A 57,671-nucleotide genomic window follows, 5' to 3' on the forward strand; every position below is an offset into this window, starting at 1 on the left:
CTGCAAGCCAGCCGCCGCGCGCTGCCGCTATCGTTGGTAGAATTTCTCGGAGCGTTGCAAATCTGGCACAAGCTCCGCCGCCGCCTTTGATTCGCACAAATGCAAACGGAGGCGGCCAGACTCCGCCGCCATTTCTCTGCGGTATCGATATACCTCGGGAGCGGTGCCCGATCCCGGGGATGCTCGGCTCAGAGCTTGCGGAGCGGTCCGTTCGCCACCGGCGCGCCGAACACCGGCGTTCCGTCCGCCGCGTAGCGGAAATATTGCATGCGCGTATGCCGATTGGGATCGAACAGGGGATCCCCCTTGATCTCGGCGTAGTCCCGCGCGTGATAGACCAGCACGTCCCGCCCATGCTCGTCGACGGTGAAGCTGTTGTGGCCGGGGCCGAAAATCTTGTGCTCGGCCGAAGTCTTGAACACCGGCTCCGGCGACTTCGTCCAGGTGGCGGCGTCCATGATGTCCGCATCGGCGCGGGCGGTAAGCATGCCCATGCAGTAGCGGGCATCGGTCGCGCTCGCCGAATAGGTCATGAACAGCTTGCCGTTGCGGGCAAGCACCGCAGGCGCCTCGTTGACCTTGAAGCCCTGGATCTCCCAGTCGAGCGTCGGCACCGACAGGCGCACGGGCTTCGCCGCGAGCGTCAACGCCGTCGCGAGCGGTGCGAGATACAGGTTCGAGTTGGTCTCGATCCCCTCTTCCCGCTGCGCCCAGGCGAGGTAACGCCGGCCCTTGTGGACGAAGCTGGTGGAATCAAGGTTGAAGCTGTCCCATGGCGTCTGGAGCTGGCCGAGCACCGCCCAGGAGCCGGTCATCGGATCGGGGCCGTCGCACACCACCGCATAGGTGCGGATGCGGAACACGTCCTCGCCGCCGCCGCTGGGGCCCGCGGCGAAGTACATCACCCATTTTCCGTCGATCAGATGCATTTCCGGAGCCCAGAGGAAGCCGGACATAGGCCCGCTCGCCAGATGCCGCCACAGCACCCGCTCTTTCGCCGTTGCCAGGCCGGCCAGCGTTCTGGAGCGGCGCAGGACCAGCCGGTCGTATTCGGGCACCGAGCCGGTCATGTAGTACCAGCCGTCCGTGTGGCGGAACACCTGCGCATCGGCGCGCTGCCGAACCACCGGATTCACGATCGCGGGGGACGGTGTCCGCGCCAGGGCAGGTGCCGCCGAAGCAGCTGCGGCACCGGCCAGAAAGAAGCGTCTAGTAAGCATCAGGTCCTCCGCCTTGGCTTCGCCGCCCGCGAGCCGGCAGAGCATGAAGGCGGCCGCAAAACGTGCCGATACCCTCACATCCTCCCGTTCCAGGCGGCTGTTTTCGGCGTTTTAGTCTGACATATTTCTGCGGCCGTCAACTCCCGCCAGACAGCACCGCGCCGGCATGCAGCGGCAGTCCGGCCGAAGTGCGGCTGCGTGCGGGAGCCCTACCCTTCGGCCCGCCGAAAGAAAGAGGGCCCCGGCGAGGATCGCCGAGGCCCTTCCGCATCCGCTGGGATGGCTCCCGTCAGAAGTTGCCGCGAAGGATGAAGGAGAAGCGGCGATCGTTCATGAAGTAGGACCGCGGCGCCAGATCGTTCGGATTCCCCGTATAGGCCTGGGTCGTCTTGGTGACCGTATTCGTGAGGTTCACGCCCTGCACGCCCAGCTTGACGGCCTTGCTCAGGTTCACGAACAGCGATGCATCGAGCGTCCCCACCGGCTCGTTGAAGATTGAGAAATAGGGGAAGATCACGTCCGATGCGGTGAGCAGGAAGCGCGAGCGCCAGTTGTAGGCTGCGCGCACCGATATCCCGTTGCGTTCGTAGAAGATCGCCGCGTTGACGTTATGCTTCGAAAGCTGCTCGAGCGGAAGACTACCCGAAGGCGCCACGGTGGACACGTTCGAGGGCGATCCACCGTTCAGGAAGCTGTTCGGCAGGCCCGAGCTGTCGATGAAGGTATAGTTGGCCGAAATGCCGAGGCCCTTCAGGGGGCCGGGCAGGAACTCGTAGCTCTGCTGATAGGCCAGCTCGAACCCCTTGATCTTGCCGGTACCCTGGTAGTTGGCAGGTCCGCGAACGAACACATCCTTGGTGACGCCGTTGCTGGTAAGCGACCGGTTGGTGACCTGCTGGTAGAAGAAGCCGTCGATCGCCTTGTAGAAGCCGTTCAGCGTGAGCGAGCCGACGCTGGCGAAATACCATTCGAGGCTCGCATCGAACTGCCACGCCGTTGCCGGCTTCAGGTAGGGATTGCCGGTCGTCGCCGTGAGTTCGCCGCTCGTGCCCAGGCCGATGCTGAGGAAGTTGCGGATATTGGCATTGTCCGGACGCGTCAGCACCTTGGACCCTGCCAGGCGCAGCAACAGGGTGTCCGACAAGCCGAACTTCAGGTTCATGCTGGGCAGGAAGTAGCTGTAGCTGTTCCTGGCAGCGTTGTAGACGTCGAAACCATTGCCGGCGAACTGCTGCAGTTGTGCATAGCCCGTCGGCCCGAGGGTGCAGGCACCGCCCTGCGCCTGCGGCAGCGTTCCCGGCGGCGCACCCGGCGGCACCGTCGGGGCGCAGCGTTCCGCATAGGGCCGCGCGATGCTCAGTTCGGCCTGGCTCGGAACACCGATCCGGCCTTCAGAGCGGATATTGCTGCGTACCCAGCGCAGACCGACATTGCCCGAAAAGCGCACCCGTCCGAACAGCGTGTCCGAGCCGAAGCTCGCCATCCCATAGGCAGCACTGTCCAGCTGGCTGACCGGCTGGATTTCGGACGGCAGATAAGGCGTGCCCGCGATCGCCCGCGCGCGGCCGGATGCCGGCACCCAGGTCGGCGCGGCACCCAGACCGGTGGCAATGGCCTGGATCGACTTGAAGTCCTTCACCGCACCCGCATAGTCGCGGATCATGTCCCCGGCATAATAATAGGCACCGGGAGGGGCATTGGTCTGGCCGCGGAAGAAATCGGGGAAGTTGTAGCGGGTCATCAGGGCCGCCGGCGTGTCGGCGAAGTTGACCGGGCGGTCTCCCGACCAGGTTTCGCTCAGCATGCCCCAGTTGTAGGTGGAATAGCGCACCGTCTGGTCCCGATCCTGATACCGCGCGCCGAACTTCACGCGCCGCAGGAAGGAGTCCTCGTCGAACTTGTATTCCAGGTCGCCCTGGAACGCATATTGCGTGCCGGTGCTGTCTTCCAGATGGTCCATCGCCGCGCGCCAGAACTGGAAGCGGGGATCAGTGAAATATTGCGCGTCCGTGGCACTGGCGAGCGCCGCATTCGGCGTAGACCATGTGTAGCCGAGATATTGGGGCTTGTGCGGCGTCACCACCGGCAGCTTGCCGGAGATGTCGAGCTCCTGGTCAGCAAAGCTGGAGCCGAACACCGAGATGTCGAGCTGCTCGCGGTGCGACTTCGCCACCTGGCCGTCGAGCGTCACGGTCAGGCGATCGGTGAGCTCGGTCCGCAACCGAAGGCTCCAGTCCTGGTTCAGCGTCTCCTCGCGCGACTGGCGACGCGCGAGCGACTGCTGCAGGCCGCCGATCGGCACATAATAATTCGGCTGGTTGGGATTGCCGCGCCAGCCGTTGCTCGTGTTGACGATATAGCCCGACTGGAACAGACCGTTGCTATCGTAGGTGAAGTCCTGGAACTGGCCAACCGGGCACTGCGCGCGCGACGTCGCCGAACCGGCGCTGCCGTCGGCGGGGATCGTCAGCGGACCGTCCGAATTCTGCAGGCAGCCCTTCGGATAGGTGGTGTACTCGGCAAGGTCGGGGGCGGTCTCGAAGGTATATTCGCTCCACTCCTGCGTGGTGTGCGAGCGCACATACTCGGCGGTAATCATCGTCCGGTGGTCGGTGGACTCGAACTGCGCGGAGAGCGACATGCCGTCGCGCTTGCGATCGAACTCCTGGGTGCGGAACTGGCCGCCGGCCGGCGCCACCCGCGACGCGGCATAGTCGGCGAAGCCGTCGGCACCCGCGGTGCCGTTGTTGCCGCAGGTGTAGGCGGCCGCCGGCAGGGTGCGGCTGTCGGTGGAAGAGGGCAGCGGGTTACGGCAGACCAGCGTGCCGTTGGTGTTGGCGGCGTTGACGAGCGTATTGTCGCGGGTCTGGTAGTTCGCGACCTGAATACCGTCCGAGCGGCTCTTGATCCGCGAATAGGCGCCGCTGGCCAACAGGCCGAACCGGCCGATGCCCGTGTCCCAAGTGTTCGAGATCAGCCCCGAAATGGTGGGCGTCCACTTCTTGCGCATGTCGCCATAGTTCGCCTCGAGGCTGATGGCGCCGTGCAGGCCCGTGCGGTCAAAGGGCTTGCGGGTGTTGAGGTTTACCGTCCCGGCGAGGCCGCCTTCGATCATGTCGGCGGTGGTGTTCTTGGCGACGATTACCGAACCAAGCAGTTCGGAGGGCACATCGGCAAAGTTCAGCGCCTGTCCGCCCACACCGGCGGCGAAGGCGGTACGACCGTTGAACTCCGACCGTACGAAGGTCAGGCCGCGCACCGCGACGCCTGAACCTTCGACAGAGAAATGGTCTGGGTCGTTCGACCCGGCGAACCGGTTGATCGAAACGCCGGGCACCCGCTGCAGCGCTTCGGTAACCGAGCGATCCGGCAGCGAGCCGATATCCTGCGAGGTGATCGCATCGACAACCGTATCGGAATTGCGCTTGATCGACTGGGCCGTCGCGAGACTGGCGCGGATGCCGGTGACGACGATCTGGTCGCTCTGTTCCTGGGTCACTTGCGCGCCGCCGGCGGCCGCCTGTGAATCGCCCGGCTCCGTCTGTGCATGCGCGGAACCCACCATCCCCGCGACGCACAGCGCCGTCACGGATGCACCGCGCAGGAAAGACCCGAATCTATGAATGTTGCGCAGGCGCGCATGCGACGACGACGACCGCATCATCCCCTCCTCCCGTTATTTTTGTGACTCGTTGGCCACGACAAGGTTGTCAGCGTTTTACATCAGATCACGACACATTTGGCAATGCGACCGCTAACAATTTTCTCTAACGTTTCCGTCGACTGTCACCTCCCTGCAACAATCGCAGATGCAGATTTTGGCGAACTGCGCGCAGGATGGGTTTGACAGACTGCCTGAAAATGCTGGTAATCCGGCACATCTGGAGAGGATGAAGCGATGGCCGGGCAGCCGAGTCTACGCGTGATAATCGTGGGAGGGGGAACGTCGGGCTGGATGACGGCTGCCGCGCTCGCCCGTTTGTTGCCGAAACGTTGCCGGTTGCATGTCGTCGAGTCAGAGGCGATCGGCGTGATCGGCGTGGGCGAGGCGACCCTGCCCCACATTCGCGGGTTTATCGAGAAACTGGGGATCCGCGAGGCGGATTTCATGGCTTGGACCCGCGGCACGTTCAAGCTGGGCATCGAGTTTCGCGACTGGGGCAATCTGGGCGACAGCTATATTCACCCCTTCGGCACCTTCGGGCGCGGCAAGGGCGATGTCGACTTTCACCATTACTGGACGCGGCTGCGCAGCGCCGGGATCGATATCCCGCCCCTCGAGCAGTTCTCCTATGGCTGCATGCTGGCACGCGCCAACCGCTTCGACCTGCCGGCGAGTGATCCGGCGCAGCTCGCCTCCACCTATGGGTATGCCTATCAGTTCGATGCCCTGCTGTTCGCCCCCTATCTCCGCAGCATCGCGGAGGGGCTCGGCACCCACCGTACCGAAGGCAAGGTGGTCGAGGTGCTGCGAGACGCATTGCGCGGCGACATCACCGCGATCCGGCTGGAGGATGGGCAAATCCTCGAAGGCGATCTGTTCGTCGATTGCTCGGGATTCCGATCGCTGCTGCTGGGAGAAGGGCTGGAAGAGCCCTTCGAGGACTGGAACCACTGGCTGCCCGCCGATCGCGCGGTGGCGATGCCGTGTCGGACCGAAACCGCCGTGACGCCCTATACAAGCGCGGTCGCGATGCCGGCAGGCTGGCGGTGGCGGATCCCGCTGCAGCACCGCACCGGCAACGGCTATGTCTATGCCAGCGCGTTCACCTCGGACGACGGCGCCGCCCAGGCGCTGACCCGCGCGGTCGAAGGCGCGCCGCTCGCCGATCCCCGCCTTTTGCGGTTCCGTGCAGGGCGGCGGCGGCGCAGCTGGGTCCGGAACTGCGTCGCCATCGGCCTGGCAAGCGGCTTTCTGGAGCCGCTGGAATCGACGAGCATTTACCTCGTCCAGCAGGCGATCACGGCGCTGGTCGAGCTCTTCCCGGATTCCGCCGAGGCCACCGTCGAACGCGACGAGTTCAACCGGCTGATCGATCTGGAATATGATCGGATCCGCGATTTCCTGATCCTGCACTATCACGCGACCCGGCGTTCGGACTCCGAGTTCTGGAACTACGTCCGCACCATGGCCGTGCCGGACAGCCTTGCCGAGAAGATCGAGCTGTTCCGGCGCGCCGGGCGCGTCGTGAAGTACCGCGAAGGCGTGTTCCTCGACGCCAGCTGGATCGCGGTCTATGTCGGGCAGGGCATCGTGCCGGAAGGCCATGATCCGCGCGCCGGCGGCCCCGACACGGCAACGCTGCTGCAGGCGATGAAAGCGCTGCACGGCGAGATCGCCGCCACCGTAGCGCGCGTGCCGGAGCATCTCCGCTATATCGACGGCTATTGCGCGATGGCGGCGGCGGCATGAGCCTGAAGCGGGTTCTGGTTGCAGGCGGCGGGCTGACCGGATGGTCGACGGCAGCCGCGCTCAAGCGGCGCGTGCCGATGCTCGAGGTGACAATCCTTCCGCTGGCGACCCCACCCAGCGCGTTGGCGGACCATATCGCCACCACCCTGCCCTCGATCCTCGGCTTCCACGCCGATCTGGGCATCGGCCTTGGCGACGGCGTGACACGCACCGGCAGCCTGTATCGCCTGGGGGCGCGGTTCTGTGGGTGGGTGGAGGGCCTGCCCGATTATGTCCATGCTTACGGGCCCCACGGCACCGCGGTCGACGGCGTTTCCTTCCATCACCTCTGGGCGCGGGCGGCGCGGGACGGCAGCGTCGCGGCGTTCGACACCTTCTCGCCGGCGGCGGCCATGGCCAGGGCGGGGAAGTTCGTGCCGCCGGGGGACGACGGCCTGCTGGCGTCACACGGCTTCGCCCTCACGCTCGACGTGCCGCGCTACCGCCGGATGCTGACGGCCCTTGCCCGCCATGTCGGCGTGCGCGAGCAGCCGGGGGCGCTGGCCGGCGTGGAGACGGCCGCGGACGGCGCCATCGAAGCGCTGGTGCTGGACGACGGCAGCCGCATCGCCGCGGACCTGTACTGCGACTGCACGGGCCCCCAGGCGCTGCTGCACGGCCCGCTGCAGGCGCCGCGAGAAGACTGGCGACGCTGGCTGCCGTGCGATCGCCTGGTCCTGGGGGATGCGGAGCCCGTGCAAGATCCGTCCCCGCTGGATTGCGTCACGGCCACGGCGAGCGGCTGGCACTGGACCAGCGCCTTGCAGCGCGGCACCGTCTACAGCGCGGCGCACGGAGAAAGCGAGGAAGAACCAATCAGGTTCGAGGCTGGCGCAACGCTCGAGCCGTGGAGGCACAATGTCGTGGCGATCGGCGACGCCGCCGTGACGCTGGAGCCGCTGGAATGGGGCAACCTCCACCTCGCCCACAGCGCGATCGACCGGCTCATCACCATGCTGCCGGCCGGCGCCCCCCACCCGCTGGAAGCGGCCGAATTTAACCGCCAGGCGCTGGCGGAGGCGCGGCGCGTGCGCGACTTCGTGCTGCTCCACTATGTCACCTCCCGTCGCGATGGCCCGTTCTGGCAGGACGTTGCCAGCGTGGCGCCCCCGGAGTCGCTTGCCCACACGCTCCGCCTGTTCCGCGAACGCGGCCGCCTTCCCTATCATGAGGAGGAGACGTTCGATCGGAACAGCTGGCTGGCGGTCCTGTTCGGCCAGGGCGTGCTTCCCCGGCAGACCGATCCGCTGGCCGACTCCGTCTCGCCCGCCGATGCACACGCCGCCATGGCGCGGTTCGGCGCCGGGATCGCCCGGGCGATCCAGCCTCTTCCCACCCTCGCCGCCTTCCACGCCGCGCAATCGAGGCATCTGCATGAACGAGCATAGTATCCGCGACGTCGTCATCGTCGGCGGCGGCACCGCCGGCTGGATGGCCGCCGCGGCGTTTTCACGCTTCCTCAACAACGGCTATACCCGCATCACCCTGATCGAGTCCGACGAGATCGGCACCGTCGGCGTCGGCGAGGCGACGATCCCCCCGATCCTGCGCTTCAACCAGATGATCGGGCTGGACGAGAACGAGTTCCTCGCGGCCACCGGCGGCACGTTCAAGCTGGGGATCGAGTTCGTCGACTGGGGCGGGCTGGGCGAACGCTATTTCCACCCGTTCGGCAACTTCGCCCAGGATCTCCAGGGCGTGCATTTCCACCAGCTCTACCTGCGCGAGCGGGCGCGGCGGCCGATACCGGACATCTCCGCCTGGTCGATGAGCGCGGTGGCGGCGGCAAAGGGCAAATTCGGGCGCCCCTCCCCCAATGCCCGGACGCCCGTGCGCGAGCTGTTCTATGCCTTCCACTTCGACGCGGGGCTCTACGCGCAATTGCTCCGGCGCCTGTCGGAAGCGCGGGGGATCACCCGCATCGAGGGCAAGATCTCCGACGTCACGCTGCGGCCCGAGGACGGCTTCGTCCAGTCGGTGACGCTGGCGGACGGCCGCACGGTGGCCGGCGACCTGTTCATCGACTGCTCGGGCTTTCGCGGCCTGCTGATCGAGGAAGCGCTGCAGACCGGCTACGAGGACTGGCGCCACTGGCTGCCGTGCGACCGCGCCGTCGCGGTGCCGTCCGCCAATATGGGCGCACCCGATCCCTTTACCCGCTCCACCGCGCGCACCGCCGGTTGGCAATGGCGCATCCCGCTGCAGCACCGCACCGGCAACGGCCTGGTCTATTGCAGCGACTATCTCGACGACGAGGCGGCCGAGCAGCAATTGCTGGGCGCGCTGGAAGGGCCGGCGCTGGCCGATCCCCGCCGGCTTCGCTTCACCACCGGCCGGCGGCGCGAGAGCTGGTCGCGCAACGTCGTCGCGCTCGGCCTGTCCAGCGGGTTTCTGGAACCGCTGGAATCGACCAGCATCCACCTGATCCAGAGCGGTATCGCCCGGCTGATCGCGCTGTTCCCCGACAAGCGCTTCGACCCGATCGAACGCATCGAATACAACCGGCAGATGCGCGACCTGTACGAAGATGTGCGCGACTTCATCATCCTCCACTACAAGGCGACGACGCGCACGGATTCGCCCTTCTGGAACCGCGTCCGCACGATGGCTGTGCCGGAAAGCCTGGCGCACAAGATGGCGCTGTTCGAACACAAGGGCCGGCTGTTCCGCGAGGGCAACGAGCTGTTCACCACCACCAGCTGGGTCGCGGTGTGCCTGGGCCAGCACATTGTGCCGCGCGCGCATGAGCCCGCCGCCGACGCGCTCGACGAGCGACTGGTCGCCGAAGCGCTGGAGCAGATGCGCCTCGGCTATTGGGAAACAGCCCAGCAGATGCCGACGCATGCCGAGTTCCTGGCCCGCATTGCCCCGCAGCCGGCAACGCCGCCGGCCATGCCGGCCGCAGACGCGCTGCCGGTATTCTCCTTCGCGGAGGAGGCACCGTTCGGCCAGCCGGGCGCGCCGGTATGAGGGCGGACCGGCTGCGGCGCATCGTCATCGTCGGCGGCGGCACCGCCGGCTGGATGGCCGCCGCGGCGATCAGCAAGCTCGTCGGCACGATGCCCGAGCTCAGCATCGAGCTGATCGAGTCCGAAGAGATCGGCACCGTGGGTGTCGGCGAGGCGACGATTCCGCAGATCGTGCTGTTCAACGCGATGCTCGGCATCGACGAGGCGGCGTTCGTGCGCGAGACCAACGCCACCTACAAGCTGGGCATCGAATTCGTCGACTGGACACGGATCGGCCACCGCTACGTCCATCCCTTCGGCTTCTATGGGCTCGACATGCTGGGGGTGGAATTCCACCATTTCTGGCTGAAGGCGCGGAGCCTTGGCGAGACCACGCCGCTCGATGCCTACTCGCTGGCGGCGGTGGCGGGCCGGCGCGGCCGCTTCGCCCATCCGCGGCCCGATCAGCCCAATTCGCCGCTCGCGAAGCTCGGCTATGCCTTCCAGTTCGATGCCGCCCTGTACGCCCGCTATCTGCGGACACTGGCGGAGGCCGCCGGCGTGCGGCGGACCGAGGGCCGGATCGTATCGGTCCGCCGCGACGGCGCCAGCGGCCATGTCGATGCCGTGCAGCTTCAATCGGGAGAAGAGGTTGCCGGCGACCTGTTCGTCGACTGCTCGGGCTTTCGCGGATTGCTGATCGAAGGGGCGATGGGAAGCAGCTTCACCGACTGGACCGACTGGCTGCCCTGCGATCGTGCGGTGGCGGTTCCCTGCGCGCTGGGCGGCGACCGCGTGCCGCTGACCCGCTCCACCGCGCGCAGCGCCGGATGGCAGTGGCGGATCCCGCTCCAGCACCGCATCGGCAACGGCTATGTCTATTCGAGCGCGCACCTTTCCGACGACGAGGCGGCGGCGACGCTGCTCGCTCATCTCGACGGCGCGCCGCTGGCCGAGCCCCGCCAGCTCCACTTCCGGGCCGGACACCGCGAACGCGCCTGGATCGGCAATGTGGTGGCGCTGGGCCTGGCCGGCGGCTTTCTGGAGCCGCTGGAATCGACCAGCATCCATCTCGTGCAATCGGGCATTGCCAGGCTGATGGCCTTCTTTCCCACGCGCGGCTTCGACCAGGCGGAGATCGACCGGTTCAACCGCGACACGGCGCGGGAATATGTCGACATTCGCGACTTCCTGGTGCTGCACTACAAGGCCACCGAACGGGACGACAGCGCCTTCTGGCGCTATTGTCGTACGCTGGCCCCGCCGGACGGGCTGCGCGACAAGCTGGAGATGTTCCGCGGCAATGGCCGGATCCTCCGCGAACACCAGGAACTGTTTACCGAAACCAGTTGGCTGTCGGTGATGCACTGCCAGGGGATCGAGCCGCGGGGCTATCATCCGATCGCCGATCTGCTATCCGACGAGGAGACGCGACAGCGCCTCAAGCACATCGCCCAAGTGATTGATCAGACGGCGGACGCCATGCCCATGCAGGAAGACTATCTTCGCGAGATCGGTTGCACCCCGGCGCCGGTGCGACGCGCGTCGTGACATCCCTCCCCGATCCGCGCCCCGTGCGCGAACTGGGCTTGATCGACCGTCCCCGCTTCGACGCCGAGATCAGGCCAGCGCGCGAACCCGTGGTGCTGCGCGGCCTCGCCGGCGAGTGGCCGGCCGTGCGCGCGGGGCAAGAAGGCGCGGCGGCGATCGTCGCCTATTGCAAGCGCTTCAGCCATGACCGTGCGGTGAACGCGATCGTCGGCGATCCCGCGATCCAGGGCCGCTTCTTCTACAATGACGACCTGACCGGCATGAACTTCGTGCGCGGCGTCTCCCCGCTCGACCCGTTTCTGGACCGGTTGCTGCGCGAATGCGAGCGCCCCACCGGCTATGCGATGGCGGTGCAGTCCATGCCGGCGCCCGAACTGCTGCCCGGCTTCACCGCGGAAAATGCCATTGCCCTGGTCGACGACGCGGTTGTCCCGCGCCTGTGGCTGGGCAACCGGCTGCAGGTCGCGGCGCACTACGATCTGATGGAGAATGTCGGCATCGTCGTCGCCGGCCGCCGCCGCTTCACGCTGTTCCCTCCGGACCAGGTGGCGAACCTCTACATGGGCCCGCTCGAATTCACCCCGGCGGGCACGCCGACCAGCTTCGTCGACGTCACCGCACCGGATCTAGACCGGTTCCCGCGCTATGCGGAGGCGGCACGGCATGCGCAGGTGGCGGTGCTGGAACCTGGCGACGCGCTCTATATCCCCTTCCGTTGGTGGCACGCGGTGGAGTCGCTGGACGCGGTCAATCTGTTCGCCAATTATTGGTGGACCCCGCCCCAGCCGCCGATGCTCAACCCGCACGACGCACTGCTGCACGCGCTGTTCTCGCTGCGGCTGCTGCCGGAGGACCAGCGATTGGCGTGGCGGGCGATGTTCGACCATCTGGTATTCCAGGTCGATGGCGATCCCGCGGCCCACATCCCGGAGGCCGCGCGCGGCGTCCTGGGCGCGGCGACCCCGGAGAAGGTGCGCGACGCCCGCGAGGCGCTCCGCAACGCGCTGGACATGCGTCGCTAGCCCTGCCGCCCGTTGCTCTTGGCGGCGCTCAGGCGAGCGCGGACACCGCGAAGTTGCGCACCCGCAAATGGCTTGCGGTGGTGCGCAGGCCGAAATGGCCCATGCGATAGGGCGCGGGATCGCGGAAATCGAACAGCGTCCGGCCGTCGCGGACGAAGGTGATCCGCTCGCCCTCGGCCGTCATCCGCAGATGCTGCCAGGCATTGGCGACCAGCAGATCCTCCGCAGCCCGCCGGTCATTTTCCGGCAGCAGCGGCCGGTCGCCCCGTCTGCCGGTATAGCGGCGGAAGCGCGTGGTGCTGTTCGTGTTCCCGCCGAGCCCGACATAATAGGTCTCCAGCGTGTCATAGGCCTCGAACCGGCCGTCGCGCGGGCGGGCGAGCGGGTCGCCGCCCGGCGCAGCAGGATCGCGGGCCATCCAGAAGCAATTGGCGTCGCTCACCCGGTCGAACGGCCCGCCCGCGGAGACCGCCTGCAGGTCATAGTCGATCGCGATCGGACCCGTGAGCAGCGGGCGGAACCACAGGGTGAGCCCTGCCGGTGCCACGATCTCCAGCACCCCGCCCCGGGCGGTGACCGAGGCGGGTTGCTCCGCCTCGATCGCCCATTGCCCGAGCCCGTGCCGGAAATCGTCACCGGCGAGGGCACGGGCGCGGGGTTTCCCCTTCCCCGCGCCCGCACCGACCAGCGCGGCGATCCCTGCCAGAACCTCGCGGCGCGCCGGCATCACAGCTTGGCCCGCACGCCGAAATACAGCCGGCGACCATAGGTTTCGATCACGTTGCGGCGATAGATGCTGTTGGCGTTCTCGATGCGGGTAGAATCGGTCAGGTTCACGCCCTCCAGGAACAGCGACCAGTGCTTGCCGATCGCGACGCTGGCCGAGGCGTCGAACTGGCCGAACGCCTCGCCAAAGGCGGGATTGTTGCCACGGTCCACCGCCGCGATCAAATAGCGGCTGCGCCAGTTGTACGATCCGCGGATCGCGAAATGCCCGTCATCGTAGAACAGCGAGGCATTGTAGCTATCGTGCGACACGCCCGGGAAAGGCAGGGTCGCGCCGGTGAAATAGTCGCGGCCATTGTAGCCGCTGTCCTTCATGTAGGTGTAGTTGGCGGTGGCGCCGAGATTGCGCAGCAGCCCCGGCAGGAAGTCGAACGTCGCCTGCGCGCCGGCCTCGATGCCCTGGATCGTCACATGCTGGGTGCCGTTCACCGGCAGGGTGATGGTGTAGGTCTGGCCGTTGATTTCCTCCACCTGGTTCCGGTTTTCGATGAACGACTTGATGTCCTTGCGGAAGCCGGTGATCGAGACATAGGACGTGCGGCTGAGATAGAGTTCCGCGCCCAGATCATATTGCCACGCGCGATACGGCTTCAGCCCGGGATTGCCGCGCGAGCCGGTAAGGCCGACCACGTCCAGCCGCACGTTCGGGGCCATTTGCGACGGCGCCGGGCGGGCGAGCACGTCGGTGGCGGTGGCGCGCAGCACCAGCTTGCCGGGGATGACCGCCGCGCGGAGATTGGCGGAGGGCAGCAGCACCGTGTAGCTGCCGGCATAGCGTACCGGCGTGATCACGTTGTTCGCGCTCTGGCTGCCGGTGGCGACGGTTTCGGTATGGACCAGCCGCGCACCGAACACGCCGGAGAGCGGCACGCCCGGATCGGCCTTCAACGCCGCCTGCAGATAGCCGGCGATGTTCGATTCCTTCACGCGGTAGGTATCGAGCGGCGACGTCGAGCCATAGGGATTGGGCACCCCAACCGCGTCCGCCAGGTCCTGCCCCAGGCTCAGCCACTGCCGGCCGCCGTCGAAGCCCGGATCGCCGGTGGTGAAGAACTTGCCGTCGGTCAGCCCGGCATGCTGCGCCAGCAGCGTCTGGATCTGCGAACGGATCGCCGCCGTCGTCGAGGTGCTGATGATCTGCGTGCCGGTGACGCCCGATTGGGTGCGGGTGGTCTGCCCGTTCACGCCGTTCAGCGTGTAGACCGCGTTGTTGAAGGTGCTGCTCGAGATCAGGTCGCGCTTTTCGATGCCCGCCTTCAGCGCGGTCAGCAGGCCGTTCTCGTCCGGGCGATATTCGGCATCGAACTTGCCGCCGATCTCGCGTTGCCGGTTGACCCGCGGGCGCGCCTCCACGGCCAGCGTGTTGACCGGCTGGGTGCTGGTGGTGCTGAACGGCAGCAGGATGTTCGGCGCGTTCTGGCTATTGCCATAGTCGATGGTGATCCAGGGCAGCACGTCCCGGCCCGTCACGCCCGCCGTCACGTCGACCTCGTCGTTGAACACCTTCGATTTGGCATAGGTCGCCCGCGCCGCGAGCTTGACCTTGCCGACCTGCCATTCGGCGCCGGTAATCGCGTTGATCGTGTTGCGATACAGCCCGCCGATCACGCTGCGATAGTTCACGCTCATGCCCGATGGCGCGTTGAGCCCGTTGACGAAGGTCACCTTGCGCGCGGTCTCGTCGACGATCGTCACGCTGGTCGGATCGATGCCGCCATTGGCCACCGCCTGGGTGGTGCCGATCTGCAGATACTGGTCGTTCGAGGTGGTGTTGCTGCGGGTATAGGTCCCCTCGACATAGGCCTTGAAGCCGTCGTGCGGGCGCCATTCGACAATGCCGTTCAGCGCATAGCGCTGGGTCGGCTCGGTCGCGGTGATGTAGCGAGGAATGTCCGGATAGAAATCGCCGAAGCCGCTCTTGTCGAGATCGACGCAGCGCACCTGGTTCCGCCCGCTCAGGCAGTTCTGTGCCGCCGGGGTGGCGGGCTGGACGGTCTCTACCTGGCGCCAGCCGGTGGTGCGCGCCTGGTCGTAGCGGATCGTCCGCTCCTCATAGGTGCCGGAGACCAGCACGCCCAGCGTATCGTGGGCGAACAGCTTGCTGCCGATCAGCGCGAACTTGGGGTCCACCTTGCTCGCCAGCTCGTTGTAGATGCCCTGCGCGGAGCCGGCGAGATAGCCGTTCTTCGCATCGGACGGCCGGCGGGTGAGCACGCGCACCGTGCCGCCCAGGCCGCCCTCGGTCATCTCGGCGGTCGCGGACTTCACCACCTCCACGCGGGAGATGAACTCCGCCGGCAGATCGCGGAAATCGACCTGCCGATTGCTGCCGTTGCCGGTGCCGGCGGAGATGCTGGTCGACAGCGCGGTCTGGCCGTTGATCTCGACACGGTTGAGCGAGGCGTCGGCGCCGCGGATCGTGATGCTCTGCCCCTCGCCGCCGCCGCGCGTCAGCTGCACGCCGGTAACGCGCTGCAAGGCCTCGGCGACATTCTTGTCGGGGAACTTGCCGACATCCTCCGCCGAGATAGCATCGAGCACCTGCGCGGAATCGCGCTTGGCCGCCAGCGCGTCGGCGAGGCTCCGGCGAATGCCGGTGACGACGATCTCGCTGCCGGCATCCGGCGCCGACGAATTTTGTGCAGGACCGGCAGCCTTTTGCGCCAGCGCCGAACTGCTGGCCAGAAGCATCGTAAGAAACGCGGCGGTACGAACATGCGGCATCAATGCGCCCCCAATTGTCAGATTAATGGCCGGTGGGAGCGACCTAATTCCCATCTGATCACTGGGCAAAAAAGAAAAACTAAGGGGGCGTCGCGGGAAATCGGAGGTGCAAGCCAGGCGCCTTCGCCGAGAGCGACACGAGCTGGCCTTAACATCGTATAATGTATTTGACGGAATGATGCTTCTTATGGTGCATAGGCGCGACTCAAAAAATGGGGTGTGCGGGCTATGCGTAATTTTCGTGCGATTCGGGCTGGGGCGGCACTCGGGGCCGTGGCAGTGGCGCTGCTCTCTACGAGCGCCAACGCGCAGCAGGCGAACACCGGCGGCGCGACGGCGGATGCGGAGGCATCGGCCGAGATCACCGTCACGGGCACCCGCATCCGCCGCCCCGATCTGGAGAGCAACAGCCCGCTCACCAGCGTCGGCGAGCAGGAAGTCCGCTACCAGGGCGCCGTGAACGCCGAGATGATGCTCGCGCGGCTTCCCCAGTTCACCGCCGACGCCAATGAGAACGTCTCCAACGGATCGGACGGGTCGGCGCAGATCAACCTGCGCAACCTCGGCTCGAACCGCGTGCTGACGCTGATCAACGGCCAGCGCATCCTTTCCTCGCAGGCGACCGACATCAACTTCGTGCCGACCGCGCTGATCGAGCGGGTGGACGTGGTGACCGGCGGCGCGTCCGCCGTCTATGGTTCCGATGCGATGTCGGGCGTGGTCAACTTCATCCTGCGCGACCATCTGGACGGCCTCCGCCTCGACGCGCAGACCAGCTTCGCCCAGCACACCAACGACAATGCCTATGTCCGCGGCCTGGTCTCCGCCAGGGGCTACCAGCTGGCGCCGCGCAACGTGTTCGACGGCGGCAAGCAGGACGTGAATGGTGCGTTCGGCAAGAATTTCGCCGACGGCCGCGGCAACGTCACCGTCTATGGCGGCTACCGCCATACCGCGCCGGTGCTGCAGGCGACGCGGGACTATTCCTCCTGCGCGCTCAACGCCTCGGGCCCGAGCGCGCTGGTCTGCGGCGGATCGAGCAACACCACCTACGGCACCTTCGCGCCGCTCGAGGGGCCGAGCAAGGACCTGGGCTCTCTCACCAACGCGCGGGACGGCTCGAAAAGCTGGGTGCTCTACGACGACAGCTACGCCTATAACTATTCGCCGACCAACTATCTCCAGCGTGCGGACGAGCGCTACACCGGCGGCGGCAGCGCCTCGTTCGAGATCGCGCCGGTGGCCAAGCTCTACGGCAGCTTCATGTGGATGAAGGATCATACCTTCTCGCAGGTCGCGCCCTCGGCGCTGTTCCTCGGCACCACCTTCACCCTGCCCTGCAACAATCCGCTGATGAGCGCAGGCCAGCAGGCGGCGCTCTGCGGACCCACCGCCGGCACCGCTGCCACGATCGACACGCTGATCGGCTATCGCCTGAACGGTGCCTATTCGCGCCGCGACGATCTTCGCCACCAGGACTATCGCTACAATGGCGGCGTGAAGGGCGATCTCGGCCACGGCTTCAGCTACGATGTCGGCTATCTCTACGCGCTGTCGCGCTACAACGAGACCTACCTGAACAATGTCGACAACGTGAAGGCGCAGCGCGCGCTGGACGTGGTGTCGGTGGGCGGCGTGCCGACCTGCCGCTCGAAGATCGACGGCACCGATCCCGCCTGCGTGCCGATCGACATCTTCCGCGCCGACGGCATCACCACCGATCAGGCGCAGTATCTGTTCAGCCCGTCGAACACCGCCGGGCGCAATACGCTGGAGGTCTTCTCCGGCTCGATCAGCGGCGATCTCGGCACCTTCGGCATCCAGAGCCCCTGGGCGACGCGCGGCGCGGGGCTGGCGGTCGGCGTCGAGCGGCGGCGCGAGACGCTCAACTTCACCGCCGACGAGGTGGCGAAGCAGGGCGGCAGCGCCGACATTGACGGCTCGATCACCGTCAACGAAGCCTATGGCGAGCTCGAATTGCCGCTGATCGCGAACGTGCCCTTCATCCACGACCTGACGGTGAACGGCGGCCTTCGCTATTCCTCCTACACCAACCGCCAGGGATCGACGGGCACCGACTCCCGCTACAAGGCGTGGACCTACAAGGGCGAACTCACCTGGTCGCCGATCGACGGCGCCCGTTTGCGGGCCAGCTACAATCACGCGATCCGTGCCCCGAACATCAGCGAACTGTTCGGCGCCCGTGGCATCGGCAACGTCTCGCTCAGCGATCCTTGCGCCGGCGCCGCGCCGAAAGCGTCGCTGTCCGCATGCAAGCTTACCGGTGTGAGCGATGCGCAATATGGCCACATCATCCAGTGCCCGGCCGAAACCTGCTCGCAGTCCTTTGGCGGCAATCCGGCGGTGAAGCCCGAGGTGGGCGACACCTACACCTTCGGTGTGGTGCTGACCCCGAAGCAGCTGCCGGGCTTCTCGCTTTCGGTCGATTATTACCACATCAAGGTGAAGGGCTATATCAGCTCGCTCGACCCGTCGCTGGTGGTCAGCCAGTGCCAAACCACGGGCAATCCCTATTATTGCGGACTGTTCCGCCGCGATCCGCGCTCGGGTGCGCTTTTCGGCACCAACGGCTATGTCGTCGGCAGCACGCTCAACACCGGTTATCTGCTGACCTCGGGCATCGACGTCGCGGCAGCCTATGCGACGCGGATCGGCCGCCTTGGCAAGCTCGATGCCAATGTCGTCGGCACCTGGCTGGAGCAGCAGGTGAAGGAGCCGCTGCCGGGCCTCGGCAGCTACGACTGCAAGGGCTATTTTGGCTATAGCTGCGGCCAGCCCAATCCCAACTGGCGCCATGTCGCGCGGCTGACCTGGTCCGTGCCGGGCGACAAGGCGACGCTGTCGCTCGCCTGGCGGCACTTCGCGGCCACGCGCCTGTCTACCTCCTCGTCCAACGAGTTCCTCAAGGACGCCGGCCCGATCAGCATCATCAACGCGCGGATCCCGGCCTATGACTATTTCGACCTCGCGACGACGGTGACGGTTGCCAAGCAGCTGCAGTTCCGCGCCGGCATCAACAACCTGACCGACAAGTCGCCGCCGGCGATCGCCTCGGGCGTGCTCGCCAGCTTCGGCAACGGCAACACCTATCCGGGCGTGTACGATCCGATGGGCCGCACGATGTTCTTCGGCGCGACGCTCACCTTCTGAGGCCGATTGCCGCTTGCCCCGGGGCCGGCCGCGCAAGCGCCGGCCCCACCCCTTTTGAAATCCGGAGCTTCGCATGCGTTTGTCCCTTCTCGCCGCGCTGCTGGCGACGGCGGTGTCGCCGCTCGTCCTGGGTGCCGCCCCGCTGCCCGTGCAGACGGCGGCGCCGACCGTGCCGGACCGGCTCGCCATGTTCTTCCCCGACGCGCCGGACTATCCCGGCATCCGCCTGCTGACCTTCCAGCGCGCCGCGGACGGCAGCCTCAGCGGCAGCCTGACGAGTGACTGGTACGGCACCATCGCGATGCAGAACCCGGTCGTGCAGGGGAACCGGATCGCGTTCGATACACGTAACCTCAACGACAAGGATCGCCCCACGCGGCACTGGACAGTGACGGTCTCCGCCGATGGCCGCGCCTTGCTCGACGGCGGCGTCTGGCATGCCGACCTGCACCAGCAGGGCCGCCCCGCGACCGCGGCGGAGCTGGCCGCCCATCGCTTCGTTCCGGTCGCGCTGCCGCCGATGGGCAGCCTCGCGCCCGACGGACTGGCGAAGACGCCGCCGATGGGGTGGAGCAGCTGGAACAAGTTCGCCGAGAAGATCGACGACCAGACGGTGCGGGCGATCGCCGACGCGATGGTGTCTACCGGACTGCGCGACGCCGGCTATCGCTATGTCAACATCGACGATGGCTGGCAGGGCTCGCGCGGCCCCGACGGGCGGCTGCGCCCCAATGCCAAGTTCCCGGACATGAAGGCGCTGGCCGACTATGTCCACGCGCGCGGCCTGAAGCTCGGCATCTATTCCTCGCCTGGGCCCCGCACCTGCGCCGGCTATGAAGGCAGCTACGGCCATGTCCGCCAGGACGCGCAGACCTTCGCGGAATGGGGCGTCGACTATCTCAAATATGATCTCTGCTCGGGCGAATGGTTCTATGCGGATGCCGATACGGTGACGCGCAGCTATTACGAAATGGGCGCCGCGTTGCGCGAGACCGGCCGGCCCATCCTCTATTCGCTGTGCGAATATGGCCGGTTCGACGTGGGCAGCTGGGGGCGCCGGGTCGGCGGCCATCTGTGGCGGACGACCGGCGACATCACCGACGATTACCCGACCATGGCGAAGATCGGTTTCGATCATAACGGCAAGCCGGGCGACGCCGGCCCCGGCGGCTGGAACGATCCGGACATGCTGGAGATCGGCAATGGCGGCATGGGCGAGGACGCCTATCGCACGCACCTCACCTTGTGGGCGATGTCCGCCGCGCCGCTGATGATGGGGCACGACGTACGCCAGACCAGCCCCGCGGCACTGGCGATGCTGCGCAACCGCGCGCTGATCGCGCTCGATCAGGACCCGCGCGGCGTGCAGGGCGCCGCGATCCGGCGCGAGGGCGGCCGCGAGGTGTGGCGCAAGCCGCTCGCCGACGGATCGGTGGCGCTGGCGCTGTTCAACCGCGGCGACACACCGGCCGTGATCGCCTACGGCCCTGCCGATGCGGGGTGGCAGCGCTTCGGCGCGGTGCGCGACCTGTGGACCGGCAAGCCCGTTGCGGCGGACCAGCGCCAGGCCACCGTCCGGGCGCAGGGTGTGGTGCTGCTGAAGCTGCGCGGGCGCTGAGGCCTTATGCGCAGCGCCCCGTGCCTGCCGGAACGGGCGGGCTCGGCGGCGGCACGACCGGCCTGGACGACAGCACTTCCCATTCCTCGATGCCGAAGGCGGCATAGCTCTTGCCGTCGGTCGAGGCGTCGAGCACCAGTCGGAGACACCGGGTGGTGACAGGCTGGAAGCGCAGCGCGACGGGCGCGTCGGTGCTTGCGGCAGGTGCGGCCGAAGTCGCGAGCCGGCGCCAGTGCCCGCCGTCCCCCACTTCCAGATGCCAGCCGCGTGGCGGGGCAACGCCCTCGCCCGAACCGGCCGGGCGGTCACCCCAGAACTTCACGCGCACGCCGCTGATCGTGACCGGCTGGTCCCAGCGATATTGCACCCAGCCCTGCGCCACGTCCCCGCGCCCGTTCCAGCTTCCCCACATGTCGGGCGGGAGTGGTGCTGGATAGACCACGCCGTCGTTCAGCGCCGCCAGCCGATATTGCAGCGGAATCGGCACGTTGAACGCGGTGGGGTGCGCGATGCGGGCCACGTTGGGCGTGGGCGTGCGGTTCGCCGGCGCCCGGGTCTGCACCACCTTGCGGATCGCGGCCGGCGAGACGCTGTCGTCCCATTCCACCCGATCGATGGCGACGCTGCGGCGGAAATGGCCGCCCAGCTTCGCGTCGGCAGTGTGATAGGCCATGTACCACTGGCCCTTGAACGGCACCATGCCCTGGTGGGACGTGGTCGAGGAAACGGGATCGAGGATCACCCCGCGATAGGTCCAGGGGCCGAGCGGCGTCGGCGCGGTGCCATAGGCCTGGCAGGCATGGTAGACCGCCTGGGTGCAGGGCGATTGCGGCCCGGCATGGTTGGCCGCATAGACCATGTACCAGGTGCCCTTCCGCTCGAAGAGCCACGGCGCCTCGAAGAAGCCGGTAAGCGTCGTCACCGTTACGGGCGCCCCGACCGTCTTCATGTCCGCCCCCAGCCGCGCGCCGCGCAGCTGGCCGAAGGTGCCCCAGTAAATATACGCCGCGCCGTCCGGGCCCAGCGCCACCGTCGGGTCGATGTTCTGGATGTTGTTTTCCACCGGCAGGCGCTGCGACAGGATCGGCCCTTCCGGATGCCAGTCGCGCCAGGGCCCGAGCGGGCTGTCGGCAACGGCGACGCCGATGCCCATGCAGTCGCGGTCCTTGCAGTCGCGCTGCTCGACCGGGGCATAGAGGTAGAAGCGCTTGTCGGCGCCCTGCACCATCTGCGCGGCCCAGGCGGCGCTGTCGCTCGCCCAGGCGAAGAGCTGGTCGGGGCGCAGGAAATGGGGATGGAGCGTCCAGTTGCCGGACGCGGGATCCTTGCTCGTCAGCAGCGCCCATTCGTGCATCACGAAGCCCGCTTCGTCACGCCGCGCCTCGTCGCGTCCGGTGACGATGTAGAAGGTGTCTCCCACCGCCAGCGGCGCGGGATCGGCGGAATAGAGGCTGCCGTCCGCCACGATCGGGTTCGCCGTCGCGTGCACGGCGAGCGGCGCCGCCGGGCCCTGCTGCGCCTTCGCGGCCGGGACGGAAAGGGCGGCGGCGGCGAGCAGCCAGGCTTTGGTCGAGAAACGCAGCATCATCTATCCTGAACGGAAAAGCCCCGGGGAACGGCAGGGCCGCGCCCCGGGCAGTCGTGGGTCTCAGAAGCGGACGCGCGTGCTGAGCTGGACGGTGCGCGCCTGTTCGCGCACGCCGACAGGCAGCGACTGGAACGCGCCGAAATAGGAATAGGTGTTGTTCTTGAGCAGGTTCGTCGCCTCCAGGCTGAACGTGACGAACTTGAACGGCGTGACGTTCACCGCCGCGTCCAGCCGCGACGTCGCCTTGTTGTAGACCGAATAGCCCGGGTCGACATAGTTGATGTTGGTCTTGAAGCTCGACCGGTAGTTGTAGGCAACGCGGGCGCTGAGCACCGGCGTGTCGTAGATCAGCGCGACGTTGCCGGTATATTTGGACGTAAAGGGCGGCTGGAATACGCCGGGCACGTTCGGCACCTGGTCGTCCGGATAGAGGTGCAACTGGCCGACCGGGATGTAGGTCGCGTTGGCATTGATGCCGAAATGCTTGGCGATGCCGGGCAGGAAGTCGAAGAAGACGTTCACCTGGCCTTCGAGGCCGAAGATCTTGCCCGGGCCTGCGTTCCGCGGCTTTTCCACCGGATGAACGCTCCCGAGTTCCGGCACCAGTTCCGGGCTGCGAGTAGAATAGATAAACCCGGTCTGGTTCTTGAGGAAGGTGCCAAGGGAAACCATGCCGCTCTTCCCGAAATAATATTCGAGCGAGGCATCGTAATTGTTTTCCTGGACCGCCTTCAGGTCCGGGTTGCCAGCATAGACCGTTCCGGTCGGATTGGCCACCGCGTCGCGCAGTTCCTTGAAGTTGCGCATCGCGAAGAATTCCGGGCGCTGCACATTGTGGGTATAGGACAGGCGCAGCTGCAGCTTGCTGGAGAAGTGCAGGATCGCCGTGGCGCTGGGCAGCAGGTCCACATAGTTCGCCTTGCTCGGCACCTGCGTCATCACCAGCGTGAAGCTGGGATCGATCTTGCCGTTCGGGCCGAGCAGCCAGTTATACTGGGTGCTGGCCGCCTGGCCCCAGGTGTTGACATAGCGCAGGCCAAGCGCGCCATCGACCGGGAAGCCGACGTCGAAACCGTAATTGGCCTCGCCATAGGCCGCGAAGGTCCGCTCGGTCTCGGCAAAGCCCTGACCCGGATCATTGCCGCCGGGCGTGGCGCTGGTCCAGTCGCGGCCCTGCAGATCTGCGCCGCTGGTCAGCAGATACTGGCGCACCGCGCTGAACCGGTCGAAATATTGCGCGTTGTCGAAATGGTTCCAGGTCGGGATCTGCCCCGCACCGCGCGTGTCCGGGCGGGTCGTCGCCAGGCCGATTCCGAGCGCCGAGCTGACGGACTGGAGCGTCGGCGCGTTCGCGACGTTGAAATAGAAGGCGTCCCGATAACCATAGATGAAGTTCATCGTCCGCTTGGTGAAGCGCGTACCGAAGCGGAAGGTGCGCAGCAGCCCGGTGGTGCTGGCCTCCACGGTGAAATCGAGCTTGCCGGCGAAGAACGTGTCATGGTTGTCGCCGTTCTGGTCGTGGACCTGGAACAGCTTGTAGTTGGCGGCATTGGCGATATCCACGCCGGGGTAGCTCACGAACGGCCCGCCGCCGGGAACGTTGGGCGAATTGAAGTCCACGTTCACCGCCGTCGCGCCGCTCAGCCGATATTGCTGCTGCACGAAATAGTTGGTGGAATCGCTCCAGTTATACTGCGCGCCGAAATCGATGCGGACATGCCCGCCATTCCAGTGCGTCTCGAAATTGGCGTTATAGGTATCGCTGTCGCGCTTGGTGTAGATCGATAGCGGCCCGCCGTTCACGCCGTTCGGGTTGTTGGACGTCAGCGAGCGGATGGTGCCGTCACTGTTGGTCACGACGTTGGAATAGGTGCCGCCGCCGTCGTTGGTGACGATCTTCAGATAATCCTGGTTCGCCGTCTCGCGCGCGCCGAGATAGGCGCCCTCCAGCACGAAATCGAGCTTGTCGCTGGCCCGCCACTGCCAGGCGGCGTTGAGCGAGGGGCGCTTGATCGCGCCGGACTCCACGCCATAGGTGATCGCATAGGGCACGATCGTGCCCTGCAGCGCCGCGGGCAGGCTGCGCCCCGCCGTGGTATCGGCAGGCACCGCGTAGGGCGATTCCGCGGCGATGAAGTTCTCGTTGTAGGTGTTGCGCGTGTAGGAGCCGTTGAGCAGCAGCCCCATCTCGCCGATCGGCGTCTCGAAGCGCTTGCCCACCAGCACGCTGGCATAGGGGCTCTTGGTGTTGCCCAGATCGGAGAAGGTCTCGCGGAAGCTGCCGGCCAGCGTCCAGCCCTTGCGAAGATCGAGGGGGCGTCGCAGCTCGACGTTCACCGTGCCGGCGATGCCGCCCTCGGGCTGGTCGGCGCTGCGGGTCTTGTAGACTTCCACCGATTTGAGCAGCTCGGCCGGGATGTCCGACAGGCTCAGCGCGCGCGAGCCGGCCGAACCGGCCTCCGTACCGTTGATCGTGGTCTGCACGTCGCCCAGGCCGCGGATGGTGACGCTGGAGCCCTCGCCGTGCACCCGGTCGATCTGCACCCCGGGCACGCGCGCCAGCGCTTCGGGCACATTGTTGTCGGGCAGCTTGCCGACATCCTCTGCGACCACCGAGTCCACGATCTGCTTGGCCTTGCGCTTCCGGTTCCGCGCATCGGTGATGCTGCCGCGGACGCCGGTGATGACGACCTGGTCGTCCTTCTTCGGCTCGGCGTTTTCCTCCGGCGCGGCCCGATCCTGCGCGAACGCAGGGGCTGCAGAGGCGACCAACGGCATCGCCAGAACCAACGCCAAACCACTAGTCCGACAGTAAAGCCCGCACTTGCGCATCTTGATCGCCCCCTGAAGCGGCCTCAGGTCCATTCCCCCGGCCCTGGGACATTCTTATATCGTATACGGTATGTGTAGCAAGTTTGTAATGCTCCGGCAAAAGCGAGCGCATGTTGGTTGCGCACGATCGCCAGCAGACTGTCGCCAAGTTGCAACACCCACGCGACCCGTCGCGGGGCGCGTTGCTGCGAATGCGAAAACGGCAAGGGCAGTAGTTCTGCCCTTGCCGTCCCTGCCTTGCCTATATCTGGCACGCCTGCCGTTCATTCCTCGTCGGGATAGGGGCCCTTGCCGCCTTCGCGGATGAACTGGTCGGTGCGCTGGTCGATCACCGTCAGCGGCACCGACCCGAGTTGGAGCATCGCATCGTGCCATGCGCGGATGTTGAACTTCGGCCCCAGCGCCTTCTCGGCACGTGCGCGGGCGTCCAGGAACGCCAGTTCGCCCATATAGTAGCTCAGCGCCTGGCCCGGCCAGGCGATGTACCGATCCACCTCGGTCTCGATCTCGTGATTGCTGAGCGCGGTATTGTCGCGGAGGAAGGCCTGCGCCTGCTCGCGGGTCCAGCCCATGGCGTGGATCCCGGTATCCACCACCAGCCGCGCGGCGCGCCACATCTGGTAGCTGAGCATGCCGAACTGGTCGTACGGCGTCTCGTACATGCCCATCTCGACGCCCAGCTTCTCCGAGTAGAGCGCCCAGCCCTCGCCATAGGCCGAGAGATAGGTGTCGCGCCGGAACGGCGGCAGGTCCTTGTTCTCGTTCGCCAGCGGCATCTGGAAGGCGTGGCCCGGCGCGCTTTCGTGCAGGGTCAGCGCGGTCAGCTGGTAGAAGGGCCGTGACTTCAGGTCATAGGTGTTGACCAGATAGACGCCGGGGCCGCCGCGTCCGCCGGTATAGAAGGGGGCGAGATCGTCCGGCACCGGCACAATGGCGAAGCGGCGGCGCGGCAGGCGGCCGAAATACTGCCCTGCCTTGCCATCGAACTGCTTGGCGGCCCAGGCGGCATGGTACAGCAGCTCCTGCGGCGTCCTGGCGTAAAATTGCGGATCGGTGCGCAGGAAGTTGAGAAAGGCCGGCAGGTCGCCATCGAACTTCGCCGCGGCCTTCACCTGCAGCATTTCCGCGCGGATCTTCGCCACCTCGCGCACGCCCACGGCGTGGACCTGCTCGGCGGTCATGTCGCGCGTCACATATTCGCGGATCTTCGACTGGTAATAGGCCCTGCCGTCGGGCAGCTCGATCGCCGCCAGCGCGGTGCGCGCGCCGGGGATATAGTCCTTGCGCAGGAAGTCGAGCAGCTTGCGGTGCGCCGGGACGACCGCCTCGCGGATCGCCGCCGCTCCCTCGCGGCGCAGCTCCGCCTGCACGGCGGCGGGGATGGCGCCGGGAAACTTCTTGAACGGCGTGTAGAACAGGTTCTCCTCGAGCGGGGCCTCCACCACTTGCGCCACGCCGATGTCGCGGCCGGTGAGCGTCACGCTGGGCGGCGTGAACCCGCGCGCGAGGCCGGCGCGCATATTGGCGATGTTCTGGTCGAAATAGCGCGGCAGGTCCCGCAGCGTCCTGATATAGGCGCGGTACTGGTCCTCGCGGACAAAGGCGTCGCGTGCCGACCCGGCGACGTCGCTCCAGAAGCTGCTGTCGGAATTGAGCGGCTTTTCATAGTCGCGAAAGCGCTGTTCGGCGAGCAACGCATCGATCTGCCCCTTGTAGACCAGATAGTCGATCCGCCCCTTGGGGCTGAGCTTCGCCGGATCGATCGCCGCCAGCTGGCGCGACACCGCCGTCCAGCGCGCCAGCCGCGCCGCCTGCGCCGCCGGGCCGACATCGGGCAGCCCGCCCTGCGCGGCGGGGCTGTCCTCGCCCGGCCCCTGCTGGGTGGTGCGCCACTTGTACTCCACATCGATGATCGCCTTGAGCTTCGCGTCGGCGCTGACCGGGCGGGCCGGCTTCGGCGCGGGCGAAGCGGCGGTGGCGAGCAGGGCGGCGGAGAGGAGAAGGATCGGTTTCATGCGGTAAGGCTCGCTTCCAGCGCCAGGATATCGGCATAGAGGGGTTCGGGGATGCGCACGCCTTCGGCAAGGCTGCGCGCGCGGGCGGCATAGCGACGCGACGAGGGCAGCCGCGCGCCCTGCGCCTCGATGGCCGAGAACATCGATTCCGCGCGGACGAGATGCTCGGCAACGGCATCGCCCAGGAAACCGGCGGGGTCTATCGCGACGATCAGCTCGCCACCGAGCGGGGAGGCCCCTGCCCCGCCATCCGCAGCGATCGATTCGACGCTGGTCAGGTCGCCGATCAGCGGCCCGGCGACCAGCTCCACCATCGCCGCCAGTGCCGATCCCTTGTGTCCGCCAAAGGTGCGCATCGCGCCGTCGAGGATCGCGGCCGGATCGGTGGTCGGCTGCCCTTCGGCATCGATGCCCCAGTCCTCGGGCACGGCACGGCCGGCGCGGCGGTGCAGCTCGATTTCGCCGCGCGCGACCATGCTGGTGGCGAAATCGAAGACGAAGGGCGGGTTCGGGGCGGCCCGTGGCCAGCCGAACGCGATCGGGTTGGTGCCGAACACCGGCCGGGTGCCGCCGGCGGGCGCCACCCAGGCATGGCTGGGGGTGAAGGCCAGCGCGACCAGTCCCTCGGCGGCCAGCGCCTCCACCTCGGGCCAAAGCGCCGCGAAGTGGACGACATGGTTCAGCGCCAGCGCGGCGATGCCACAGGCGCGTGCCTTGGCGACCAGCACTGGCTTGCCCGTTTCGAAGGCAAGCTGCGCAAATCCGCCGCCGCCGTCCACCCTGGCCAGCGCCCGGGCGGGCTCGGTGAGTACCGGCACGGCGTCGCGCACTACCTTGCCCTTGGCGATCGTGTTGGCGGCGACCAGCAGCCGGTAGATGCCGTGCGACGCACACCCGCCGCGCTCGCCCGCCACCATCGTCTCGGCGACGGCGTCGGCATGGTCGCCCGCGAGCCCGGCCGCGCGCAGCACCCGCCGGGCGAGCGAACGCACTTCGTCCAGCGTCAGCGCGACGCCCTGCTGCCCGTCCCCTTCGCTCACGACTTGGCGGTGAACAGCACGACGCCGAACACCGGCCCGGCGGTGTTGCGGTCATGCGGCACGAAGCGGACGCGGACGCTCTTCTTGCCCTTGGTCAGCGCCTCGGGCAGCGGATATTCCACGTCGAAGAACTTGCCCGGGCGATCGCTTTCGCTGAGATGCTGGGTCGCGACCTTCACCCCGTCGACCAGGATGTCGAAGTCCCGGTCGCGCTCGCCGCCCCAATAGCTTGCCTGCAGCACCAGCGGCCCCTCGCGCGTCTTGAGCGCGAAGTCGAACCAGCCGCCCGACCGCGCGTCCCGTCCCTGCCGCCCGCGATAGGATACGGGATAGGAGATCGCCGATTGCAGGTCGTGATCACGCTCGGGCTGCATCTCGCCCAGGTGCATCACGTCCACCGAGCGCGCGGCGACGTCCTTCAACCGCGCCTGTTCGGCGAGGAACGTCGCCTCCTCGGTCTTCCACTGGGCTTCGCTGAACCGCTTGAAATAGACGGCGCTGCGCCGCTCATATTGCCGGTAGAAGGGCACGAAGCGCATGTCGCCGGGGCGCACCACGCCCCTGGTCGCGTAGACCGCCGGTTCCGCGGTCGGCGCGAAGGCGGCGAGCAGGTCCTGCCCGACCAGTGCCGGGTCGGCGCCGTTCCACGGCTCTGGCGCGTTCGGCCCCATGTCGGCGGCCAGCACCATCGGGCCGCGCAGCACCGCGACCACGCTGTCGTCTCCCGGCGTCGGCTCCAGCCGCAGCGCCAACGGCAGCGTGATCGCCACGGCGTCGCCGGCCTTCCAGCTGCGCGTGACGATCGCATAGCCGCGGTCGAAGGTCGCCCCCGCCGGCTTGCCGTTCACCGTCACGATCGCCTTGCCCGTCGCCCACCCCGGCACGCGCAGCGCCAGCGGGAAGCGGCCTGGCTTGGCGAGGCTCGCCAGCGTCAGCGTCGCCGTGCCTTCGAGCGGATAGGCGGTGTCGAGCACCAGCTTGGCGCCGCGCGCCTTCCAGGCGATCTCCGCCGGGATGTAGAGGTTGACCAGGAACGCACCCTCGCCTTCCCAGAACGCCGCCTCGCCATGCTTGGCATGGCTTTCCATGCCCGATCCGACGCAGCACCAGAAGGCGTCGTCTTCCGTGGTGGAGAAACCGCGTTCGGCGCCGCTCATCAGCGGCGTCATGTAGGTGAAGCCGCCGGTCTTCGGGTTCTGCTGGGCCATCACGTGATTGAGGTGCGCGCGCTCATAATAGTCGAACAGCGCGCCGTCCGGCTGCCAGGCGAACAGGTGGCTGGTCAGCTTGAGCATGTTGTAGGTGTTGCAATGCTCGCACGTCTGGTCGGTGATGTGCTGGGCGATGCTGTCCGGCGCGGCGAAATACTCGCGGTCCGCATTGCCGCCGATGACGAAGCTGTGGTGCTGCGTCACCCGCTCCCAGAAGAAGCGCGCCGCAGTGGCGTCGGCGGGGTCGCCGGTCAGTTCATGGATACGCGCCAGGCCGATCAGCTTCGGCACCTGGGTGTTGGCGTGGAAATTGGCGAGCTTGTCCTCGCGCGCCTTCAAGGGATCGAGCACGCGATTGTCGTACAGCCGCTTGGCGACCACCATCCAGCGTGCATCGCGGGTGCGGGCATAGAGCTCCGCATAGCTTTCGTTGAGGCCGCCGTATTCGCAGCCGAGCATCTGCTGCATCTGCGCATCGTCGAGCGCGGCGAACACCTTCTCGAAATAGGCGCCGAGGCCCAGCGTCACCTGCAGCGCCTGGGCGTTGCCCCAGCCGGCATGGACGTCGAGCAGCCCCGCGAACAGCTTGTGCACGGTGTAGAGCGGTGACCAGGAGCCATTGAGATCGAACCCGCCAGACTTGATCTCGCCCCGCATGATCTCCGGGAAGATCGCCTCGCCGTCGAGGATCTTGCCGTCCGCGCCCTTCCGCCCCAGCGCGCCGACATAGCCGGTACCGCGCTTCGCCTGCGCCTCGGCCAGTTCCGCGACGATATAGTCGGCCCGGCGGCGCATTTCGGCATCGCCGGTCTGCTGCCAGGTCAGCACCAGCCCCGACAGATAGTGGCCAAGCGTGTGTCCCGCGATCGTATCGCTCTCCCACCCGCCATACAGCGCGCCCTTGGGCGCCAGCCCGGCATATTTGCGGAAATTGTGGAGGAGACGATCCGGATCGAGACGAAGCAGGTAGCGATGGTTGACCTGCACCGCCGTCGCATAATCCGAGGGGCGCAGCCGGATCGCAGTGAGCGGCAGCGGCTCCGGCTTTCGCGGCAGCGCGCCTGCATCCGCCGCGTGCGCAAAGGTCGGTGCGGTGCCTGCAGCCAACAATGCGCTGCCGGCGCTGGCCAGAATTTCCCGACGTGTACGACGCATGGCGTTCCCCTCAAACAATCGTATACGATCTACGAAGCTCCTGCCGGTGGGTCAAGCGACCAATGGCAGTTCCCCGGTCATTATATACCGTATAATATCCTTGACGCTCCGCATCGTGCATGGTCTATCGACCCGGCAAGGGGGATTGCACATGCTTGTATCGTACCGGACCGGCAGCACCATAGGGCGCTTGCGAAAAGCGCGTGCCGCACGCTTCGGCATAGCGGTCGCTGCGCTGGCACTGGCGGCGCCGTTCGCCGCAACCGCGCAGACGGGCGGGTCGTCGGCCACCGTCGAAGCCCGCTATGCGCTGGCGGATCGGTATCTTGGCGATGGGCTGGCGAAGCTGATCGTCGATCGTAACCTTCGTGCCACCTTCACTACCGACGGCGCGGGCATTCTCTATCGCCACGGCCGCGACGGCGAGCGGACGGTGGCCTATTACGATACCGCCACTGCCCAGTCCCGCCCGATCGCGCAGGAAGCCGCCATCGCGGCGGCGCTTTCCGGGGTGACGGGCAAGCCGCTCAAGCCGGCCGCGCTGCCGATCGAGGATCCGAAGATCGAAGGCGCGGCGCTCTCCTTCAGCGCGTTCGGCAAGCGCTGGACCTGGTCGGCGGACGGCAGCCTCTCCGCAGCGGACAAAGGCGCGGCAGACGGCGAGGAAGCCCTGTCGCCGGACGGCCGCTTCCGCATCGTCGCGCGCGACTTCAATCTCTACGCGGTGGAGGTGCGCACCGGCCGCGAAGTGGCGCTCACCGAAGACGGCACCCGCGACCAGCCTTATGGCCGCGGCATTCCCCAGCTCGCCGACATCCTGGCGCAGGGGACCGAGGACCCGACCATGCCGGTCTCGATCCGCTGGTCGCCGGACAGCAAGCGCATCCTCACCTGGCGGCTGGACACGCGCGACGTGATCCGGCTGGGCATCGTCCAGGCGACGCCGCCGGGCAGCATCTATCCGCGCACCTTCCGCTACGTCTATCCGCTCGCCGGCGCGGAGAAGCTGCCCCAGGCGACGCGCTATGTCGTCGATGTCGAGGAGGCGCTGCGCCGCCGCAAGGCGCGCCCGGTGAAGCTCGACATCCCGAGCGAATCCATCCTCTACCCGGCCGATCCGGACATGAACTGGGTGGACGGCAAGGTCCGCGCGCAGTGGACCGAGCGGGGCTACAAGCAGCTCGCGGTCTACCAGGCCGATCCGGAGACCGGCGCCGCGACCGTGGTGGCACGCGAGGCGCTGACGCCCAACGTCTCCGTCGTCTCCAGCTTCCTGCGCCCCGCCCCCGAGCTGGGCGGCGAGCTGGTCGTGTCGGAGCGCAGCGGCTGGGCGCAGCTCTTCCTGGTTCGCCCCGACGCACCCGAAGGCGGAATCCCGCTGACGCGTGGCGAATGGGAAGTCATCGGCATCCAGCATGTCGATGCCGCGGCAGGCGCGATCCTGATCGATGGCGTCGGCCGGGAGAAGGATCGCAACCCCTATTACACCGCGCTCTACCGGGTCGGCACCCACGGCGAACAGCCGGTGCTGCTGACGCCCGAGCCGGTGAATCACGACGTCCAGGTCTCGCCCGACGGCAAGATCTTCCTCGATGCCATGTCGACGCCCGCCCAGCCGACCCGCACGGTCGTCCGCAGCGCCGTTGACGGACGCATCCTGGCGGAACTGGGCCGCGCAGACCCGAGCGCGCTGCTCGCCAGCGGCTATCGCATGCCGGAGCCGTTCCAGGGCGTGGCGGCGGACGGCAGGACGCCGATCTACGGCATGATCTATCGGCCCGCGTCGTTCGACCCGAACCGCCGCTATCCGGTGATCGACAATGTCTATACCGGCCCCACCACCACCCAGGTTCCGGAAAGCTGGAACGCCACGGTCGGTTCGGCCGGTTCCAGCGTAGCGCAGCTCGGCGCGATCGTGGTGATGATCGACGGGCGCGGCACCTCCCGCCGGGGCCGCGACTTCCGCATGCACGCCTACCAGAATCTGGGCGAAGTCGGGCTGGACGATCACATCGCGCTGATCCGCCAGATGGCCGAGCGCTACCCGCAGTTCGACCTTTCCCGCGTCGGCGTGTTCGGCGGCTCGGCGGGGGGATATGATACCGCCCGCTTCGTGATCCGTCGCCCCGGCTTCTTCAAGGTGGGCGTTGCCTCCTCGGGCAACCATGACCTTCGGCTGGACAAGGCCTGGTGGCCCGAAGTGACCATGGGTCCGGCGAGCCCCAACGACTGGGCACGCAACTCGAACATGGTCGCCGCGCCCAATCTCGGCGCCAAGCTGCTGCTGATCCATGGCGACATCGACGACAATGTGCCGATCACCGAAAGCTTCCAGCTCGCCACGGCGCTGATCTGGGCCGGCCGCGACGTCGACATGGTGGTGCTGCCCAACACGACGCATGCGGTCTACCAGCCCTTCTTCTGGCGCAAGTTCCGCGACTATTTCGTCCGCAATCTGCTCGGCGAGGCTCCGCCCGCCGACGTCAACTTCGACACGCCCGCCTGGCACGAAGAGCTGCCGGTGCTGCGCCCCGAACAATGAGGTCCCCGATGCGTCCTGCCCGCCTGCTCCTTGCCGCCGCCGCGCTCGGCGGGGTCAGCGCCCTTCCCTTGGCCGCACCGCTGGTCGCGCAGGAACAGCCTGCGGCCAAGCCGGTCTATCCGCCAATCCGCACCACGCCGGTGCGCGTCGGCGCCTTCCTGCTCGCCCTGCGCAGCGATACCGGTACGCTCGCCCGCCTGTCGCCCGCCGCGGATCCGGCGTTCGACTTCGTGCCCGGCGGCCGCGAGGCGGAGCGGCAGGGCGACGGCTATAACCATGTCGGCGACCTCAACCTGCGGCTGCGCACCGGAGGCGGCACCTGGCGCGACTTCGCCTCCGCCCGCACCCGCAGGCCGATCCGGTCCCTGCCGCTGAGCCCCGGCGTGTTCGCCGCAGCGGACATCACCGCGAGCATGGGCGACGGCTTGCCGCTGCGCGTCGAGCGGCGCTGGGTCGATGCCGCCGGCGTGCCGGTGCTGCGCTTCCGGCTGGTCAACACGTCGAGCGCGCCGGTCGAGATCGGCGGGCTGGGCATGCCGATGGTGTTCGACAACATCATCCAGGATCGCACCCTGGAGACGGCGCATGCCGAGGCCAGCTTCGTCGATCCCTATATCGGCCGCGACGCCGGCTATCTCCAGGTCACCCGGCTGAACGGCAAGGGCCCGGCCCTGCTGGTGCTGCCCGACGGCAAGACGCCGCTGGAGAATTACGCGCCGCTGAAGAACCCGCGCGAACCGCTGGCGATCTTCACCGACAAGAGCCAGCGCAGCCAGGTCTCGGAAGGCTTTTACGACTGGACGGTCGCTTCCAAGGGCTTTGTCGAGCAGGAATGGCGCAAGGCGGGCGAGCAGTGGAACCCCGCCACCAGTTTCACCCTCGCCCCCGGCGAGGCCCGCACGATCGGCGTTCGGCTGGTGCAGGCGCCATCGATCCGCGGCATCCAGTCCGCGCTCGTCGCGCAGGGGCGGCCGGTGGCGCTGGGCGTGCCCGGCTATGTCGTGCCGAGCGACCTCGATGCCTCGCTCTTCCTGAAATATGGGCAGCCCGTCGCCAAGGTGGACGTCGCCCCCGCGGGCGCGTTGACGGTGACGGCAGCGGGCGTGGTGAACGGCTGGCGGCGCTATGCGGTGCGCGGCACCGGCTGGGGACGCGCCCGCCTCACCCTCACCTATGCCGACGGCACGACGCAGACGATCCAGTATTTCGTCACCAAGCCGCTGGAGCAGGTAATGGCCGATCTCGGCCGCTTCACGACCACCCGGCAATGGTATGATGATCCCAAGGATCCATTCGGCCGGTCGCCCGCCATCCTCAGCTATGACCGCGAGGCGGGCAAGATCCTGACCCAGGAGCCGCGCGTGTGGATCGCGGGCATGAGCGACGAAGGCGGCGCCGGCGGCTGGATCGCCGCGATCATGAAGCAGCTCGACAATCCCGATCCCGCCGAAGTGGAGCGGCTGGAGACGCTGGTCGACAAGACGATCTTCGGCACGCTGCAGGTCGCGAAGGGCGAGCATATCGGCGCGGTGAAGAAAAGCCTGTTCTACTATGATCCGGAAGGCCTGCCCAGCTATTACGACGCGGACAGCAACTGGAAGAGCTGGACCAGCTGGTCGAAGAAGGACGCGGGCGATCTCGGCCGCTCGTTCAACTATCCGCACGTCGCGCTGGGCTACTGGACGCTGTACCGGCTGGCGCGCAACCATCCGGGGCTCGTCACGCATCACGACTGGCGCTGGTATCTCGACCATGCGCGGCTGACGATCGTCGCGATGATGCGCGATGCGCCCTACTATACCCAGTTCGGCCAGATGGAGGGCGAGGTCTTCGTCGACATCCTGGCGGACCTGAAGCGCGAGGGCATCACCGACGGCGCCGCCCAGATCGAAGCGCTGATGAAGAGCCGCGCCGATCACTGGCACAGCCTGCCCTACCCTTTCGGGAGCGAGATGGCGTGGGACTCGACCGGCCAGCCCGAAGTCTATTCGTGGCTGCGCTATTTCGGCCATGGCAAGCAGGCGGCGCAGACCGTGGAGGTGATCCTCGGCTATGATCCGCTGATCCCGCACTGGGGCTATAACGGCAATGCCCGGCGCTACTGGGACTTCCTCTATGGCGGCAAGTACCCCCGCATCGAGCGGCAGATCCATCATTACGGCTCCACCAACAACGCCCTGCCGCTGTTCGAGGCGTTCCGCGCCGATCCCGGCGACCTCCACCTGCTGCGCGTCGCCTATGGCGGGCTGATGGGCGGCATCACCAATATCGACCGTGACGGATTCGGATCGGCCGCCTTCCACAGCTGGCCGGACCGGATGGAGTGGGATCCCTATACCGGCGACTATGGCTCGGGCTATTTCGCCCATGCCTATGGCGCGGCGACCTATCTGGTGAAGGACCCGAGCTTCGGCTGGCTGGGCTATGGCGGCAATGTGCGGGTCGCGCCGGACGCGGTGACCATAGCGCCGAAGGACGGCGCACGAAGCCGCCTGTTCGTCGCCCCGGCGGGTCTTTGGATCACGCTGGAGGCCGGCAAGATCGCCTCTGCGCGCTATGCCCCCGCGACGGGCGCGGTGACGCTGGCCCTGGATCCCCGCAGCGCCATGACGCCGCAGGCACGCATCAGGCTGGAGAAGACCACCGCCGGGCGCCCCTATCGAGTCGATGGCGGGACCTCCGAGCGCGGTGCGACGACCGTGCCGCTCGAAGGAGGCACGGTCACCGTCCGCTTGCTGCCGGCGTGACGGCCGGGGGCGGTCCCCGCCGGAGAGCGACCTGCATTCGCCTGGAGGCCGAGGCGCCAATCGGCCGAAGGTGTTTGATTGCCGCACTTCCGAGCCGTCGACCGTGAACGGCCAACTTGAAAATGCTTTAGGCCAGCCGCAGCAGCCGCATCACCATCGCCCTGACGCGGCCGTAATTGCCATCGCGCAACGGTCCGAGAATGCCGTGCTGCTCAGGCTCGAGAAATGCGAGGGGATGGCCGTCGGGGCGAAACACATAGTGATCGAACCACGCGCTCCAGGCTGCGCGCTCCGCCGCGGGCCGTTCGGCGATGGCGATCATCGCCAGCAGCATCGCCGTATAGGGCTGGTCGGGCCCGGCGGCGAAGCCGTCCCACCAGAAGTTCACCAGCATGTTGACGCTGCCGGTCGCCTCCACCTGGTGCCACCAGAGCTTCGGAATGTAGATCGCGTCGCCCGGTTCCAGTTCGGCAACCAGCGCTCGGTGCCGGGCATGATCGAACCGCGGGTATCGGTCGTCCGGCGCCCCGCTTGCCGCCGCGAGGCTGACAGGCTGGCCTGCGATGGTGTGATCGATCGGGCCGACATAAAGATCATGGATGGCGTCGGGAGGATAGAGCGTGAACCGCCTCTTTCCCGCCACGACGCAGGCGACATTGTCCATGGTGTCATAGTGACAGGCGATCGAGGATTCATGGCCGATCCAGAAGCGCGGACGCACCGTCGGCGGCAGGAACGCCAGTGTCGTAAGGCGCTCGATGCCGGGCAGGTACGTCTCGGACGTCAGCGAGCCCATGTAGAGCGTGTCGCGGCCCGGCACGCCTGCGGTGTCGAGAATGGATCGCAGGGCTTCGCGGAACGGCATTGCCCGATGCGCGAAGTTGAACGCCCGCACATCGGCATCGGCATGACCATAGCGCCCTGCGATTTCGGGCTTTCCCACGAAAAGATCGGCGTCCTTGCCCACGTCGAAGGCGAGGATCTGTTCGGCCGTCGCCACGATGTCCGCGCATGCGACGATCGGCCAATGTCCGGCTGCCCCGCGCAACACCACAGGCTCGCAGCGCGTCATCACCGCGGCCTGGAACACGGCCGGGTCGCGTAGCGCGGTCGCGTCCAGGACTTCGGGGATCGGATTCACCCCAGGGCCCCTGCCAGCCGATCATTGTACCGACGGGCCAAGCGGCGAACATGCGCGATGGAGGAGGACTGGGCATAGGCAAGCTGCAGATCGCCTTGCCTGAACAGGTCGAGCACGGCGTCGTCGGGCAGCGCCTGCAGCCGGTCCAGGCTCACGGTGTAGAGGCCGTCCAGCTGGATGTAACTTCCGTCATCAAAGTTCAGATGGATGTCGACCGGTTCCAACAGCCTCCGATCCATAAGTCTTTTGATTGCGGCATCGGTCTCGGGCAGGCCTGCACGCAGCGTCCCAAGCGCATGCTGGATTCGCCGCAGCGCCGCGCTCGGTGCGCCCTCCCCGTCGAACAGGAGGTCTCCCACAGGGCCCGCAAAGACCGGGTGGCTCGGGTCGATGACGATTCCCTCGTCGACGAGGTAGAAGCCCTGCCGCTCCAGATCAGCCGGCCGATACCCGGTCAGCCGCCCGTTTTCGCCGCTCAAACTCTCGTTCGGCTTGAGACCCAGCACCACCCCCGCATAGAAGGATCCCGTTTCCGGGTGCTTGGTGAAGAAGATCGGGAACTCGTGCGCGGCGGAGACGAACTCGGAAATCACAATCTGCGCGAAATGCCGCCCAGCATCAGGCGCTTGCGATACACGGAGCTCCGCATGCTGCTCGAAACTCAAGCTCTCCCACTGTTGCACCGCCGTCCCCTCCGTCGAACCATTCTCGTGTTTCTGGCAACGTGATGCACTGCCCGACCGATGCGGCCAAGGGAGATATTTGCTCCGACTTATAAACTTGCATCCCCTCGCGGCTTTGATATGTTACCGCTAACTAGCCAGGGTGTTCGGAGGGTAACTCCGGTCCTTTTGGCGAGTTCACCCGTCGTGATCCCTCGAAGCAGAAGGGGCGCGACCAGAGAGGGGATACCGAAATGGTCTTATCGTTCGCGAATCGCGTCCGCAGCCAAATTTTGTTAACGTTACCTGCCCTCGCCGGCGCGTCCAGCGTGCTGGCCCTGGCGGCCGCTGCTCCCAGCTATGCACAAGCTCCGGCGTCGTCTTCGGGCACGACTCAGGATTCGCAGGCTGGCGTCGGAAGCGAGGACGAAATCATCGTCACCGGCCTGCGCGGGTCGCTCCAGCGCAACCTCGACATCAAGCGCGAGTCGTCGGGCGTGGTCGACGTCATCTCCGCCGAGGACATCGGCAAGTTCCCCGACTCCAACGTCGCGGCCTCGCTCCAGCGCCTGCCCGGCGTGTCGATCCAGCGCTCCGGATCGCGCGGCGAGCCCACCGGCATCACCGTTCGCGGCTTTGGCGGCGACTTCAACACCACGCTGTATGATGGTCGCCGCATCTCCACTGCGACCGGCGGACGCCAGATCGACTTCAGCACCGTGGGTGTCGACTTCATCGGGCAATTGTCCGTCATGAAGACGCCGGACGTGTCGCTCGCGTCCAGCTCGATCGGCGCAACGGTGGACATCAAGTTCCCGAACGCATTCGATCATCCCGGCTTCCGCATGGCAGCCACCGCGTCGGGCTCGCTCCAGGATCGCGCCGACAAGATCGTGCCGACCGGCGGCCTGCTGATCAGCAACACCTTCGCGGGCGACACGCTCGGCGTGCTGGCCGACGTGATCTATACGCGCCGCGATACCGACACCAACCGCGTCTATGTGTCCGGTTGGCCGGGCGGCAATTTCTCGCCCTGCCAGCTGACCGCCGCCTGCACCCAGCAGCAGCTTCAGGACAAGTCGCTGCCGGGCTGGTTCCCGCAGCAATATGGCGCCGAGCAGCAGCGCGTCCGCGACGAGCGCGTCGATGCGCGCATCTCGCTCCAGTACCATCCCTCGGAAGAGCTGATGGTGACGCTGGACAACAACTTCTCGCGCCAGAACATCACCCAGGAGAATTACGCGTTCGGCGTCTGGTTCAACCAGGGCGATCTGCGCAACGTCACGCTGGACAAGAACGGCACCGCGGTCGATTTCACCCAGGCCGGCACGCCGACCGATTTCACCGCCGCGCTCAACAAGCAGATCCTGCAGACCAACCAGACCGGCCTGAACCTCAAATACAGCGCATCCGACCATCTGAGCTTCGAGGCCGACGCCGCCTATGCGAAGAGCTGGCTGAATCCCGGCGACACGATCGGCAGCCAGAACGGCGACATCGGCTATGGCGGCAATCTGGGCAACGTGCTGCGCTTCCGGGTAACCGGCGACAGCAAGGATAGCTTCCCGACGATGAGCAACTTCGGGCCGGCCGGCAATGCCGCCGGCTGGGCGAACACCGCGGTGATCGGCTCGCACGTCACCGTCAACCAGACGCAGAAGAACACCGACGACCTCGCGCAATTCCGCGCACTCGCCACCTGGAAGCAGGAGAACCTGACGCTCAAGGCCGGCGGGCAGGTCTATCAGGACACGTTCAACTTCCGCAACCAGAGTACCTTCACCAACAACTTCTGGCAGGCCTATGCCGGCTATGGCGCACCCTCGGGCCGCACGACCGGCATCGCGCCGCTGCCGGCCAGCCTGTATCAGGGCTCGATCAGCCTCAACGACTTCATCCCCGGCTTCGGCGGGGCGCTTCCCCCGTCGGTGTTCATCTTCAGCCCGGTCGCCTATCAGCAATATCTGACCGGCCTCGGCAATCCGCAGACGAAGAACATCCCGGGCTATAATTACGGCAGCGTAACCGGCTTCACCGGTACGTTCGACGAGGCCGTGGATCCGGGCAGCGTGCTGCGCGTGCGGGAGCGGACCTGGTCGCTGTTCTTCAACGCCAGCTTCAAGGCCGACGTGGGCGGCATGCCGTTCACCCTCAACGCGGGCGTACGCAACGAGACCACGAACCTGACCGCCACCGGCCAGGGCCGCCTGCCGACCCTGATCGTCACCAGCACCGCCGATCCGACGCTGCTCAGCGTGCCGACCTACACCGACATCCAGGGCGTCACGAGCAAGAGCTCCTACTCCTTCCTGCTGCCCAGCTTCGACGCGAAGCTCGAACTGACCAACAACCTCATCCTCCGTGTCGATGCTTCGCGGACCCTCACCCGTCCGACGCTCAACCTGCTGAACCCGGTGCTGAACGTGGGCAGCGGCCAGCGTGTCGGGGCGCTCACGGCCAGCGGCGGCAATCCGAACCTGAAGCCCTATCTCGCCGACAATTTCGACATCGGCGCGGAGTGGTATTACCAGCGCAACTCCTACCTTTCGGTCGGATTCTTCCTGAAAAACGTGTCGAACTTCATCGTGGGCGGCGTCACCCGGCAGTCGATCAACAACGTGGTCGATCCGACCACCGGGCAGCTGGCGAGCTTCGCGGTTTCGCAGCAGGTCAACGGGCCGGACGCTACCGTCCGGGGCGTCGAGCTCGCCCTGCAGCACGTCTTCGGCAATTCGGGCTTCGGCTTCCAGGCGAACGCCACGCTGGTCGATACCAACCGCCCCTATGACGACAAGAACCGGTCGCAGACCGGGTTCGCGGTCACCGGCCTCGCCAACTCGGCGAACTTCGTCGGCTTCTACGACAAGAGCGGTTTCCAGATCCGCGCCGCGCTCAACTGGCGCGACAAGTATCTGCTCCAGTTCGGCCAGAACCAGAATACCGGGTCGTTCGGCGCCGAACCGACCTTCGTGAACCAGAGCTTCCAGGTCGATCTCACGACCAGCTATGACATCTCGAAGCAGTTCAGCGTGTTCGCCGAAGCGCTGAACCTCAACAACAACCAGCAGAGCACCCATGGTCGCTACAGCAACCAGCTGCTGGACGTGTTCGACTATGGCCGGCGGTACACGCTGGGCCTGCGGTATCGGTTCTGATACCGCGACGTACGAATGACCCTCGGGCGGGGTGTACCTGACGTATACCCCGCCCCTCGTTCCGGCATCGGGCAGACCTATGCACGAAATCAAGAACATCGTGATCGTCGGGGGTGGCACGGCAGGCTGGCTTACCGCCGGCGTCATCGCGGCCCGCCACCAGGCGCGCCGGGCGCAGGGCTTCACCGTAACCCTCGTCGAATCCCCCAATGTGCCGATCATCGGCGTGGGCGAAGGCACCTGGCCGACGCTCAGGACCACACTCCGCAAGATCGGCGTTTCCGAAACCGAGTTCTTCCGCCAGTGTGACGCCGCCTTCAAGCAGGGCGCGCGCTTCAACCGCTGGACGACCGGTGCCGCCGACGACGGCTATTATCACCCGCTGATGCTGCCCCAGGGCTTCGCGCAGACGAACCTGGTGCCGCATTGGCTGGCCGGCGAGGACAACGAAAGCTTCTGCGACGCGGTCACGCCGCAGGGGCGGATATGCGATGCGGGCCTCGCGCCGAAGACGATGGCCACCGCGGAATATGAGGGCGTGGCGAACTACGCCTATCATCTGGACGCGGGCAAATTCTCCTCGTTCCTGCAGCGCCATTGCTGCGACACGCTCGGCGTGCGGCACGTGCTGGCCGACGTCACCGACGTGCATCTCACGGAAAGCGGCGACATCGACCGGCTCGATACCGAGCAGGGCGTCACCATCGACGGCGACCTGTTCGTCGATTGCACCGGCTTCGCGGCGCTGCTGATCGGCAAGGCGCTCGGCGTCGGCTTCCGCGATTGCAGCGACGTGCTGTTCTGCGACACGGCGCTTGCGATGCAGGTGCCCTATGCCGATCCCGAAGATCCCATCGCCAGCCACACCATTTCCACCGCGCAGTCGGCCGGCTGGATCTGGGACATCGGCCTGCCCACCCGCCGGGGCGTGGGCCATGTCTTCTCCAGCAGCCACACCAGCATCGACGATGCCGAGCGCGCGCTGCGCGACTATGTCGGCGCCGCCGCATCCGACCTGTCGGTCCGCCGCCTCGCCATCCGTTCGGGCCACCGCGAAACCTTCTGGAAGAAGAACTGCGTGGCGGTAGGCCTTGCCGCCGGCTTTCTTGAGCCGCTGGAAGCCTCGGCCATCGTGCTGATCGAGCTCTCGGCCAAGATCATCGCGGAACAGCTTCCCGCCTGCCGCGAAGTGATGGACACCGTCGCCCGGCGCTACAACGATACCACCCTGTATCGTTGGGGACGGATCATCGACTTCCTCAAGCTCCACTATTCGCTGACGAAACGCACCGACACCGAGTTCTGGCGCGACAACCAGCGCGCGGAGACAATTCCCGATCGCCTGCGCGAGCTGATGACGCTTTGGGAATATCATGCGCCGTGGCTGCACGACGAGTTCGACCGGGTCGAGGAGGTCTTTCCCTCGGCGAGCTACCAATATGTTCTCTACGGCATGGGGCATCGGACCATGGTTCCGCCGGGCACGTTCGAGAGCGATGCGGACCAGGCGGCGCGCCTTCGCCGCGAGAACAAGATCTACACCGATCGCCTGCTGCAGGGCCTGCCCAAGCACCGCGCCCTGATCGATCGGATCGTCCAACATGGCCTCCAGCCCATCTGAACCACGGAGTAGACGGATGCCCAGGCGATTGATCGGCCTTGCAGCATTGGCGACGGGCCTGTGCGCGGCTGCCGGTGCCCATGCCCAGCCGCGGCTGGACGGCGTGTTTTCCTCGCATGCGGTGATCCAGCGCGATCAACCGATCACGCTCGCCGGCAGCGCCCGTCCGGGCGAAACAGTGATGATCAGCCTCGCCGGGCGGAGCGTGAGCATCGCCGCCGACCGCGACGGCCGGTTCAAGGCGCAGCTTCCCGCCCTGCCCGCTGGCGGCCCGTTCACGCTCACGCTGGCGGCGCCGAGCGGCGCCACGGTTCTGGATGACATCCTGATCGGCGACGTCTTCCTCTGCTCGGGCCAGAGCAACATGGAGATGAAGGTCCGCGACGCGCAGAGCCTGTTCCCCGAGGCGCATGCGCCAGTGGACCAGCGGCTCCGGCTGCTGACGGTGGACAAGAGGACGGCGGTTGCGCCCCTCGCCCGGTTCGATGCGTCGCCGGTCTGGCAAATCGCCGGCCCTGATACGTCGCCGTCCTTCTCCGCCGCCTGCCTCTACATGGTCCAGTCGCTGCGCCGCGACGGGGATGTGCCGGTGGGCGCGATCCATTCCAGCTGGGGAGGATCGCGGATCAGCGCCTGGATGAGCGACACGGCCCTGCGCCGGAGCGGCCTCGCCGACGAGGCTGACCTGCTTGCCCTCTACGCCCGCGATCCCGCGGCAGCGACGCGACGTACCTCCACGCTGTGGGAGGCCTGGTGGCGCGCCGCCAGCGGCGAGGCTGCAGGTTCCGAACCGTGGCAGCCGAATGCCGTGCTCGACTGGCGCCCTGTCCCTGCCTTCACCAATTTCGAAAGCTGGGGCGTGCCCGAGCTGGCCAACTACAACGGCATGCTCTGGTACCAGCGCACGGTCGAGCTCACCGATGCGCAGGCGCGCGGTGCCGCCACCCTGTCGCTGGGCATGATCGACGATGCCGATCGCACCTGGGTCAACGGGATCGGCGTCGGCGGTACCAGCCTTGCCGGCGCGCAGCGGATCTACGTCCTCCCCGCGGGCACGCTGAAGTCCGGGCGCAACGTCCTCACCGTCAATGACGACGACGTCTATGCGCTCGGCGGGATGCTGGGTCCGGTGGAGGCCATGCGGCTCACGCTCGCGGACGGCACCAGCATTCCGCTCGGCACCGGATGGCGCTATGCGATCGCCAGGCGCGTGCCGGGTGCCGCGCCGCGCGTGCCCTGGGACGATATCAACGGCGCCGGCACCCTGTTCAACGCGATGCTCGCGCCGCTCGCCCCGATCCGCCTGGCCGGCATCGCCTGGTATCAGGGCGAATCCGACACCGCGATCCCCGGCTATGACCAGCGCCTGCGCGCGATGATCGCGGACTGGCGGGATCGCTTCGGCAGCCCGGCGACGGCGTTCGTCATCGCCCAGCTCGCCAATTATGGCGCGCCCGCTTCGGCACCCTCGGAAAGCGGCTGGGCCGATGTGCGCGACGCCCAGCGCCGGGTCGCCGCCACCGACCCCCATGCGGGGCTGGCGGTGACGCTCGACATCGGCGACGCTTCGGACATTCACCCGGGCGAGAAGCGGCTCGTCGGCCAGCGGCTGGCGCAGGCGATGCGCGCGGCGCTGGCAGGCGCCCGCGATGGCCGGGCAGGCCCCGCCATCGCCTCGGTCGAACGCCAGGGCAGCGGCGTGGTGCTCCACTTCACCGGCGTGACGGGGGCGCTGCATACGAACAGTTCCGATCAGGCGATCGGCTTCGAACTCTGCGGCCCCGCGCCGGGGAGTTGCCGCTTTGCCGCAGCACGGGCGGCCGGCGCCAGCGTGACGCTTGCCGGCGACGGCAAGCCGGTGACCCGCGTCCGCTATGTCTGGGCGGATGCCCCTGCCACCAACCTGGCGGACGAGGCGCGCCTGCCCGTCGGCACCTTCGAACTCTCCGTCCCATGACGCCTCGCGAGGTGCGAGCCGATCCCCCACTCCCGCGTGCGTCCGATCGGGTGCGCGACCTGCCTGCGGAGAAACGACTGATGTTCAGCAAAGCAACCCACCTGATGGCATCGGCTGCAGCATTCGCGCTCGCGCTGCCGCTCATCCCCGCCTTCGCCCGCGGGCAGGACAGCGCGGCCTCGGCGGCGAACGATCAGACGGATCCCGCCATCGCACGGGCGCGGGCGCTCGTCGCCAGCATGACGCTCGAAGAGAAGCTTCCGCAGCTGCTCAACGTCGCTCCGGCGATTCCGCGCCTCGCCATCCCCGCCTACAATTGGTGGACGGAGTCGCTGCACGGCGCGCTGGGCCCGCTTCCCGCCACCAACTTCCCGGAGCCGATTGCGCTCGCCGCCAGCTTCGACGCGCCGCTGGTCCATGACGTCGCGGGCGCGATCAGCCGGGAGGTTCGCGGGCTGCACACGCTGGCGCGGCAGACCGGGCGCACTGGCCGGATCGGCACCGGCCTCGACACCTGGTCGCCCAACATCAACATCTTCCGCGATCCGCGCTGGGGGCGCGGCCAGGAAACCTATGGCGAGGATCCCTTCCTCGCCGCCACGCTGGGCTCGGCGTTCATCCGCGGCATGCAGGGCCCCGATCCGGAGCGCCCGCAGGTCATCGCCACGCCCAAGCACTTCGCGGTGCATAGCGGCCCCGAATCCACCCGGCACGCAGCGAACGTGTTCATCTCGGCGCACGATCTGGAGGACACCTACCTCCCCGCCTTCCGTGCCGCCATCGTCGATGCGCGCGCGGGTTCGATCATGTGCGCCTATAATCGCATCGACGGGCAACCCGCCTGCGCGAGCGACCTGCTGCTGAAGGAGCATCTGCGCGGCGCCTGGGGCTTCCGCGGCTATGTCGTTTCCGATTGCGACGCGGTCAAGGACATCGCCGACAACCACAAATACGCGCCTGATGCCGCCGCCGCGGTCGCCGCGGCGATGCGCACCGGCGTCGACAACGAATGCAACGGCAGCACGCTGTCGGATACCGCCGGCCTGGAGAACCGCTATCGGGAGGCGCTGGCCCGCGGGCTGATCACCGAAGCCGATGTCGATACCAGCCTCGTCCGCCTGTTCACCGCGCGCTATCGCAACGGGGACCTGGCCGGCCTCAGCGACGCACCGCCCGCCGTTCCGCCGAGTGCCGTCGGCGCGCCGGAGCATCGCCGGCTGGCGCTCGCGGCGGCGGCGAAGACCATGGTCCTCCTGAAGAACGAAGGCGTGCTGCCGCTGAAGCCAGGCGTTCGCGTGGCCGTCATCGGGCCGCTGGGCGATGCCACCCGCGTCCTTCGCGGCAACTATTCCTCGCCGCTCTCCGGCCCGCCGGTTTCGGTGCTGGAGGGACTGCGCTCGACGCTGGGCAGCCGCAACGTCACCCTCGTCCCCTTCGGCGAATCGGTAACCGACGGTGACCGCGTGCCGACCTCGGCACTGACGACGCCAGACGGGAAGCCCGGCGTGCTCGCCCGCTACTATAACCCCGTCACGCCCCTTCCCGCGCGCTTCGCCCCCGGCACCCGCGAGAAGCTGGTCGAAAGCGTCGTCTACCAGCGCGATCCCGTCGTCACGCGGACCGAGCCGGACGTCGGCGATCGCAACCTCGACCTCGCGACCGTGGCGGACGTACACCGGACCGTGTGGACCGGCTTCCTCACGCCCCCCGAAACCGGCACCTATCGCGTGGGTCTCGCCGGCGCCGGTGGAACGCTGACGCTCGACGGCCGCACGATCTCCGATCGGCGCAAGGCTCGCTGGAACGACCTGCCCGGCATGACGACGCTGACGCTGTCGGCGGGGCGCCGCTATGCCATTCGCGTGGAAGGCGCCGGCGTGGACCTGGTCTGGAAGCGCGTCTCGCCCACGCCCGCTGCCGAACTGAAGCGCGCCGCCGCATCCGCCGACGTCCTCGTCGCCGTGGTCGGCCTCACCTCCGACCTCGAAGCCGAGGAAACCGGCGTGAAGGTCGAGGGCTTCGAGGGCGGCGACAAGACGACGCTCGACATCCCCGCCGATCAGCGCGCGCTGCTCGAACAGGCGCGCGCCACCGGCAAGCCCGTCGTGGTCGTCGCGATGAACGGCAGCCCGATCAACCTCGCCTGGGCGAAGGACAACGCCGCGGCGATCCTGGAGGCCTGGTATCCGGGCGAGATGGGCGGACAGGCGGTGGCCGATATCCTGTCGGGCCGCACCAACCCCTCGGGTCGCCTGCCGCTCACCTTCTATCGCAGCACCGACGATCTGCCGGCGTTCGGCGACTATGCGATGCTGGGTCGCACCTATCGCTACTTCAGCGGCACCCCGGTCTATCCGTTCGGGCACGGGCTCAGCTACACCCGCTTCGACTATGCGCCGCTCAAGCTCGCGCCGGAACGGGGCGGCGCGGAGAAGGGGCTGCGGGTGCGCACGACCGTGACCAACAGCGGCGCGCGAGCCGGCGACGACGTCGCGCAGCTGTATCTTTCCTTCCCCGATGTGCCCGGCGTCCCGCGCGTCGCGCTTCGCGGCTTCCAGCGCGTGTCGCTCAAGCCCGGCGAGAAGCAGGAGCTGGTGTTCGAGCTTTCCCCCCGCGACCTCAGCAGCGTTTCGCCCGAGGGCCGGCGCCGCGTCGCAAAGGGTGCCTATCGCGTCTTTGTTGGCTCCGGGCAGCCGGGCACCGGAGCAGCGGGCCAGACCGCCGGCTTCACGGCCGATCAATCACCCGATCTGCCCAAATGAAACTCGTGCCCTCGACCACCTCCGCAACCAAGGCCTGCAGCAGCTATCTGCATTTCAGCAGAGTTGACGGAGTTTGCACCTAACCGTCCACAGCGTTTCGCGGCCTATTACCGGGCTCTGCAAAGTGCCATCCGGTGATTCTATCTTCCATTTATTAACAGCAACCTCAGCGAGATCATTGCCAAGTTCAAAAACCCGAATATGGTAGCGCTCACATAACAATGAATTAGGGGAGAGCCGATGCCGACGCATCGAAAGGCCTTGGTGCTTGCCATGCTTCTGTCGTCCGCCGTTCCGGCAGCGGCGCAGACGACCCTGCGCCTCGACAGGTCGGACTATTTCGAGGCGCCGGGCGTGAACTGGCTCGTATTCTCGAACGTCAACGAGGGGCTGTTCGCCGACGCCAAGATCAGCGGCGTCGAACTGATCCAGCAGGGCATCCGCACCGCGACCAACGGCGACGTTCGCCTCGCCGCCACGCCGGGCCAGTGGGACCCCGCCGCCGCCTTCGTCTCCCGCCGGGTCGACAAGGTCGCGGGGGTGATCGAGGCGGTGATGAAATACCCGGACTTCCAGTACACCGTGCGCGCGGAGCGGCGCGGGGCGAGCATCGTGCTGTCGGTATCGCTGGACTCGCCGCTCCCCGCTTCGCAGGTCGGCAAGGCCGGCCTGAACCTGGAATTCGTGCCCTCCGCCTATTTCCACCACAGCTACACCGTGGATGGCGCCGCGGCGCTGTTCCCACGATACCCCGCCGACGCGATGGCGCTGACGCCCGAGCGGAACGCGGCGAGCGGCCGCAGCGACGGCCCCGGCGCGGAGCCGCTGCCGTTCGCGAGCGGCACCGCGCTGGTGCTCGCGCCGGAAGATCCGGCCCGGCGCGTGGCGATCCGCACCCGCGAAGGCGCGCTGGCGCTGTTCGACGGGCGCAACCAGGCGCAGAATGGCTGGTTCGTCGTGCGCCAGCTGCTGCCCGCCGGCCGAACCGGGCGGGTGATCGAATGGACGCTGGATGCGAACAGCGTCCGGGGCTGGCTCCGGCCGCCGGTGATCGGGCATTCGCAAGTCGGCTACACGCCGGCGAGCCCCAAGATCGCGACGATCGAACTCGACCGCGACGACAGCCGCAAGCTGCAGCCGCGCTTGCTCAAGCTGGATGCCACCGGCCGGTTCGTGCCCGTCGGCACCGCCCCCGCGCGCGAATGGGGCCGCTATCTCCGCTACCGCTACCTCCAGCTCGACTTCACAACGGTCACCACGCCCGGCACCTATGCCATCGAGGTCGCCGGAACCCGCACGGCGCCCTTCCCCATCCGACCGGGCGTCCTGCAGAACCTCTGGAACCTGACCAACGACGTCTACCTGCCGATCGCCATGGACCATGTTCTGGTGAACGAGGCCTATCGGGTGTGGCACGGCGATCCGCACCGCGACGATGCCCGCCAGGCGCCGCTCAACCACGAGCATATCGACCTGTACCGGCAGGGCCCGACGACGGACACGCCGTTCAAGCCCGGCGAGCATATCCCCGGCCTGGCGGTCGGCGGCTGGCTGGATGCCGGCGACTTCGATATCCGCACGCAGACCCAGTATCAGGTCATCCGCCAGCTGGTGGATGCGTGGGAAAGCTTCGGGATCGACCGCGACACGGTCTCGGTCGACTGGGACGCGCGGCGGGTCGAAATGCATGTGCCGGACGGCACGCCCGATATCCTGCAGCAGATCCGGCACGGCAGCCTGCAGCTGCTCGCCCAGCAGGATGCCGTCGGCCATGCGATCCACGGCATCGTGGAGCCCGATGTCGGCCAATATACCCATCTCGGCGACGCCGCGAGCAAGACGGACGGGCTGGTCTACGACCCGAAACTCAAGCCGTTCGAGCGCGCGTACGACGCGCGGGGCGGCCGCAGCGGTACGCCGGACGATCGCTGGGCCTTCACCAGCAAGGCGTCCGCGCTGGAGTATGGCTCGGCCGCCGCGCTCGCCGCGACCTACCGCGCCTGGAAGGATCGCGACGCCGCCTTTGCCAGGCGATGCCTGGCGATGGCCCAGAAGATCTGGGCGGACGAGCACAGCCACGCGCCCGACCTGTTCCAGCACGGCAACACCACGGGCGGGCCGATCGAGGTCGAGGAGTTCACGGCGGCGGTGGAGTTGCTCGCCGCCACTGGCGACAAGCGCTACGCCGAGCGCGTGCAGGCGCTGACCCCGGCGATGCTGCGCGGCTTCGCGTTCACCGCCACCACGATGGCCAAGGCGCTGCCGTTCATGCCGGCCACGTATCGCGCTACCCTGGAACCGGCGGTCCGCGAATGGGCGGCAAAGGCGCAGGCCATGATGAAGGAGAACCCGTTCGGGGTGCCCATCACCGCAGGCGGGTGGGCCGGCAGCGGGGCGGTGCTGAACTTCGGCCTGACCGGGTATGCGTTGCACCGCGCCTTTCCCGACCTGGTGGACACGTCCCCGGTCACGCGCGCGCTCGATTTCCTGCACGGCCATCATCCGGCATCCGATCGATCGCTGGTCTCCGGCGTCGGCGCGCTGTCCAAGGAAGTCGCCTATGGCAGCAACCGCGCCGATTTCTCGTTCATCCCGGGCGGTGTGGTGCCCGGCGTGCTGCTGCTGAAGCCGGACTATCCCGAGAACCGCGACGACTGGCCGTTCTTCTGGGGCGAGAACGAATATGTGGTGCCGGAAGGCGCCATGTACCTCGCGCTGGCGAACGCAGGCGCCCGGCTGGCGGAGCCCATGCACTAGGGGGCAAACGCCCTTCGCACGACAGGCCAAGAATCCAACAACAGGAGAGGGTACATGACAGGACCAGAAAAGTTGCAGGCAAGCCGCGGACGGCGCACCTCGCTCCGGCGGCGCGCCATCCTGATCGGCGCGGCGTTCGCGTGCGCGTGGACGGTTCCGGCCCAGGCGCAGCAAGACAAGATGCAGCCGATCGCAACACCCGCGCAGCCGACCGCCATCGAACTCGGGACCGGCCCGCTGCCCGGCGGGACCAATCCCGAATCCTGGCACAGCCAATATGGCAGCGTCTTCGCCCGCAACGTGGTGGTCGCGACGCTGACGCCGTTTCTTCCCGATCCCGCGAAGGCGACCGGCGCCGCGGTCGTGGTCGCCCCCGGCGGCGGCTTCCGCACCCTGTCGATGCAGAACGAGGGCTGGGACGTCGCCAAGGCGCTTGCCGCGCGGGGCGTTGCCGCCTTCGTGCTCAAATATCGCCTGAACCAGACGCCGGCGAAAATGGGTGCCTTCGAACGATCGATGGCGGAGATGTTCTCCACCACTGCCGCACGCCCGCCCCGCCCCGATCCCGACCAGATGATGGCCGGCCTGGCCCCGCAGATCGCCGATTCACGCGCGGCGTTCGCGCTGATCCGACGGCGGGCGGCCGAATGGCACGTCGATCCCAACAAGGTCGGCATGGTCGGCTTCTCCGCCGGGGCGATGCTCACCATGGCGACCGCGCTCGCCGGGCAGGACGCGAAGCCCGCGTTCATCGGCGACATCTACGGCCCGCTCGCCAGCGTCACCGTTCCCGCCGACGCCCCGCCGCTCTTCGTTGCGCTGGCCGCCGACGACCCCTTCTTCGGCAGCGGCGGGTTCGGCCTGATCGATTCGTGGAAGGCGGCCAAGAAGCCCGTGGAATTCCACCTCTATGAGCAGGGCGGCCATGGCTTCGGCATGTACCCGAAGACGACGACCAGCACCGGCTGGTTCGATGCATTCGCAAGCTGGCTGACGATGCACGGATGGATGAAGCCGGCGAAGTGAGCCGAGCTCGTAGCTGATCGACGGGACCGGCAGCTTAGCCCTGCCGGTCCCGCTTCATCACGGCCGCAGGAACCGCCATTTCCCCGCGTCGCTCGCGGGATCGAACGTCGTCAGTGCCGGCGTGCTTCGGCCGATCGCGACCAGTGCCTTGGGATGCTTCCCATCGTCCTGCGCCTTGGGCATGATCCGATAGGTGCCGTCGGTCAGCTGGTCGATCCGCCACAGCTGCTCGGGTGCGCCGGTGAAGACCGGCACCGCCTGCAGGCTGCCCTGCGGCCCCGTTGCAAGGGCACGCTCGGTCCCCGTGATCAGGATCTTGTAGTAGGGCGCTCCGAAGGCGCCGCCCGCGCCCTCCGCCGGCGTGACCGTCCATTGCTGGTGCGACCGGATCATATAGTCACCCAGGTCGACCTCTACCGCCCCCGCCGGCCAGCTCGCCCGGTTCTCCGCCAGCGTCTGGTTCGGGATTGGCCCCGTCGGATCGCCGGGGGAAGCAAAGAAACTGCGCCGCACGTCGAAGGGCATGCGGACGAAATCGACCGCGAGTTCCAGCGCGCCGCCGCTGCGCTCCGACTGGATTTCATAGGTGCCCGCCGGCACGTTTTCGCCGGTCACGGGCCAGCCGTCCCGCCACAGCAGCGGCAGGATGCCGAGCACGCTGCGCCCGCCGCGATCCAGGTCGGACTCATAGTGCATCGAGAATTTCTCGACGCTGTCGCCCAGGTCGAGCAGGCCGAAATGCCCCGGCCCATATTGCCGGCCGCGTCCGGCGACGACGAGCGTGCCGCCGCCCTTCAGCAACGGTATGCCCATCTTGTCGACGAACGGCCCGGTGGGGCTGCGCGAACGGCCGACGCGGATGTTGTACGAGGAGTTCGGCCCGTCGCAGCAGGTGCCGTGCGTGCCGAGCAGATAGTACCAGCCGTCGCGGTGCATCAGCGCGGTGGCTTCCATGTCGATCGCGACGTCGACCGGCGTGTTCCCCGGCATCTTGTCGCCGGTCTTGGGATCCAGCTCGATCATCCGGATATAGCCGTAATAGGTGCCGTAGCTAAGCCACAGCCGCCCCTCGGCGAAAAGGAAGGCAGGATCGATCGCGTCGGCAGGCTCCAGCCCATTGGTGGAGACGACGGTGCCAACCTCATGATAGGCGAAATCGGGCGACTTGGGATCGAGCGAGCGGGTCCACATGACCTTCACGTCGCTGGCGTGGCCGCCGTTCATCCCGCCACCGCCCACGGCGTAGGCGACGTAATAGCGGTCGCCGATCTTGATCACGTCCGGCGCGACGCCGCCGCCGGGCCGCTCGCCGCCGCTGCGCCAGGTCCAGCCATCTTCCGAGACCAGACCGCCGCCGCGGGTGCCGAAGGTCCACCATCGGCCGTCCGAATAGGTGATGGTGGAAGGATCGTGGATGAAGGGCTCGCCCGCCAGCTGGGCGGATGCGACATGCGGTTGCGCGAGCAGGAACAGCGCGGCGAGCGGCAGGGCAGCGATCTTCATGGCGTTCCTCACTTCACGTCGATCTGGATGTCGCGGATCGGCTTGCCGTCGGCATCGACGAAGCGCGCGCAGAAATCGCTGAGGCCCGGGCCGTTGATCACTGCACCGCGCAGGACGTTGCGGCCTTTCCGCAGCGTGATCGGTCGTGACAGCACATCGTCCATCACCATCCGACGATCGCCGTAGAGCCCGGCCACGTCGTTCCCGTTCAGCCACCAGCGCGACGCCGAGTTGGACCCCAGCGCCAGTCGCACGCCCCGCATCTCGCGCGGTGCGTGGACCACCGTCACCGCCCAGAAGATCACGCCATAGGTCGGCTTGCCGAGCCCCTGTGCCAGATAGAAGAGCTTCATGTCGAACATGCTGGAATCAAGCGCATGCCAGCGCAGCCCTCCTTGTACGCTCTCCCCGTCCCGAGGCACTGCGTCGAAGCGGCCGGGAAAAGTGGCCGGCGCCAGGACGTCCCGAACATAGCTGGGCGTGAAGCCGGCATTGGTGCGGTTGGGCTTCACAACCGGCTCCAGCAGCAGCCAGCGACGCAGAAAGCCATCGCCATCCGGCGCGGTCGCCGCTGCGGATACCGGCATGAAATATGGGGCCAGGCCGGTGGGCGGCGGCAGCTTCTCCTCCACCATGCCGGCCGTCTGCGCAGGAAGCGCCGCAGGGGCCAGCAAGGTGAGTGCGATCGCGCAGCCAAAGGCTGCGGAAGGGGGCATGCCCATTGCCGGTGTCTCCTCTCCCGACGACTCGCCATGGTCGCCATTGTTATCGGTAACAGCATGGCTATGCGGCGTGACGGTGCGCCGTCAACTGTGAAACGTCGGCGGATCTCACGGCCTGAGCGCGCGCATGTTTTGGCTTTGTATATTCGCTATTTAGGCAAGGGATAAAGGATGATCTGGATCACTGCGCCATCTGATTTTCTCCGACCAGTTTGCGGCTGTTGCATCGCGCACCGGGTACCCGGAACAGGACCCGCCATGGGGGCGTGACGCCGCGGCAGCGTTCGTCGCCTGGTCGGTTCGGCTACCAGCGGCTGGCATGAACCGTCAGAAGCTGTACCAACCGTATCGCGAGGAACGACTGACGGCAGGCAAGCGTGGCGGGCGCAACCGCGCGCCGGGCACGCCGGCACCAATGGCGATCCCGCAGAGGCCCAACCAACGCTGGCTTCCAGGTCCTGTTGCCAAGTTTAGGCAACCACCGGCGGATGGCCACGGGATTGAGGAGGCTGGCGGACGACAGCGCGGCCTTGTCGGAGCGGGTGGCGATGCTGCAAGGCCTGCTCATGCCCCGTATCGCGGCGGAATGTGCGGTGCGTCGGGCAAGCGCTGCGCGATCCACGACACGATGTCTTCGATGACGGCTTCCCTGCCGATATCGGATAGAAGATCGTGATACGCCCCCTCGTCAGAGTCTCAGCGCTTTATCCCGGGTTCCCGTTGCCTCGTAAATTGCTGGCTGCCGCGGAACCGCGTCGCTTGGTCGGCGGTGCCGTGCAGGATGAGGACCGGAGTCGTCACCTGTGAGAAGTCGCGGCCCAGTCGCTCCCCCGCGCGGATCAGCGCCGCCACGGTTATGGCTGGCCACGAACTGCTCGGCCACCCACTGGTACTGACGCGATGTCAGTCGCGCCCCCGTGCCAGTTGCTCGCGTAGCTCGGCATTTTCCGCTCCAACGCGGCCAGGCGGTCGTGCAGTGGTTGCGCTGCTGTCGCGATCTCGTGCGCGCTGAACCGCGGCAGGGCATGTTGCGGACAGTTCCAGTCGAAGGCGACCAGCCGCGGCCGGAAGATGCGCTCGATCGACGCGCCATAATCGGGATCCGTCACGCGCTCGGTCGTCGCCGGATCGATGCCGGGCTCGTCCTTAGCTGGCATATTCATCCAACGGATCGAGTGAAATTCGTCGCGGCAGACTGCCGCAACAATAAATTACAAGATGTTCCAGGCAATTGATGGACGCGCTGGGGACCTGTGGGGTAGTTCGCCGGCATGCAAGCCATGACCAGCAGGCGAGGAAGGCTGGCGATCGTCTTCTGGGCGATGGCGATGGGAGGCTGTAACCGTCACCAATCGGTGTTCGCATCGTTCGGCGAGGAAGCGGCGGACATCAATCATATCACGCTGGTCATGGTGGCGGGCGGCATACTCGTCGCCGCCGGCGTCGCCGGCTTGATGGCCTGGGCGGTGCGCGCCCGGCCGGGAGCGTTGAGCCTGCGCGGCGGCGAACGGCTGATCCTGATCGCCGGCGGGCTGATCCCGGCGCTGGTGCTGGCCGCGCTGCTCGTGTTCAGCCTGCCCTATATGCGACCACGCGCCGTCGCCCCCGCCAATCTGCGCATCGACGTGGCCGGCGAGCAATTCTGGTGGCGGGTGGCCTATCGGCCGGCGGACGGCCCGGCGGTGGTGAGCGCGAATGAGATCCGCATCCCGGTTGGCCGCACGGTGCTGTTCCGGCTGGCGGGGGGCGACGTCGTCCACAGCTTCTGGATTCCGGGGCTGGCCGGCAAGATGGACATGATCCCCGGCCGCACCAACGAACTGCCGGTACGCGCCACCCGGGCGGGACGGTTTCGCGGACAATGCACCGAATTCTGCGGGCTGTCCCACGCGTTGATGGCGTTCGACGTGGTGGCGATGCCGGCCGAGGCGTTCGATCGCTGGCTTGTGGAGCAGCGCCGCCCGGCGGTGGCGAGCACGGCTCCCGGTGCGGCGCTGTTCCTGCAGCATGGCTGCGGCGGCTGTCACGCGATCCGCGGCACCGCGGCAGCTGGCACGATCGGGCCGGACTTCACCCATCTGGCGGCGCGCGCGACAATCGGCGCGGGGACGCTGCCCAACACCGAAGCGGCGCGGCTGCGCTTCCTGCGCGAACCCGCCGCCGTGAAGCCGGGCGCGCGGATGCCCGCCTATCCGCAGCTGCCCGAAACCGAAGCCCGCGCGATCGCGCGCTATCTGGGAACCTTGCCATGAGCCTCCACGCGCAGGACGATCCCCAGCTGCGCCGCGCGCAGGAGGAGCGGCTGCGCGCCGTGTGGGCGCCGCCCAAGGGCTGGCTGCGCCGCTGGAGCGATAGCAACAACAACGCGGTCGGGCCCTGGTACACCAGTACCGCCTTCGTCTTCATGCTGTTCGCCGGGGTGCTCGCGCTGATCATGCGGGCCCAGCTGGCGGTGCCGGAGAACGACCTGGTCTCCGCCAATACCTTCAACCAGCTGTTCACGCTGCACGGCTCGGCGATGATGTTCCTGTTCGCGGTGCCGATGTTCGAGGCGGTCTCGATCATCCTGTTGCCCCAGCTGCTCGGCGCGCGCGACCTGCCGTTCCCCCGGCTCTCCGCCTTCGGCTATTGGAGCTTCCTGATCGGCGGGGTGTTCGTGCTCGGCTCGATCTTCTTCAACGCTGCGCCCGATGGCGGCTGGTTCATGTACCCGCCGCTCACCACCCGCACCGACCTGTCGGGGCTCGGTGCCGATATCTGGATGCTGGGCCTGTCGTTCATCGAAGTCTCGTCGGTGGCGGCGGCGGTGGAACTGATCGTCGGCGTGCTGAAATGCCGGCCGCCGGGCATGCGGCTCAACCTGATGCCGCTCTATGCCTGGTACATCCTGGTCGTGGCGGTGATGATCCTGTTCGCCTTCCCGCCGCTGATCGCGGGCGATCTGCTGTTCGAGATGGAGCGGCTGCTCGACTGGCCGTTCTTCGACGCCAGCCGGGGCGGCGACCCGCTGCTCTGGCAGCACCTGTTCTGGATCTTCGGGCATCCGGAGGTCTATGTGATCTTCCTGCCCTCGATCGCGCTGTTCGCGATGCTGATCCCCACCTTCGCCCAGCGGCATCTGCTCGGCTATCCCTATATCGTGCTGGCGGCGGTGGGCACCGCGTTCCTCAGCTTCGGGCTGTGGGTGCACCACATGTTCGCGACCGGGCTGCCCAAGATCAGCCTCGCCTTCTTCTCGGCGGCGAGCCAGGCGGTGGTGATCCCGACGGGCATCCAGATCTTCGCCTTCATCGCCACGCTGGCGGCGGGGCGAGTGATCTTCTCGACGCCGTTGCTCTACGCGACCGGCAGCCTCGCCATCTTCGTCATCGGCGGGCTCACCGGGGTGATGGTCGCGATCGTGCCGTTCGACTGGCAGGCGCACGATACCTATTTCGTCGTCGCGCACCTGCATTATGTGCTGATCGGCGGTACGCTGATGCCGCTGTTCGCGGGCCTCTATTACTATTGGCCTCTGGTGACGGGGAAGCAGCTGAGCGACCGGATCGGTCGCACTGCCTTCTGGATCCTGTTCGCCGGCGCCAACCTCGCCTTCTTCCCGATGCACCTGTCCGGGCTGATGGGCATGCCGCGCCGGGTGTTCACCTATCCGGCCGAACTTGGGCTGCAGGGGCTGAACATGGCGTCGACGATCGGCGCGTTCCTGTTCGCCGGGGGCGTGCTGCTGATCGTGATCGACCTGCTCCGCTCGCCCTGGCGTCCGCTCTCGCCGCGCAATCCGTGGAACGCAGGCACGCTCGAATGGCTGGCGACCCCCAGCGGCGAGCCATGGGGCGTGCGCTCGATCCCGCTGATCGAAAGCCGCTATCCGATCTGGGACCAGCCCGATTTCGTCCGCAAGGTCGATGAGGGCCGCTTCTTCCTGCCCGATGCCGAGGAAGGCCGGCGCGAATCGCTGATCACCTCGGTGCTCGACGCCAAGCCGGTAGCGGTGATGCGGCTGCCCACGCCGTCCTTCGTGCCGATGGCGACGGCGGCGGCGCTGGGCGGCGTGTTCATTCTCACCACCTACCACCTCTACTGGCTCGCGCTCGCTGCTGCCGTGCTGACGCTGGCGCTGGTGCTCACCTGGCTGTGGCGCACCGCCGAGATCCCGGAGAAGCCGTGCAAGCCGATCGGCCACGGCATCGATCTGCCGCTGTATGTGGCGGGGCCGCTCGCGCCCGGCTGGTGGGCGATGTTCATCACGATGATGGCCGATGCGACGGCCTTTTCGGGGCTGGTGTTCGGCTATTACTTCTTCTGGACGGTGCATCCGAGCTTCCCGCCGCCGGGCATGACCGGGCCGGGCGTGTTCTGGCCGATGGCGGCGCTGGCGCTGATGGTGCTGGGCTGGGCCGCGACGCTCGCCGCGCGGGAAACCAACCGGCGCGGCGCGGTCATGGCAGCGCGGCTGCTGCTGGCCCTGAGCGCGCTCGCCGGGCTTGCTTCGATCCCGGCGGGACTGGCCGGCCCCTGGCTGTCGCACCTCGATCCGACGCTCCACAGCTATCCCGCGATCGTATGGACGCTGACGGCGTGGACCGTCGCCCATGCCGGCGTGGGCGTGATCGGGCAACTCTACGCCCTGGCCCGAAGCCTCGCCCGGCGGGCGACGCCGACCCATGACGCCGATATCCGCAACGTCACGCTCTATCAGCATTTCCTGCTGTTCACCGCGCTTGTCGCCTGGGCGACGCTGGG

General features: G+C 67.2%; 31 protein-coding genes and 2 pseudogenes (1 of these 33 cut by a window edge). 18 read left to right on the forward strand and 15 right to left on the reverse strand.

Annotated features, from left to right (window positions below):
* Nucleotides 1-200: 200 nt before the first annotated feature.
* Nucleotides 201-1,220 (reverse strand): annotated as a pseudogene (locus tag SPI01S_RS04575) (glycoside hydrolase family 43 protein); the annotation flags it as partial.
* A 289-nt stretch (nt 1,221-1,509) separates the two neighbouring features.
* Nucleotides 1,510-4,719, reverse strand: coding sequence for a TonB-dependent receptor (locus SPI01S_RS04580; protein ID WP_306305016.1), 3,210 nt, complete (start codon nt 4,717-4,719; stop codon nt 1,510-1,512).
* A gap of 399 nt (nt 4,720-5,118) precedes the next feature.
* Here SPI01S_RS04580 and SPI01S_RS04585 point away from each other — a divergent pair, with 399 nt between their 5' ends.
* Genes SPI01S_RS04585 through SPI01S_RS04605 form a run of 5 tightly spaced genes read left to right on the forward strand, consistent with a single transcriptional unit; the run spans nt 5,119 to nt 12,193 of the window.
* Complete coding sequence (locus SPI01S_RS04585; RefSeq protein ID WP_066718753.1) at nt 5,119-6,633, forward strand: tryptophan halogenase family protein; 1,515 nt, start codon at nt 5,119-5,121, stop codon at nt 6,631-6,633.
* Complete coding sequence (locus SPI01S_RS04590; RefSeq protein WP_066718991.1) at nt 6,630-8,060, forward strand: tryptophan halogenase family protein; 1,431 nt, start codon at nt 6,630-6,632, stop codon at nt 8,058-8,060. Before SPI01S_RS04585 ends, SPI01S_RS04590 begins: the two co-directional genes overlap by 4 nt.
* Nucleotides 8,047-9,642, forward strand: coding sequence for a tryptophan halogenase family protein (locus SPI01S_RS04595; RefSeq protein ID WP_066718756.1), 1,596 nt, complete (start codon nt 8,047-8,049; stop codon nt 9,640-9,642). Before SPI01S_RS04590 ends, SPI01S_RS04595 begins: the two co-directional genes overlap by 14 nt.
* Nucleotides 9,639-11,171 (forward strand): tryptophan halogenase family protein, encoded by a 1,533-nt coding sequence (locus SPI01S_RS04600; protein WP_066718759.1) that lies wholly within the window; start codon nt 9,639-9,641, stop codon nt 11,169-11,171. The genes SPI01S_RS04595 and SPI01S_RS04600 overlap by 4 nt, the downstream gene beginning before the upstream one ends.
* Before the next feature lie 38 nt (nt 11,172-11,209).
* Nucleotides 11,210-12,193, forward strand: coding sequence for a cupin-like domain-containing protein (locus tag SPI01S_RS04605; protein ID WP_245653468.1), 984 nt, complete (start codon nt 11,210-11,212; stop codon nt 12,191-12,193).
* A 28-nt stretch (nt 12,194-12,221) separates the two neighbouring features.
* On the opposite strand, the gene SPI01S_RS04610 is transcribed toward SPI01S_RS04605, so the two are convergent.
* Nucleotides 12,222-12,920 (reverse strand): DUF6250 domain-containing protein, encoded by a 699-nt coding sequence (locus SPI01S_RS04610; RefSeq protein WP_066718762.1) that lies wholly within the window; start codon nt 12,918-12,920, stop codon nt 12,222-12,224.
* Complete coding sequence (locus SPI01S_RS04615) at nt 12,920-15,703, reverse strand: TonB-dependent receptor (protein WP_084253249.1); 2,784 nt, start codon at nt 15,701-15,703, stop codon at nt 12,920-12,922. The genes SPI01S_RS04610 and SPI01S_RS04615 overlap by 1 nt, the downstream gene beginning before the upstream one ends.
* 228 nt (nt 15,704-15,931) lie before the next feature.
* Here SPI01S_RS04615 and SPI01S_RS04620 point away from each other — a divergent pair, with 228 nt between their 5' ends.
* A complete protein-coding gene (locus SPI01S_RS04620; protein WP_066718770.1) occupies nt 15,932-18,874 on the forward strand; it encodes a TonB-dependent receptor domain-containing protein in 2,943 nt (980 codons plus the stop codon).
* Between the two features lie 73 nt (nt 18,875-18,947).
* Nucleotides 18,948-20,492 (forward strand): glycoside hydrolase family 27 protein, encoded by a 1,545-nt coding sequence (locus SPI01S_RS04625; RefSeq protein WP_066718772.1) that lies wholly within the window; start codon nt 18,948-18,950, stop codon nt 20,490-20,492.
* Between the two features lie 4 nt (nt 20,493-20,496).
* Here SPI01S_RS04625 and SPI01S_RS04630 read toward each other — a convergent pair whose 3' ends face one another.
* The 5 genes from SPI01S_RS04630 to SPI01S_RS04650 form a co-directional block, all read right to left on the reverse strand.
* Nucleotides 20,497-22,077: a family 43 glycosylhydrolase gene (locus SPI01S_RS04630; RefSeq protein WP_157084554.1), complete on the reverse strand. Its 1,581-nt coding sequence runs from the start codon at nt 22,075-22,077 to the stop codon at nt 20,497-20,499.
* 63 nt (nt 22,078-22,140) lie between these two features.
* Nucleotides 22,141-24,858: a TonB-dependent receptor gene (locus SPI01S_RS04635; protein ID WP_169804457.1), complete on the reverse strand. Its 2,718-nt coding sequence runs from the start codon at nt 24,856-24,858 to the stop codon at nt 22,141-22,143.
* Nucleotides 24,859-25,175: 317 nt separating this feature from the next.
* Nucleotides 25,176-26,927 carry a DUF885 domain-containing protein gene (locus SPI01S_RS04640; protein WP_066718781.1) on the reverse strand — a complete coding sequence of 584 codons (1,752 nt, stop codon included), beginning with the start codon at nt 26,925-26,927 and terminating at the stop codon, nt 25,176-25,178.
* Nucleotides 26,924-27,967 carry an Ldh family oxidoreductase gene (locus tag SPI01S_RS04645; RefSeq protein WP_066718784.1) on the reverse strand — a complete coding sequence of 348 codons (1,044 nt, stop codon included), beginning with the start codon at nt 27,965-27,967 and terminating at the stop codon, nt 26,924-26,926. The genes SPI01S_RS04640 and SPI01S_RS04645 overlap by 4 nt, the downstream gene beginning before the upstream one ends.
* Nucleotides 27,964-30,333, reverse strand: a complete 2,370-nt coding sequence (locus SPI01S_RS04650; RefSeq protein WP_066718787.1) for a glycoside hydrolase family 127 protein — start codon at nt 30,331-30,333, stop codon at nt 27,964-27,966. Before SPI01S_RS04650 ends, SPI01S_RS04645 begins: the two co-directional genes overlap by 4 nt.
* Before the next feature lie 151 nt (nt 30,334-30,484).
* On the opposite strand from SPI01S_RS04650, the gene SPI01S_RS04655 reads away from it, so the two are divergent.
* Both SPI01S_RS04655 and SPI01S_RS04660 read left to right on the forward strand, forming a co-directional pair.
* On the forward strand, nt 30,485-32,875 hold the full coding sequence (locus SPI01S_RS04655; protein WP_066718791.1) for a S9 family peptidase: 2,391 nt from the start codon (nt 30,485-30,487) through the stop codon (nt 32,873-32,875).
* Nucleotides 32,876-32,883: 8 nt separating this feature from the next.
* Nucleotides 32,884-35,622: a DUF5695 domain-containing protein gene (locus SPI01S_RS04660; RefSeq protein WP_066718794.1), complete on the forward strand. Its 2,739-nt coding sequence runs from the start codon at nt 32,884-32,886 to the stop codon at nt 35,620-35,622.
* Nucleotides 35,623-35,749: 127 nt separating this feature from the next.
* Here SPI01S_RS04660 and SPI01S_RS04665 read toward each other — a convergent pair whose 3' ends face one another.
* Both SPI01S_RS04665 and SPI01S_RS04670 read right to left on the reverse strand, forming a co-directional pair.
* The gene (locus tag SPI01S_RS04665; RefSeq protein ID WP_066718797.1) at nt 35,750-36,763 is read right to left on the reverse strand and encodes a cupin-like domain-containing protein; all 1,014 of its coding nucleotides are present in this window, start codon (nt 36,761-36,763) and stop codon (nt 35,750-35,752) included.
* Nucleotides 36,760-37,446 (reverse strand): SapC family protein, encoded by a 687-nt coding sequence (locus SPI01S_RS04670; protein WP_066718799.1) that lies wholly within the window; start codon nt 37,444-37,446, stop codon nt 36,760-36,762. Before SPI01S_RS04670 ends, SPI01S_RS04665 begins: the two co-directional genes overlap by 4 nt.
* Before the next feature lie 233 nt (nt 37,447-37,679).
* Between SPI01S_RS04670 and SPI01S_RS04675 the strand changes: the two genes are divergently transcribed.
* From SPI01S_RS04675 to SPI01S_RS04700, 6 genes are all read left to right on the forward strand, one after another.
* On the forward strand, nt 37,680-40,580 hold the full coding sequence (locus tag SPI01S_RS04675) for a TonB-dependent receptor (protein WP_066718802.1): 2,901 nt from the start codon (nt 37,680-37,682) through the stop codon (nt 40,578-40,580).
* Between the two features lie 79 nt (nt 40,581-40,659).
* Nucleotides 40,660-42,201, forward strand: coding sequence for a tryptophan halogenase family protein (locus SPI01S_RS04680; protein WP_066718805.1), 1,542 nt, complete (start codon nt 40,660-40,662; stop codon nt 42,199-42,201).
* 16 nt (nt 42,202-42,217) lie between these two features.
* On the forward strand, nt 42,218-44,158 hold the full coding sequence (locus tag SPI01S_RS04685; RefSeq protein ID WP_066718808.1) for a sialate O-acetylesterase: 1,941 nt from the start codon (nt 42,218-42,220) through the stop codon (nt 44,156-44,158).
* Nucleotides 44,159-44,238: 80 nt separating this feature from the next.
* Nucleotides 44,239-46,920, forward strand: a complete 2,682-nt coding sequence (locus SPI01S_RS04690; protein WP_245653469.1) for a glycoside hydrolase family 3 C-terminal domain-containing protein — start codon at nt 44,239-44,241, stop codon at nt 46,918-46,920.
* Nucleotides 46,921-47,193: 273 nt separating this feature from the next.
* The gene (locus SPI01S_RS04695; RefSeq protein WP_245653470.1) at nt 47,194-49,677 is read left to right on the forward strand and encodes a glycoside hydrolase family 9 protein; all 2,484 of its coding nucleotides are present in this window, start codon (nt 47,194-47,196) and stop codon (nt 49,675-49,677) included.
* Between the two features lie 54 nt (nt 49,678-49,731).
* Nucleotides 49,732-50,703, forward strand: a complete 972-nt coding sequence (locus tag SPI01S_RS04700; protein ID WP_066718814.1) for an alpha/beta hydrolase — start codon at nt 49,732-49,734, stop codon at nt 50,701-50,703.
* Nucleotides 50,704-50,760: 57 nt separating this feature from the next.
* Here the strand turns inward: SPI01S_RS04700 and SPI01S_RS04705 are convergent, their stop codons facing one another.
* Nucleotides 50,761-52,206, reverse strand: a complete 1,446-nt coding sequence (locus SPI01S_RS04705) for a family 43 glycosylhydrolase (RefSeq protein WP_066718817.1) — start codon at nt 52,204-52,206, stop codon at nt 50,761-50,763.
* An 8-nt stretch (nt 52,207-52,214) separates the two neighbouring features.
* On the reverse strand, nt 52,215-52,928 hold the full coding sequence (locus SPI01S_RS04710) for an acetylxylan esterase (RefSeq protein WP_245653471.1): 714 nt from the start codon (nt 52,926-52,928) through the stop codon (nt 52,215-52,217).
* A gap of 319 nt (nt 52,929-53,247) precedes the next feature.
* Here SPI01S_RS04710 and SPI01S_RS23415 point away from each other — a divergent pair.
* A pseudogene (locus SPI01S_RS23415) lies at nt 53,248-53,376 on the forward strand (IS3 family transposase); the annotation flags it as partial.
* A 248-nt stretch (nt 53,377-53,624) separates the two neighbouring features.
* Here the strand turns inward: SPI01S_RS23415 and SPI01S_RS23335 are convergent.
* A complete protein-coding gene (locus tag SPI01S_RS23335; protein ID WP_169804458.1) occupies nt 53,625-53,780 on the reverse strand; it encodes a serine aminopeptidase domain-containing protein in 156 nt (51 codons plus the stop codon).
* A 2-nt stretch (nt 53,781-53,782) separates the two neighbouring features.
* On the reverse strand, nt 53,783-54,085 hold the full coding sequence (locus tag SPI01S_RS04715; protein WP_157084555.1) for a hypothetical protein: 303 nt from the start codon (nt 54,083-54,085) through the stop codon (nt 53,783-53,785).
* Between the two features lie 123 nt (nt 54,086-54,208).
* On the opposite strand from SPI01S_RS04715, the gene SPI01S_RS04720 reads away from it, so the two are divergent.
* Both SPI01S_RS04720 and SPI01S_RS04725 read left to right on the forward strand, forming a co-directional pair.
* Nucleotides 54,209-55,180, forward strand: a complete 972-nt coding sequence (locus SPI01S_RS04720; protein WP_066718821.1) for a cytochrome c oxidase subunit II — start codon at nt 54,209-54,211, stop codon at nt 55,178-55,180.
* A protein-coding gene (locus tag SPI01S_RS04725) for a cbb3-type cytochrome c oxidase subunit I (protein ID WP_066718823.1) crosses the window boundary here: on the forward strand, nt 55,177-57,671 show its 5' portion. The gene runs 22 nt beyond the window's last position; the window shows 2,495 of its 2,517 coding nt (coding positions 1-2,495); its start codon is at nt 55,177-55,179; its stop codon lies off the right edge, out of view. Before SPI01S_RS04720 ends, SPI01S_RS04725 begins: the two co-directional genes overlap by 4 nt.

The organism is Sphingomonas pituitosa NBRC 102491, from assembly GCF_001598435.1.
GTDB lineage: Bacteria > Pseudomonadota > Alphaproteobacteria > Sphingomonadales > Sphingomonadaceae > Sphingomonas > Sphingomonas pituitosa.

Excerpts from the sequence above, each read along its gene's own strand:
- SPI01S_RS04630 (WP_157084554.1), bottom strand. The coding sequence starts at position 22,077 with ATGCTGCGTTTCTCGACCAAAGCCTGGCTGCTCGCCGCCGCCGCCCTT.
- SPI01S_RS04695 (WP_245653470.1), top strand. The coding sequence starts at position 47,194 with ATGCTTCTGTCGTCCGCCGTTCCGGCAGCGGCGCAGACGACCCTGCGC.
- SPI01S_RS04595 (WP_066718756.1), top strand. The coding sequence starts at position 8,047 with ATGAACGAGCATAGTATCCGCGACGTCGTCATCGTCGGCGGCGGCACC.
- SPI01S_RS04675 (WP_066718802.1), top strand. The coding sequence starts at position 37,680 with ATGGTCTTATCGTTCGCGAATCGCGTCCGCAGCCAAATTTTGTTAACG.
- SPI01S_RS04635 (WP_169804457.1), bottom strand. The coding sequence starts at position 24,858 with ATGCCGTTGGTCGCCTCTGCAGCCCCTGCGTTCGCGCAGGATCGGGCC.
- SPI01S_RS04590 (WP_066718991.1), top strand. The coding sequence starts at position 6,630 with ATGAGCCTGAAGCGGGTTCTGGTTGCAGGCGGCGGGCTGACCGGATGG.
- SPI01S_RS04700 (WP_066718814.1), top strand. The coding sequence starts at position 49,732 with ATGACAGGACCAGAAAAGTTGCAGGCAAGCCGCGGACGGCGCACCTCG.
- SPI01S_RS04685 (WP_066718808.1), top strand. The coding sequence starts at position 42,218 with ATGCCCAGGCGATTGATCGGCCTTGCAGCATTGGCGACGGGCCTGTGC.
- SPI01S_RS04625 (WP_066718772.1), top strand. The coding sequence starts at position 18,948 with ATGCGTTTGTCCCTTCTCGCCGCGCTGCTGGCGACGGCGGTGTCGCCG.
- SPI01S_RS04615 (WP_084253249.1), bottom strand. The coding sequence starts at position 15,703 with ATGCCGCATGTTCGTACCGCCGCGTTTCTTACGATGCTTCTGGCCAGC.
- SPI01S_RS04690 (WP_245653469.1), top strand. The coding sequence starts at position 44,239 with ATGTTCAGCAAAGCAACCCACCTGATGGCATCGGCTGCAGCATTCGCG.
- SPI01S_RS04715 (WP_157084555.1), bottom strand. The coding sequence starts at position 54,085 with ATGCCAGCTAAGGACGAGCCCGGCATCGATCCGGCGACGACCGAGCGC.
- SPI01S_RS04710 (WP_245653471.1), bottom strand. The coding sequence starts at position 52,928 with ATGGGCATGCCCCCTTCCGCAGCCTTTGGCTGCGCGATCGCACTCACC.
- SPI01S_RS04705 (WP_066718817.1), bottom strand. The coding sequence starts at position 52,206 with ATGAAGATCGCTGCCCTGCCGCTCGCCGCGCTGTTCCTGCTCGCGCAA.
- SPI01S_RS04650 (WP_066718787.1), bottom strand. The coding sequence starts at position 30,333 with ATGCGTCGTACACGTCGGGAAATTCTGGCCAGCGCCGGCAGCGCATTG.
- SPI01S_RS04610 (WP_066718762.1), bottom strand. The coding sequence starts at position 12,920 with ATGCCGGCGCGCCGCGAGGTTCTGGCAGGGATCGCCGCGCTGGTCGGT.
- SPI01S_RS04680 (WP_066718805.1), top strand. The coding sequence starts at position 40,660 with ATGCACGAAATCAAGAACATCGTGATCGTCGGGGGTGGCACGGCAGGC.
- SPI01S_RS04655 (WP_066718791.1), top strand. The coding sequence starts at position 30,485 with ATGCTTGTATCGTACCGGACCGGCAGCACCATAGGGCGCTTGCGAAAA.
- SPI01S_RS04660 (WP_066718794.1), top strand. The coding sequence starts at position 32,884 with ATGCGTCCTGCCCGCCTGCTCCTTGCCGCCGCCGCGCTCGGCGGGGTC.
- SPI01S_RS04585 (WP_066718753.1), top strand. The coding sequence starts at position 5,119 with ATGGCCGGGCAGCCGAGTCTACGCGTGATAATCGTGGGAGGGGGAACG.
- SPI01S_RS04720 (WP_066718821.1), top strand. The coding sequence starts at position 54,209 with ATGACCAGCAGGCGAGGAAGGCTGGCGATCGTCTTCTGGGCGATGGCG.
- SPI01S_RS04600 (WP_066718759.1), top strand. The coding sequence starts at position 9,639 with ATGAGGGCGGACCGGCTGCGGCGCATCGTCATCGTCGGCGGCGGCACC.
- SPI01S_RS04620 (WP_066718770.1), top strand. The coding sequence starts at position 15,932 with ATGCGTAATTTTCGTGCGATTCGGGCTGGGGCGGCACTCGGGGCCGTG.
- SPI01S_RS04640 (WP_066718781.1), bottom strand. The coding sequence starts at position 26,927 with ATGAAACCGATCCTTCTCCTCTCCGCCGCCCTGCTCGCCACCGCCGCT.